Source organism: Arthrobacter sp. NPDC058127, assembly GCF_042884555.1.
Lineage (GTDB): Bacteria > Actinomycetota > Actinomycetes > Actinomycetales > Micrococcaceae > Arthrobacter.
The window spans coordinates 1-57,671 of record NZ_JBHVTT010000005.1 but is presented as its reverse complement, the minus strand read 5'-3'; the positions used below and the strand labels follow the sequence as shown (position 1 = coordinate 57,671).

The following is a 57,671-nucleotide window of genomic DNA, read 5'->3' as shown; positions in this document are numbered from 1 at the left end:
TGAGCGGAACGGTCACCGTCCCGGCCGGAGTGGATCCTCAGCTGGTGTCTGTTGGGGCTTATCAAAACGGGGGGTATGTCCGATCAGCGGCTGTTTCAGCTAACGGCACGTATACCCTGACAGGTCTCATTCCCGGCCAATACCGATTCAAATTCGACTTTTGCACCAATTGCCGGGGAGACGACCCTTTTGTCGCCGACCAGTGGTTCGGCGGAAAGGGCACCTATGAAGAGGCACAGGAGGTCTCCCTGAGTGAGGGTGAGCAACGAACAGGCATTTCGGCCGAGCTAAATACGGGAGCAACGATCTCTGGCCGTGTAACGGTCCCGGCAGGGACCGACCCCGGCAAGATCGAGGTTAGTGCCGGGCAAAATTCGGTGGGATTTGATACCGGTTATGCGTGGCCTCAAGCGGACGGCACATTCGTTGTCCGGGGACTCCCTGAGGGAAAGTACACGCTGAGGTTTCATTGGTGGGACAGGCAAGCACCGAGCACAGTGCTGGATAGCTACTACGGTGGTTCGGATAGCAATTCAGCAGTAGTCGTCGCGGTCCCGAACCTTGGTCGTGTTGTAGTCAACCAAACGATGGCGGCTGCAAGCTTGATTGCAGGAACCGTAACCACACCGGACGGCCCAGTCTTCTCCGGCGTTGGCGTCCAAGCCTACTCGGAGGACGGGTTATCTCTCGCTGCTGCGACCCGCACCAAACCGGACGGCTCGTATGTCCTGGGCGGGTTAGTGCAGGGAAGATACAAGCTGCTAATTAGCCCTTCCACAACGGAATGGGCAAATCAGTGGCACGGCAAGTTTGCGACAGCGAGGTCTTCGCCTGCATTGTTCGTGGGCGACGGCCAGACCCTCTCCGGTATCAATGATGTGCTCTCTGCCAAGGCCACCATCTCAGGCAACGTCACGTTACCCTCAGCCGACTCCCATTCCGACGTCAGTCTGATTGGGCCGGACGGCGGCGTCGCTGGACGCTCCGACGTTTACGGCGGCACCTTCATGTTTGGGAGCCTCCTTCCGGGAACCTACACCCTTCAGTTCAATCGCGATGGTTCGAAGCAGTCGACCCTAGAAGCTCAGTACTACAAGGGCATTCCTGAAGCGTCCGGTCCGGCAGGGGCGACGCCCATCACTATCGCAGCGGGGCAAGTATCCAACATCAACGACACGCTTCGGGTGGGCGGAACAATTACTGGCCGAATCAATGATGCCAATGGCGCCGCCTTGGCCACCGAAATTCGCGCATACACGAATGACTCCAGGTTCGTCACACGGACAGTAATGTCGGCGGCCGACGGATCGTTTACCCTGGCGGGCCTGACAACCGGCAACTATTTGCTGTCTGCTGGGGAAGATCGGACACCCGTCGTAGAGGCGGCCGTGGCAACAACCGCCGGACAAAACACTGATGTGGGCGTGCTTCAATACCCTGCAGGCACCCGCCTTCCCAGATTCTCTGACGCACCAGACGGTGCCCAGTTCTTCAAGGAGATCCAATGGATGGCGGTTCAGAGCATCTCGACGGGCTGGACAGAAGCCAACGGAACCAGGACCTACCGCCCGCTCCAACCCGTCAACAGGGACGCCATGGCGGCATTCATGTACCGGTTAGCCGGGCGCCCCGCGTTCACACCCCCGGCAACCACCCCCTTTGCCGATATCTCCACGGATAATCCCTTTTATAAGGAAATAGCTTGGCTGGCCGCGAACGGCATCTCAACCGGCTGGACAGAAGCCAACGGAACCAAGACCTACCGCCCGCTCCAACCCGTCAACAGGGACGCCATGGCAGCATTCATGTACCGGCTGGCCGGAAGTCCAATATTCACAGCTCCGCCTGGCACCCCATTCGCAGACATCCGCACGGATAGCCCGTTCTACAACGAAGTAATTTGGCTGGCCGCGAACGGTATCTCAACCGGTTGGACGGAAAGCAACGGAACCAAGACCTACCGCCCGCTCCTACCCGTCAACAGGGACGCCATGGCGGCCTTCATGTACCGGTCCAGCATCGGGTCGTGACGCTGTCGCAAGAACGGCCCCGGGCCCTTTCAGTCGTGCAGGACCACTTGGTAGAGGTTGTGATCTTGCCATTTTCCGGCAATCTGCAGGTATTGCGGTGCCATGCCAATCTGCTGGAACCCTGCCTTGAGCAGCACCCGCTGCGAGGCAGCGTTGTGGAGAAGAGTGCTCGCCTCGATGCGGTGCAGTCCGAGTTCGTCGCGCGCCATTCCGACTATCGTCTGGACCGCAGCGGACGCCAGCCCGCGGCCTGCATAATCGCTATCCACCCAGTAACCCAGCCCCGCGCTCTGGAAGGGCCCACGGACGATTCCTGCAACGTTGAATCGACCGACGAGTCGATCGCCGTCGAACAGGCCGAGTGGATGCCCTTCCCCGGCCTCATGCGCGACGAGGCGGTTGGCAATGTCAGCGGACTGCCAGGTCCCGGTGTAGTACTCCTCGGGCCGTACCGGCTCCCACGGTGAAAGGTACGCACGGTTGCGCACATATGCGGCCGCAAGCGCCGTCGCATCATCGACGCGCAGCACGCGCATGCTGACGCTCTCATTAAGTTGGCGCGATTCAATCATCGGTCAACATTAGACCAGTCGTAGCCGTCAGCGAGTGCTCTGTTGTTCGGCAAACCGGGCGATTACAGTCGCATCGGGCTTGTGGAACGTTCGCCAGTCCGAGCGAACGTCGACCCACCGTGCGGGTTGGCCATCCTCCGGCAAGGGCTTCGTCGCGGGATCGGCGATCGTCCAATAGGACAAGTTCAGCGTCGCTGACCAGTCTGAGCGGTATGAGCGGGCAGCCGCGAAAGCCGGGCGGTCGGCAAGAGGGAGTTCGACGCCGGTCTCTTCCGCAAGTTCGCGAGTTGCTCCCTCGCGCGGCGTCTCGCCCGGTTCCACTCGTCCGCCAGGAGGCACGAGGCCCCGCCAGCGGTGCTGAACGACGAGTATCCGATGGAAGTCCGGCGAGAACACCCACACATCGGCCGCCAGCGGGCGTGGATCCATGAGCCATTCAGACCGGAACCAGGTCAGGAGTCCCTCTTCTGCGATGTGCGCAACGGACACATCATGGATGGCCGCCTCAACGCCGAACTTGTCGTGCACTGTTAACCGATCAGTGCCATCGCGGTGCGCCGGGCGCGTTCCAAGCGCACGCAGAAGCGTGGCGGCACTTGAACTGGCAATTCGTTGATCGGGAACCAACGGACGTCCTCGCTTTCATCGCTCACTGCGATCTCCACATCCGGGTCTGCGGCCGCGACGAACCCCACATCCCAATGGGCGGTGCATGAAAATCCCGCGTGCAGATCGTGTCGGTCAAGGTCCACGATCGCTCGAGAAAGCAGGACAAGGTCACTTATTCCGGACTCCTCGCGAGCCTCCCTCTGCGCAGCTCCCGCCACCGATGCGTCATTCGCCTCGACGTGACCGCCGAACTGCACCCAGAACTGCCCCTTGCGGTGGAAACACAGGAGAACGCGATCGAATTCGGGCGAAAACACGAAGCAGGACCCCGTGACATGTTCCGGTCCGCCATGTCGACGCAACGCGGCGTCCCCCAATACTTTCAGGAACTGCAGATACGCGTCTCTCGATCCCGATTCAGGAAGTGCACTGAGGCTGGCGAGCTGATTGGCGAGAGGCATCCTGCCATCTTGCCGCATGGGGCACCTAAACAACGCAGTGCCACGACGAGTGGTGCGATTCGTCGGATAGATGTCACCCTTGGTGCCCGTTAGCCGATCCCCTTGCGGACAACGGTCAATTCCTCTGGTCATCGAGAGACATTCGTAATACGATTTCCTGCATGGAACGCAAGATGCACGGACGGGAAGTCTCGGAGACCGAGATCGATGGGTGGGTCGAGGAAGCCGAGGCCGGTTACGACGTTGAGGAGCTGAAGGCGCGGATGGGGCGCCCTGCCCGGGGCGCGGAGGCATCTCAGGTCATTCCGGTACGGCTGACGGTCGACGAGCTTGCAGTGGTGATGGCACGGGCCGAGCGCGAGCACCTCAACCGGTCCGAGGCGATCCGCGCCGCCCTGGCCGCTTGGTCACACGCGGCGTGAACGTCCGCCGCTCCGCACATAAGCACGGGATCAGCTCCGCTGACGGGATCGAGGCGGCGACCTGGCCGCTGGTATCAGTCCCCCTGGACGATAACGATCCGCGCAGGTTCCTCCGCCTCGGCTTCGACACCCACGGCCGACTACCGGAACTCGTGGTGCTGGTCTGGGACGACGGTAGCGAAGAACTCATCCATGCGATGAAATGCCGTCCCCAATACCTCGGAATGCTCGGCTAGCACGACGATCTCGCCAGAACATCGACACCGACTTCGTCAACTGGCGCTAATGGGGGCTTTGGAGGATGCGCCTTCAGTCGGCGTGATTTGCCTGTTCCCGCACCCCGACGCCCGGCCAAGGGCGATCTCCTCCCGCTCGGCGAACGACAGATAGCGGCCGGCCAGGTCGCGTCCGCGTCGGGGACGGACCCCTCCGTCGGCCAGCACTTGCCAGAACCGCTGATACACATCTGGAACCATGGACTCCGAGAACAACACCGCCGAACACCACATTCCAATCGGTGTTGCCCGGAGTACCCCCAGGCCGGGAAGTGAGCGTAGGTGTGCCCGTTGTGCCGGTGGGGTTGGGCGTCGCCGTGGACGTCGGCTTGGGCGATGGAGTGGGCGTCCCGGTCCCGGTGGGAGACGCCGTCGGACTCCCGGTGGGTGAGGCCGTCGGCGTGTGCGTGGCCGTAGCCGACGGGCTCGGTGCCCCGACCTTGGTCTCCTGCACCCCGCCGGTCACCGCCTGTCCAGAGGGCACGGCTCCCGGGTCAGTCGGCACGGCCCCGGGGATGGACCAGACAGACCCCGGCGAGGTCGCAGTGGCGGAACCTGGCTGGTAGCTCACCATCGGGATATCGCCGAGGGGATCCACCTGCTTGGTTGGCAGGAACGTCCAGTTCATGGGGTTGGTGTAGACGCCGTTGAGGATCGTCTCGAAGTGCAAGTGGCAACCCGTTGAGGAACCCGTGGTTCCCACCCTGGCAATGACCTCGCCCACCCGGACCGATTGCCCCTTGACGACGGCGATGCCCTGCAGGTGGTTGTACGTCGTAACGAGGCCGTTGCCGTGATCGATTTCCACGCGATTGCCGCCACCCCATGGGTGCCAGCCCAGGGCCCGGACCACGCCGGAATCGGCCGCGTAGACGAGCATGCCGCAAGCCGCGGCGAAGTCCTGTCCCCAGTGGAACTCCCCCGGCAATCCGGTGAAGGGATCGATCCTCAACCCGAACGGAGAGCTCGGAAACAGCACTTCGAGCGGCGCGTAGAGTTTCCCGGCGGGCGGCCGGTCCAGGGAACTCGACGCGACATTGAGGGTGCCTACGCCGTTCTTGTCGAGGGTTTGGACCGGGGAGCGTTCAAAAGACACCGTGGCTTTGTCACCCGCCGGGACCGCGGCCGATGACGGGCGTTGAGGCACGCTCCCCTGCGCGCCGGCAGTGGCATCATCCGTGGGCAGCATGCCGGGTTCAACCTGGCCAGTGGCCAACGATCCTTCGCTTGCCGGCCCGCCCGTGCGGGGGCCCTGGAAACCAAAAGCGAAGATCACCACCACAGCGAGGAAGCACGCCGAAAGGACCCGGCCGAATCTTCTTGAGAGCACCAGATCGACAACCTGGCCAGACTCACGATGCTTACCCACAGCCACTCCCCCTCGAGACTAGGCGCCACCGCCAGGTGGTGCGTTTGCGTGACATGCACCCGGGCGGAGTGATCGCTGGGGGACGCCTCCGCCCGGGGCACGGCCGGACACGCAACGGATTAGGCTCCGCGCGGCCGGTCCCTGAGAGATCCGCGCTTCGCCAGTGGCATGTCTGGCGATGGTTTAGTGGCGGTTAGGCACGGATCGTGCCGCGAAGAAGACCCGAAAACTGGTGAATAGGTTTGGTCGCTCGGTCGACTGCCCCAAGGACATCGTGACGAAAGGAGCCCTCAGCGTTCGGCAACAGGCGCCAAAGCTGAAACCGGGGCCCGTCTTTCGGGCCGCCGGGCTTGAATGGTCGCCCGGCGAAAAATTTTCGCGGTGCTTGCGACATGATCGTCATGAATCGTCTGAACGCGACACACATTGGGCATGAACATTCAAGCAATGGCCTCGGTGCCCGTGGTGGACGGCATCGGGCGGCTTCTGGCCCGTTGGCGCGACCAGAGCCTACGCGATGGTTGGCTGTATGTCCGGGATTGGTTCGTACCGGAAGTCGAAGAAATGGCCTCCTCCCTGATTGACGGGGTTTCCTTCGGCCGTGCGGCGCACCATCTGGGCGCATCCCGTTCGTTTCACGGCGTGGGCATCGGTGAAACGATGGCCGACCTGCGGTCCCTTTTTGTGGTCGCCGGCATGCCCGTTGATCACAGCGCGCTGCAGGAAATCGCCGTCGGGTGGGTTGAGGCCGGTGAGGACCACCAGCCTTCATCCTGTACGGATGTCAGAACGGGCCTGGCAACCACCGCCCATTTCGAACGCGTACTCCAAGACTCACGGACGGCGAACGGGGCCGGCAAGCTCGTTTTGGGGACGATGTTGTTTCCTCTCATGGAGAAGTGGCTGAAAGTTTCCTGGGCCGTGTCCGCGGAAGTGGGCCGTATCTGCGCCCAGGAATTCACTGGCGAATCAGCGCTGCAGGTATATCGCCATGGCAGGCTGGACTTCCTTATCCAGGGGTCAACACGGGATCTTGCCGACGCGCTCAGGTGTAAGGAGCGGCTTGAGACGCTCCGTAACGGGGCGCTAGGCCCCTGCGAGTTCCGGTACCGGCCCGTTCCGTCGACGGATGCCGAGGCCATGAGGTTCGTGGCGCAGCTCAAAAGGATCCCGGTCATGCGGGAGTCCCGATGACGTGCCACGAAGGTTCGGAGAATCTGTTTCCGTCGGCCACGGTCATGGCCCGGCGCGTGGACGGGGGATCACTACGGCTCATTGCCATCATCGATGCTGTTCGCAGCCTCGAAAGCCTAAACACGACCGGTGGTCAGGACACCGCGACCGGCACGCGGCGATTCACGGCGTCAATAGACACTGTGCCCGAACCGATGATGCCTTCCACGAACGACGCCGTCGATCAAGTACCCGTACGAGGACGCCGCCGGGCGGAACCGCCGAGAAACAAGTGGTTGTACACGCTTTTCGCGAGGAGGTCCTGATGCTGCATCCACAAGGTGGTCCGGAGATGCAGAGTGAACGGCGAACCCACAAATCCAGACGCGCGTCGCATCCATCGGATGCCACCACTCCCGGGGACTTCTTGGTGTGCCCGGTGCACAGTCCCGGGGTGCGGCTGGTTCACTACGCCGACAAGGCCAGCGCGGCTCCTCACGATACCTTGGCCTATTCCGCGTGGATCATCAACGACTCAGGGGAAGAGCTCACCGATGTCACCCTTGTCCTGCGATCGTTCACCAACGCAGGAATGGAAGAACTGCGCTACACGACCGGCCCGTCCGTCTTGAGCCTCGGGCAGATGCCGGCCGGAGGGGAAACCGAGTTGGTCTTCACGTATGTCGTCACCGAAAACGACCAACGCCATGCAGGAGAGCTCATCAGCGCCATGGCCGTCCAGGCAGTGACGGCTTCCGGGGCGAGACTCTGGGATGAACACGACGCCATCACACCCATTTCCTTGCCTGAATAGCCGGTCGTGCCGTTTTGCGGACGACACAGGGCGGATCTCAGATGCCCCTGGGAAAGAGTTGGGAGTTTCCTACCAGAACCCGCGTCACGTTCCTCCGGGTGCATGCACATACCCGGCAGACGCAAAGTTCCGGGCGCAGGCCCCGGATGGTTTCCAGTGAGTGAGGTGTCGGGTGATTTTGAATAAATTCACCACAGCAGGGCATGGAATCAGGTGCGGTTCCTGATGACTGCCTGGAATTTCCCGCAGGTCTTCAAGCAGACCTCCGCCGTGCTGCCCCCGAAGGCGCTCCGCACCCGGTCAAGGCTGGTCCTGGGACTTGGCGTTGTCCTGGTGCTTCTGCTGCAGCTCGTAGCGATGCCGGCGACCGCGAACGCAGCCGGGTCCCCGCAGGGTGCGGCCGGGCAGAGCGTCGCGGCGAATACCGGCATGGCATTGCCCGCTGCGTTGACCGTTTCCCAGGTCTGCACCCCCGGCGTCTTCTACGCAATCAATAGTTCCGGCGGGATCTACCGTTCGCACGTGGACTCCAGCAACAACCCGGTGCTCGACTACCAGATGGCAAACACCAATACCGTCCGCAACAATGCGAATGGGCTGGCCGTCAGCAGCCAGACGGGAATCCTGTATTACATCGACAAGTTCACCAACGGCCCCACCGGCCCTTCGTCGGTCAACATCTACTCCTACGATCCCACCGCAGCCAGTCCCGCACCGGTCCTTCTCAAAACGAACGTCGATACCTCGGTGATAAATGACAGCGTGGTGGCCGGTGCGGTCAACCCGCTCGACGGCGCGTACTACTTCGGCGGCTACGCGGACATCCCGGTGGCCGGAAGCAACCCGCCGAGCTGGACCGTCAATCTGTACGTCTGGCGCTACGATCCTGCCACCGGGGCGGTGGCCTTGGTGGTCAACGGTCTGCAGGTTTCCTCCTCCGCGTACCTGGGCTACAACTTCAACACAGTTACGCAGTCCTGGGACCCGGTACCCGCCAACCGCAACGGCGACTTTGCCTTTGACAGCCAGGGAAATCTCTACGCGATCCTTTCCCAGGTCGACAACGCGCAGACCGCGTACCCCGGAAGCGTCCAAATCTTCACCATCACCGGGGTGGATGCCACGCCCGGCGCGACCCTGGCCAACGCCACTGGAAGCATCCTGATCGGCAATTCAACCAACGATCCCGGTTACAACGGCATCGCTTTCGATTCCAACGGCTCGCTCATTATTGAGTCGAACAATGGCGGGACGAGTACCAACGTCACTGTCTATGACCCCAACACCTTCCAGCCTTTGGGGACCAGGACAGCACTCGCCTACGGCTACGGCACCGACCTGGCCTCCTGCCAGCCCGCGCCGCCCCACGTGAAACTGCAGAAGGAAATCGTCGGCGGCCGGGTCAACACCAGCGACCAGTTCAACCTGTCCATCAAACGCGGCGACACCGCGGGCAACGGTGCGGTCCTGGGAAGCACTACCACCTCCGGCAGCGCGTCCGGCCTTCAGAGCCGCCAGGTCGGCCCGGCAGCCGTCCTGGCTCAGGTGAGCGGGGTGTATTACACGTTCTCCGAATCCCAGACCACGGCCAGCGGCGGGTACACGACTACCTGGAAATGCTGGAACACCCCGGACCTCACCGCCGCACCATTTCTGAGCGGCACCGGGACCTCGTTCAACGTCAACAGCACTAGCATTCCGGTTTCCTCGGGCACCGTCTCCACCGAGGTTACCTGTCGCTTCGTCAACACGGCTCTGCTACCCAACCTGGTGGCCTCCAAGAACGTGAGTCCAGCGGCCGGGACCATGGTCCAACCCGGACAGGTCCTCACCTACACGCTGAATTTCGACAACACAACCGGTACCGCCCCGGCCGCTGTCAGTTACACCGACTGGCTTGGGGACGTCCTGGACGCCTCGACCTTCGTGGCCGGTTCCATCACCACGACCACCACGAGCGGGACTGCCCTGGTTGTCACGAACAACTCGGGGGCAACCCCAAAAACCCTGGGGATCACCGGCACGGTGGCCGCCGGGGCGAAAAGCACCGTGACCTATCAGGTGAAAGTCAACAACGCCGGCAACCTGGGCGATGCCGCGCTTGAGAACTACCTGACACCCTCGACCACCATCACTCCGCCAACGACCTGCCCGGCCGGCAGCACCACCTGCACGGTCAACCCGGTGGGGGTATGGACGCTGGGCAAGACCGCTTCACCGCCCTCGGGAACGTCCATCAACCCGGGCGACCCGGCTGCGAGCAAGGTGATCACCTACACGGTGACCGCCACCAACTCCACCGCCAACCCCATCACCGGTGTCATCCTCACCGATGACCTGAGCCAGGTCCTGAACAACGCGACGTTCACAGCAGGTTCAGCGAAGCTGACCATCAACGGCGGCACACCCGTCGCTGTGCCGGATCCAGGCGCAGACAGCAAGCTGGTCACTCCCTCCTTTACCCTGCCCGGCAACGGAACAGCTGTTTTGACCTACTCGGTGACGGTCAACTCCAATGCGTGGCTCGTCACCCTGAAGAACGGGGCAACCGGCAACGGGCTCATCCCGCCGGTCCGATGTGCCACAGGCAGCGCAGCCCCGCTTGATCCGGCATGCTTCACGACGAACCCCACCACCGGCCACCTGTTCGTTCAAAAGACGGGCCCAGGTCCGACCCAGGGTTCCACCGTCCCCCTGACCGGTTCGACCTTTGAAATCCACAATGATGCAGCCGGGCAAATGGGCACCACCGTGGTCGGGGTAAGCAGTGCCGTATCCGGGTCACCCGGACTCATCGAGGTCAGGAACCTGACCCCGGGAACATACTGGCTGCTGGAAACCAAGGCCCCGAACGGCTACTCACTCCTGGCAACACCCGTGAAATTCACCGTCGCGGCCAACGGCAGCATCACTTTGGACGCGGCCACCGCAGGCACGTCCGCGACGGTAAACGGTTCGACCATTACCGTCACGGACGTGGCGGCCGTCAAGCTTCCAGCCGCCGGCGGACCAGGCAATGCCGGCCTTTACGGAGGCGTCCTTGCCGGGATCCTCCTCCTCATGACTTCCCTCGCCCTCATCGTCATCAGGCGAGCGGACAAGACCCCACAAACCCGGATTGCCGAGCTCAGCTCCGTGCATCTCACTGGGGACAACAAGAAAGGAACACGATGAAATCATCGAAGGTGAGGCGGGGCGTACTAGCTTCGCTGGCCGCAATTGCCTCAGCAGCAATGCTGGCCCTCGGGGCCGGGGGCGCCTACGCGGCGAACATTGCGAACATCGATCCGTCCCAGACGGCTACGCTGACCATCCACAAGTACCAGACGCCGGCCACGCCGACCAACCTGCCCAACAACGGAACGGCCCTGACCCCTGCCCAGCTGTCGGGCCTGACCCCGATGGCCGGGGTGACGTTCACGGTTCAGAAGGTCAACAACATTGACCTGACGACCAACGCGGGCTGGACCGCCGCGGCAGCCCTGACCCCGGCCCAGGCCGCGGCGCAGGCAGCAACCCCGGGCTCGACCGTCACAACCGACGCGAGCGGAACAGGGACCCTGGGGAACCTTCCCCTGGGCCTGTACCTGGTGACAGAGACCGGCTACCCGGCCGGTGTCACTCCTTCCGCGCCGTTCCTGGTGACCCTTCCGATGACGGACCCGGTGAATGAGAACAACTGGATGTACAACGTCAACGTCTACCCCAAGAACGCCGTGACCGGGGCCACGAAGACTGTCGCGGACGCCCCGGCCATCAAGCTCGGCGACAACGTGCAGTGGACCATCACGGGCGACATTCCCAATGTCAACCCGATTGACGGCTACCGGATCACCGACCAGCTCGATCCGAAGCTGACGTACACGAACTCGACCGTAGCGCTCTCCAACGGCGCCACGCTCACGTTGAACACGGATTACACCATCGCATTCAACACGGCCACGAACACCCTCACCGTCGATTTCACCGCCAGCGGCCGCGCCATCCTGGCCGCCAACCCCACGGCCAAGGTCGTCGTGACCGTGAACACCACAGTGAACGCGGTCGGCCAAATCTCGAACACGGCCAACGTCTACCCGAACGCGGCCAGCTTCAACATCACCCCGGGACAGCCCGGCGGCCCGGTCGTCACTCCACCGGTGGTTACCAAGTGGGGCGACATCGTCCTGCACAAGCAGGACTCCAAGACCTCCGCAGCCCTGGCAGGCGCCACGTTCTCGGTCTACCCGACCCAGGCTGATGCCCTGGCGGGCACCAATGCGATCAGCGTCGGAGGGGCCAGTTCCTGGACCACCGATGCCAGCGGCAACCTGGTGATCTCCGGACTGCGCTACTCCAACTGGGCCAACGGGGTCGCGGTGAGCCCGGGCCAGCCCGGCTACCAGGCGTACTGGCTGGTGGAGACCAAGGCCCCGGCCGGCTACGAACTGCTCGCCCAGCCGGTCCAGACCACGGTCACCAGCTCGGACCCGACGGTCGTCACCGTGACGATCAACAACGTCCTGCACAACGCAGGATTCCAGCTGCCGCTCACCGGTGGCGTGGGAACCTGGGCCCTGACCGCGGGCGGGATCCTCGTGCTGGCAGGCGCCGGCCTGTTCCTGGTCACCGGCCGCCGGAAGCGCAACGAGGCAAAGTAATCCATCCCTCGGTAACCTGCACCCCGTGATGCAGGGTATGGGGCATCCACCAATCTGGTGGATGCCCCATACCGCTCCCGTCCATCAAAGCAAGAGGCTCCAATGACTCAAACCCTCGAAGAATTCATGGAGGGTTCCGAACCGGACCCTGAAGGCCCCTTTCGGCGCCGCAGAACCGGCAGAAAGGCGGCCGGACACAACCGCATCCAGTCAGGGCTTGCCGACCGCAAATTTGTGACGATGATGGTCATCGCCGCCCTCGGTCTGGGCCTGGTCCTCTACCCCCAGGCAGCGGACTGGTTCAGCTCGATATCCCATAACAGCCAACTTTCCGGCTACGCGCAGGAAGTCAACCAACTTGAACCCTCGGCCCGGACGAAAGTACTCGACCGGGCACGCGCCTACAACTCCCGCATCCCCGACGGACAACTGCGGGACCCGTACTCCGCCCAAGCTCCCACGACGACCACGACGACCTCGGGCAGTCAGCTTGGGGACTATCAGAGCCAGTTGAACGTGGGCAACGACGAGGTGATCGGAAGACTCCGCTACCCGTCCCTGAACATTGATCTGCCGATCTTCCACGGAACCAGCGACGACGTCCTGGCCAAAGGAGTCGGCCACCTCTACGGATCCTCCCTTCCCGTAGGCGGACCCGGAACGCACAGCGTCCTGACATCACACTCCGGGATTCCGAATGCGGAACTCTTCAACCCCCTCCATAGCGCCAAAACGGGTGACATCTTCTCCACCGAAGTCATGGACCACACGTTCCTCTACAAAGTGAGCAAGATCGAAGTGGTCAAACCGGATGAGGTCTCCTCCCTGAAAATCACCGCGGGCGAGGATCAAATCACCCTGATCACCTGCACGCCCATTGGAGTGAACTCACACAGGCTCCTTGTCCACGCCTCCCGGATCGCGGACATCCCCAAAGACGCCCCGGAACAGGAAACCCTCGCGGGACGCCAAACCACCATTGGATTCCCGTTCTGGATTGTCTACTTCATCGGCGGGCTGCTGGCCTTCTACCTGGCCTCCCGTGCCTGGAACCGTCGACGCGACCGGTGATCCGGTGGAACGGACGAACAAAAGCACGCCTGTGCTCCACAACACCCCGAGCTGAAGGCGGCAGCCCGCGAACGGCACAGGCACCCCCCGAGGGCCGCAATCTGGCCGGACTCAGTCCCCAGGCGTCAGGTGGTCGAAGACCAGGTTCGTCTGGGTGTTCGCAATGGCGGGATCCGATGCCAGATGCGCGGCAATGAAATCCCGAAGTTCCTTTGGCGTCCCGCAGGCGACGTGCACGAAGAAGTCCTGGTCGCCCGCCAACAGGAAAACACTCTGAACGTTTGGCAGGGCCCGCAGCCGTTGCGCGATAGCCAGCATTTTGTTTCGCGCCTGCGAGTTCACGCGCACGGAGATGAGCGCGAAGACGATCAAACCCAAGGCCTCGAGGTCCACGGACGCATGGAATCCCCGGATGATCCCGGCCTCGCGCAGTGCACGGACCCGACCCAGACATGTGGAAGGCGCAATGCCTGCTTTGGAGGCCAACACATTGTTGGGAATCCTGGCATCGGACATCAGCTCTTTGAGGATCAACCGGTCTGTATCGTCCAGCCGAACCCGATTCGAAAGCCGCCCCTGCGGGCGGGGGGCGGATGAATCCACCACGAAATCACCTCTGTTTTTTTGTGATTCTTCAGAATCCTTGCTTCTGGCTTTAGTTGGATTCTATCTTGAAGCGATTTATAGAATCGACGAGGAGGTCGAGATGGACAGTTTCGATAAGATCCAACAACGCGAGGGTGGCCTCAAACGGCAGCTCACTTCGCGCCAAATGACCATGATCGCCCTTGGTGGAGCCATCGGTACGGGGTTGTTCCTGGGGAGCAAGTTTGCCATCGGCCTGGCTGGCCCCAGTGTGATCATCAGCTACGCAATCGGCGGTTTGGTCGCGCTGTTGCTCATGGGGAGCCTGTCCGAGATGACCGTTGCCCACGCCACCTCCGGATCATTCGGAGCCTATGCCGAACATTACGTCAGCCCCTTGGCCGGCTTCCTCGTCAAATACATGTATTGGTCCTGCATCGTCCTTGCCGTGGGAACGGAGGTCACGGCCATCGGCGAATACATGAAGCTTTGGTTCCCGGATATTCCGGCGCTGATGTGGGTCATCCTGTTTTCGGCTGTGCTGATCGCCGTCAATGCCATGAACGTCAAGGCATTCGGGACACTCGAATATTGGTTCTCAAGCATCAAGGTCTTCGCGATCGTCGCCTTCATCGTGCTGGCTGTTTACATCGTATTCGGCACCCGCAAAGAGGGCACAGGTTTCCAGAACTACGCTGCCGACGGCGGCTTCTTTCCCCACGGTTTGTCCGGCACCTGGTTTGCGGTGATTGTGTCGATCTTCAGCTACCTCAGCATCGAAATGATCGCCGTGGCAGCAGGCGAGGCCCGCGATCCTGCCACGGCGGTCAAGAAAGCCTTCCGCACCACCATCGTGCGGTTGCTCTTGTTCTACATCGTCACCTTGGCCCTCATCATGGCCATCGCCCCAATGGGTCAGATCCTCACCGGCGGAAGCCCGTTCGTCACCGTGATGCAAAGCCTCGGCATTCCCTTCGCGGACAGCCTACTGACCGTAGTGGTGATCATCGCGGCCCTCTCGGCCATGAACAGCCAACTGTATATCTCCACACGCATGATCTTCAGCCTCTCGCGCAGCGGTGACGCTCCCGCCCTCTTGGGGAAGCTGCGCGCAAACGGTTCACCCGTGAACGCACTGATCCTCTCCACCGCCGGAATTGCAATCGCGACCGTGGTCTACGCCATGTTCCCCGAAACGGCATTCACGTTCATGATGGCCATTTCGATGTTCGGGGCGATGTTCACCTGGTTCATGATTTTCGTGACCCATTGGTTCTTCCGACGCAGCATGAAACGCTCCGGAACAGAACTGACCTTCAAGACGAAGTTCTACCCCGTGGGCACCATCCTGGGCGCCGTGCTCATGCTAGCGATCCTTGCCAGCACCCTGGCCACCGAAGCCTTCAGCATGACGCTGATCTTTGGCTTGCCGTTCCTGGCACTCGTGACCGCACTGTACTTCGTAGTGCAGCGACGCAAACGTCACGACTCGAATTCAGAGCGGAAGACCGCCGTCGTATCCGCTGAAAACAGCACGGACTCCCCCGGCTCAACCCCGCTGACTGAAACCGTATGAACCAGAAGACCGCGGACAGGTCCCCAGGTCTTGAGATATGCGCAGGGACCTCGACATCGTGAACGCCGGTGAAGACTCGGCCGCTGTACCGCTCTCATGCAGGTCCGCGAATGTCACCCGGGTCCAGGGAGTCGGCATCCCGTGCTTCATGGAGAAAGATTCCAAAGCTGCGTCATGACTTACAGGTCCAGACACTGTGTAGGTATGGTCGGGGATTTTTATGTTCGTAGGGAAGCTGGCAATGGCGCCTAGTACTACATCGTCAAAGGCTGACGCTGTCAGCGACGGTCAACTGATAACCATGGTCCGCGGTGGAAACCTGGATGCCTATGACGGGCTCTACGCCCGCCACGTCTCCATCGCTTCGACCGTGGCCCGCAAAAACGTCGACAACCTCAGCGACGCCGACGACGTCGTCGCCGAAGCATTCCAGTCGGTCCTGCAGAGCCTGGTCGCGGGCAAGGGACCTGAGCAGTTCTTCCGTGGGTACTTGTTGTCCGCGGTGACACGGCTTGCCCACCACAGGAACCGGAAAGCCCGCCACGCCCTGCCGACCGGCGACGAGGCTGTTCTTGACCACAAAATGACACCGGACGATCCCGCCATCCAGGCCTTCGAATCCCACACCGTCGCCCGCGCCTTCCGATCACTGCCGGAACGATGGCAATCAGCGCTGTGGTACCTGGACGTGGAACGGATGAAACCCGCCGCAGTCGCCCCGATCCTCGGGCTCTCGCCCAACGCTGTCTCCGCACTGGGCGTGCGGGCGCGGGAAGGGTTGCGCAGACAGTATTTGCAGATGCACGTCAGCGAGAATCCGCAAGGTGCCTGCACGAAGGTCGTCCCCCAGCTTGGATCTTATGTTCGCGGAGGCCTGTCCAAACACGCCGAGGCGAAAGTCCGGGATCACCTTGACGGCTGCGCCAAGTGCACGGGCGTGCTGCTGGAGCTCAGGGACGTGCAGTCAACCATGCGGGCCGTGCTCCTGCCCCTGATCACAGGCGTCCCGCTGGCTGTCTGGGAAAGCGGTGCCTCGGGACTGGGCATTGCGGGACAGCTACCTGCGGCGCCGGCGGCTTCCGGGGTGGCCGGCATCTCGAAGCCCTTGTTGATGTCGATTTTGGCCGCGCTGGCGGTGGGACTGGTGGTGGGCGCTGTCGGCATCGTCCAGGTCCTGATCGGCCAGCCCACAGCAAGGGCGCACCAGGATGCCGTGATACACACCACCCAGCCTGCCCGGCCGACATCGACGCCGTCACAGGCCCCCGCTCCCGTCGCCTCCGCAGCGCCCGCGCCCCCGCCTCTTCCGGCCCTGCCGGACCAACCAGAGCCGCCGGTGATCGCTGAACCCAACTTTGCGATACCGGTACCACCGCGAACGCCTGCGCCGGCACCCATACCCCCGCCCGCGCCGTCGCGAACCTCAACCCCGACGGCGACTCCCACGCCCGCGCCGTCGCCGACCCCGACGCCGACGCCGACCCGCGCAAAAGTCAGCGCTACCGCGAGCCGGACGGACACGGGTGCGGACCCCACGAGTGCAACGCTCGAGACCGTCTTCACCCTGGCTCGAGGAATCGGGAATGCCACCGCCGACTTCTCGATCAACGCGCCCGGCACCATTTCAAGCGGCTCCGTTACCGCCCCCGCTGGCTGGAGCTGCTCGGCGAAGCCGTTGGATCCTTCCGGCATCAGTTGCGCCACAAGTTCAGTGCAGCCAGGCGAATTGAAGTTCAGGCTCAACGTCACCATCCTGGACCAGGGCGTCCACACCCTGACGTATGGCTTGAGTGGACCCGGGATTGCAGCTAACACCTTCTACTACGACTTCTGATAGATGTAGCGGCCCAAGAATTCCCCGACGGCCGCGGCGTCACGAAGTAGCGCTCCGGTGCACTCATTCATCGGTAGCGCCTAAAACGGCTGCCTTTTCGCAATGTAAGTAACACGTGGACACCACTTTGTTTACGCCAAGCAAAGCCGCCGCACCACGCTGCATACTCAGAGGAGCATCATGCCTGTTCGCAACGAAAAATGGCCCGAGGGGACCCCGAACTGGGTGGACGCCCAAGTGGATGACGTCCAAGCCGCCGCGGACTTCTACGCCCGGTTGTTCGGCTGGGATATCCAGGACGCCGGCCCGGAAGCGGGCGGCTACCACATGGCTTTCCTTGGCGGTTTACCGGTGGCCGGGATAGGCCCCAAACCCGGGAACGCCGGCCTGCTGCCGTCAGTCTGGAACACGTACCTCGCCGTCGACGACGCCGATGCCACCGCGAGGAAGATCACCGAAGCCGGCGGCCAGCTCATGATGGCCCCGTTCGACGTCATGGACCAAGGACGCATGACCGTGGCCCTCGACGCGGCAGGGGCCGTCTTCGGCATCTGGCAGTCAACCGGGCACAACGGCATCGGCCGTTACAACGAACCCGGGGCCGTGTGCTGGAACGAACTTCACACCCGGGACTACCAGCCTGCACGTGATTTCTACGCCAGCGTCTTCGGCTTCGGCTACACGGACATCGGCGACGGTTCAGAGTTTGTCTACTCCACCTTCGAGCACCCCAAGGACGGACAGACCGTCGGCGGAATCTCGCACGACACCAACCTCCCGGACGGCGTTCCGGGCTACTGGCTGACGTGGTTCCAAGTCCAGGACCCGGACGCGACCCTGGACGCCGCCGCAGCGCTCGGCGCGGCCACGCTCGTCCCGCCAACCGACAGCCCCTTCGGCCGCATGGCCATCCTCCAGGGCACCCAGGGCGAAACCTTCGGCATCATCAACCCACCCGCCGAAGCCGGAAACACCCAGGAGCCCTAGAAACGGCACCGGGGGGAAGAACCAAAGACGCTAGCTAAGGAAGCACCGCAATGGCCTCACAATTCAATCTCCACGTTGACGCGGACGCCCGTCTGCGGTTCCAACTCGTCACCGGTAACGGAGACGTGCTGCTCACCTCCACTGCTTTTGAGGACGAGGATGCTGCGATCGCAGCGATCTGGTCCGTGCGCGAGGCCGCGGTCAAGGGACGCATCATTGATCTCACCGGCTCGGAGCCGGAAAACCACACCGCAGACTAAACATGGCCTCGGCATTGAGCCAGTCGATCTCTGAATCGGCGGCCATCCACTTCATGATCATGGCAGTGCTGATTACGGCGGCAGGTACCGTCGCCTTGACCGGAGTCCTCCTCGTGTTGCTGACCGCTCCTCTCGCCGCTTTGGCAATCCGACACCAGCGCACAAAGAGGAAGCGAATCCGCGCAGCACACGGAACCCCGCCCGATCATGCTTTCAGGGGAAGAACCCCTTGTCGGGGCCATCGTCAGTGCAGAGCCCGTCCACCGGGACCAAGATCTTCCCATCAGTCTTGATGAATCTGCTGCGTCAGAGGAATCGGGTGCGGCCAGGCCGTCGGAACAAGCGTAGGACTGACCGCTTCAGGAGTGGTCAGTCTCACGGCATCGGACGCATCGTGCAGCTCGCGTTTCGTACAAGTTGAAGCATGAAAGGCAGAAATGTCTACAGTTCCGCACGACCGGACAGACGAGGCTTTCCTGTCGGTGGGTCCTACCGGCTCCGCCACCCCCGCTTCCTTGATAGTCGACTATTTGTTCAAGAATGGCGCCAGCAAAGTGGCCGACATCTGTCATGACGTCGGGGTGCCTAGAAGTACCGTCTATGACCATCTTCTCAGGCTCGAAGCAGCAGGGGTCGTCCGCTCGGACATTGCGCCCGGGAGCAGGGCCCGTTTCACCCCGCACTTCTCCCTGAACCCGAGCGCCCGCTGAGCGGCCGCCGGTGTGGACCCCGATGCGATCTATGTCGACCACGGGTTCACCGGCACCAAGCTCGACTGCCTCGCCTGTTCGCTTCCCGACGCACGGAACATCGCCGACGAGCTCACCCGCAAGGGAGTGACTCTGAACGTCGGCGGAAGCATCTACGATCCGCACGACCCTGTGGGTAAGCTGCTGTTCCCGGCGGCGTAGCGTTTGAACTGGGACCGGTCCCCGCCGCAGTGTAGGCGAAGGTCTGTGCGTAGGGTGCCGGACCGCCTTCTCGCAGGGCGAGATCTCATCATCATCACCCTGGGAGATTTGGATGGGTAACATCGACAAGGACATGTTTAGCTGTGCCGGCTTTTGCCATTGCCTCTTCCGCTTCCTGCCCTGCCCCTGCAGTTCGGTCGAAGGGGCAGGGCAGGGTCTGTGCTAGGCCTAAGGCGCGGTGAGGGGCGATTTCTCCGGTTGTGCTGGCATCGGAACCGACGCATTGGTGGCTGTGATCCGTCCTATAAGCAGCATCAACACCAGGGCGATGATCACAGGTACGCATACTGAGAGAACGATGATGCTGGTGTCCACGCCGAGTCCGATGAGGACGCCGCCGAAGATCGGGCCGACAACCGATCCGAGTCGGCCCAGTGAAGCCGCCCAGCCGACGCCGGCGGTCAGCGTTGCTTGGGGGTACAGCGTCACTGCCACCGCGGCCTGGCCGATCATGCCGGCCTGAAGTCCGAGCCCGACCCCACCGAAGACCAGCAGCAGCAGCGCTTTGTCCGGGCCGAGGAAGGCAGAGATGACGAGGAAGACGATCGCTGTTGCCGAGGTTCCAGCCAGGACCGACGTCATCCTGTATCGACGCGATCCGAGGATTAGTACGCAGGCACCGATGATGCTTCCTATGCCCAGGGCCGCCGAGCCCAGCGGTGCTAGACCGGTACTGAAGCCGTAGCTGGTGAGCAGGGTCGGCAACCACGACGAGAATACGTAGAACACGGCGAAGATGAGGAACGAAAAAGCCCACAGGAGAAGCGTTCTGCTTCGCACGGAAGCATCGAACAGGCGCGCAACCGACGCATGGTGCTTGGCCTCGGCCGCGTCGTTGGGCGTGCTGGATAGGTGGCTACCGGACAGTCCGAACCACAGGAACGGCAGAAGCACAGCAGAAGCGATAGCTCCTATAATGAACACCCATTTCCATCCGAATGCGCCCACGATGCCGCTCCCGGCCAGTCCTGCGATGAGAGCCCCGAGCGAGATACCGGTCATCACGGCCACCGCGATCGATTGACGCAAACGACCGGGATTGGCTGCGGTGGCATGGGAGACAGCGGCCGGCAGCACGGCACCGAGTCCCAGGCCGGTCACGAAGCGCAGAATCGTCAGCGCCGCAATCGACCCCGACCACGCTGTCAGCAGCGAACCAATGGTGAACACGACGACCGCCGAAAAGATGACGTTTCTCGTGCCCAGTTTGGCCACGAGGCGCCCTACCGCCAGGTAACCCAGAGCCACTCCAGCGCTGGTCAGCGCGAGGGCAGAAGTGAAGGCCGAGGGTTGAACACCCCAGTCCTTAGCAATCGACGGTATGGACAGCCCCAACGCGACCGTGTCGTATCCATCGAGCACTATGGCCGCGCATGCGAGACAAAGTACCCACCAGTTCGGTCTGGTCTCTTCCTGCTTTTTAGGTTCGCTCATCGTGTCCATTGGACATCCTTAGGGTTGTGAGGGCTTCGAATACAGTCTCGAAGCGGGGGCATGTCACCGGTCATCGGTGGCTCGACGATCCAAGGCCATGGACGAGCCGCCAGCGTCGCCGGCTACGTCATGACGGTTTCTTCGTTCACGCACGACACTGCTCTCCCGACCGTCCGCCATGGGGCGGGCAGGTGCTCAAGTGTGGTGAAGATCATGGCACTGTGTTAGTTCTATCTCCTTAGCGCTTAAAGATCAAGACCCCACTGCCTTGACACAAAGTATCTTAGTGCTGTTATATCTTTGGCATGACCTAGTTCACATTCGGGTTGCTTCCGCGACTGCGGGACAGCCGCGAACAACGCCCGCGGCAACCTGAGTGACTATAAAGATTGGTGGACCCTAAGGATGACAACGCAAAGCAGCGCGGGCATCATTGAAGCCGGTACAGACTCCAAAGGGTTTATCCCCTTCCGCGGCTTTGAACCGGGCATGGACACGCTGGACGAGATTTATGTCGGCGGGGTCTGGGCCCGGGGAGCGGGGGCACTGATTGAGTCCATCAATCCCGCAACCTCCGAGGTCTTCGCAACGCTCCATGGTGCCACCGTGGACGATGTTGATCTGGCGGTCGCGGCCGGCCTGGCGGCCATTGAAGAGTCCGGCTGGGCCCGTAAGCTACCGCACGAACGCGCTGCTGTTCTGCACAGGATCGGTTCTGCTATCGAAGTCAATGCTGACCGCATCGCAATTCTTCAGACCCATGACACCGGTAAAACCCTCAAAGAGACACGCGCGCTGGCAATGAGCGCTGCTGCCACCTTCCGTTTCACCGCGTCAGCCCTTGAGACCATGGAGGACGCGTTAACTCCGCCGAGGGGTGACTACCTGAGCATCTCCACCCATGAACCTATCGGTGTGGTCGCCGCCATCACGCCATGGAACTCCCCGATCGCCAGCGACGCGCAAAAGGTTGCCCCGGCACTTGCCGCCGGCAACGCCGTCGTGATCAAACCGCCGGTCTGGGCCCCCTGGGTGTCGCTGCTGCTGGCAAGGATCTGTGACGAGGCAGGATTGCCTTCGGGTCTGCTTTCGGTACTTCCGGGCCCGGGACGGACCGTCGGGGATGCACTGGCACGGCACAGGGATGTCGGCAAGGTCTCCTTCACCGGCGGCACCTCGACCGGCCGGCAGCTGGGCCGCATCGCAGCCGAGAAGATCATGCCGATCACGCTGGAACTGGGCGGAAAATCGCCAACCATCGTTTTTTCGGACGCGGATCTGAACCAGGCGGTCGCCGGGGTGCTCTACGGAATCTTTTCCTCAAGCGGCCAGAGCTGCATTGCTGGCTCGCGGGTATTTATCCAGCGGCCCATCTACGACACGGTCCTGGCACGCCTGGTCGAAGGAGCCAAAGGCCTGCGGGTGGGTCCAGGAACGAATCCGGACACGCAGCTTGCACCTCTGGTTGCCCACGCCCACCGGGATTCCGTTGAAAAGATGGTCGAGGACGCACGGGCAGCCGGAGCACAGATCCTGTGCGGTGGAGCGCGGCCGGTTGAGCCGGAACTACAGCAGGGCGCGTATTACCTGCCCACCATCATCGCCGGTGTGACCAACTCCGACCTGATCTGCCAGGAGGAGATCTTCGGTCCCGTGGCAGTCGTCCTTCCCTTTGATGATGAAGATGATCTGCTCGCCCAGGCCAATGACAGCGTGTTTGGTCTGGCTTGCGGTATCTGGACGGGAGACTACCGGCGGGCTTGGCGCATCGCGCGCGCCGTTGCTGCCGGCACTGTGTGGATCAACACGTACAAGCAGTTCAGCATCGCTACCCCGTTCAGCGGGATCAAGGAAAGCGGTCTGGGAACCGAAAAGGGCAGGGACGGTATCCGCTCCTACATGCGCCAAAAGAGCATTTACGTGGATCTTTCCGGCGCACCGTTGCCCTGGGCCGGCATATGAAATCCGCAGCATTTCCAATCCATCCCTGATGAAAGGCAAGCCAGTGAGCGCTCACCCCTACAGTCCGGCATACCAGGCCGGAGGTTTCGGCTTTGTGTCCGGGGCGTTGTCCGTTGATGAAAACTACACGCCCGTCAGTGGCCGGCTCGAAGCCATTGAGGCCGCTGCAACCAGGCTCTCGGAGCGGCTGGGAACGATCGGCATGTCCCTGCAGGACATCGTCAAAACCACCTACTTCGTCACGGACCTGACCTTGCGCGAAGAAGCAAACAGCCACTACGAACAGCTCTTCAGCGAGCCCCGGCCGGCCCGGACCTTCGTGGAGGTTTCTGCTCTGCCATACGGTGCGACGGTGGAAATTGAAGCCATAGCGCACCGGGGCGGGAGTGAACGATGACTACCGCCACTTTGAACACACGGGGTCCGGAAGAATCACGCCAGCCGGTTGCCGACAGCCACCGTGCAGTAGCCGGGGAGCCCGCCGCACGGACCCTGAGGGTTCAGCAGAAGACCTGGGAAGCGGACGGGGTCACCAGTGTGACGTTCGCTGATCCGTCCGGGGCGGAATTGCCCCAATGGCAGCCAGGTTCGCACCTGAGTCTTCATCTGCCCAACGGACTCATACGCGAGTACTCGCTGTGTTCGGATCCAATGGATTCGAACAGCTGGACCGTGGCCGTCCTGCGGACGCCTGATTCACGCGGCGGCAGCCAGCTGGTCCATGAGGGCCTGCCGGTAGGGTCGCTCCTCAAGATTGTCGGCCCGCGCAATAACTTCGCGCTGGAAGATGCCGGACGCTACGTACTGGTCGCTGGCGGGATCGGCATCACCCCGATCATCTCGATGGCGCGGGAACTTCAGGCGGCAGGGGCGGACTGGTCGCTGCTCTACACCGGCCGGTCCCGCGCCACCATGGCCTTTCTGCCTGAGATCGTGGCCCTCCCCCAGGACCGGATTACCATCCACGCCGATGACCAGGCCAACGGCAGATACCCTGACCTGGCGGCGGCTGTCGGTACCCTGTGCCCCGATGCGCTGGTTTACGCCTGCGGTCCGGAGCCACTGTTGAAGGCTGTTGCCGGGGCCATGCAGGACGAAGCCCAGCTTCGGATCGAGCGGTTCAAGGCGCCGGAGAAGGTTGTCGTCGCGGAGGAAAACGAAGCGGCGTTTGACGTGGTGTGCAACAGCACCGGCCAACGCATCCCGGTGGGGCCTGGTGTATCTGTCCTTGATGCTCTCAACAACGCCGGTGTTGATGTTCCCAGCTCTTGTGCGGAGGGAATCTGCGGTACGTGCGAAACCCGTGTCATCAGCGGCGACGTGGAACACCGTGATTTTCTGCTCAGCCAGGCTGAGCAGGCCGCAAACAAGTCCATGTTCGTCTGCGTCTCGCGTTGCCGTTCGGCCGAACTGGTTCTTGATCTCTAAACCCTCGAAAAGTAAGAAGGTAGCCCCATGAATTTCTTTGCAGCAGAGCCTGTCTGTAAGTTGCGGTCTCTTCGGTCAGTGTCCTTGAAGGTACCGGAAACGGCGCGTGCCAAGGATTTCTATCACGAGGTCTGGGGCCTTTCCACCGTTGAAGAGGATAGTGACCGCTTCTGGCTCCGCGGAACCGGCTCGGAGCACCACATTCTGAAGCTGGAAAAGGGCCAGCAGAACGCCCTCGGCGGCGTGGCCTTCGCCCTCGCTACGCCCCAGGAGGTGGACCAGGCCGCAGTTAAGCTGACCGCCCTGGGTATTCCCCTCTTCCGCGAGCCAGGACCATTGGACGACGCTGCAGGCGGTTACGGCCTGCAGCTGGTTGACCCAGAGGGAAGACTAGTTGAACTTTCCGCCGATGTTCATGCCGTCCTCAACCAAGAGCCTGCGGGGCGGCGGGCGATCCCGCGCAAGATCGCCCACGTCGTGCTGAACACTATCGACATTGACCGGGCTACAGCCTTCTACACCCAAGTTCTGGGGATGCGGGTCTCGGACTGGTCCGAGCATCAGATGTCATTTCTGCGGTGCAATTCAGAGCACCATGTCATCGCCTTCAATCAAGCCCCCTGGACAGCGGTCAACCACGTGGCATACGAAATGCAAAGCATCGACCATTTCATGCGCGGCATCGGGTCTCTCAAAACCCACGGCATTTCCCCCCAGTGGGGTCCGGGCCGCCACGGTCCCGGGGATAACACCTTCTCCTACTTCACTGACCCTTCAGGCCTTGTTTGTGAGTACACCTCTGAAGTGGCGCAGGTTGATGAAGACAGCTGGCTGTGCCGCACGTGGAAGCGGACTCCCGAGCTGTCGGACCAGTGGGGAACTGCCGGGCCGCCCACCGTTAATGTCCGCACCGCTATGGCCGGAATCCCCGATGACGGCTACCGCTCGCTGGTTGTTCCGGGTAGCGCCGATTACTTCACCGTTCCCTCGGCAGATGCGGCAAGCCATGCATCGGCCCACTGAGGTTGCCACCGCCTCCGGAAACCTGGACAACCGTATTTCACTCCACGGCGTATCGCTGGTGGTCCGCGGCGAAGGAGCCCCTGTCTTCCTGTTGCATGGCATCGGGGGAAATGCCTCCTCCTGCGGGGCGCTGGCGCAACTACTCAGTGAATCCGGCTACCGCACGTTCTGCTGGGATGCACCCGGCTACGGGGAATCTGCGGATCCGCTGGGCCCGGTGGACCACTCCGGGCTCGTCCTGCAGATATTGGCTTCCCTGGACCTTGGACCCGCGCACCTGATCGGGACCTCGTGGGGAGGAGTTATCGCCACCAAAGCGGCAGCGCAAGCACCGGATGCTGTCCGCTCTCTGGTTCTAGCAGACAGCACCAGGGGTTCGGCTGTTCCCGGCGATTCGGCGGACAGGATGCTGGCGCGCATCCCGGAACTGGCCGAAATCGGGCCCGAAGCCTTCGCCGGCCGACGGGCTTCCCGGCTGCTCTCGCCAGCAGCGGATGCTGTCACGGCCGCGGCGGTCAGGTCCGAGATGGCCGCGGTCCGGCTTCCCGGTTACACGGCCGCAGCGACGATGATGGCGGCCACCGACACATCGAATGTGCTGTCGTCTCTGCAGGTACCGTCACTGGTCCTGGTCGGTGAAGACGATGTAGTCACCGGGGTGGCTGAATCCCGGATTCTCGCCGAATCCATAGCAGACGCTTCTTTCAGGATCATTGCCCGTGCCGGCCATGCCGCAGTGCAGGAGAAGCCGGCAGAGATGGCGTCATCGATTCTAGAGTTTTGGAAGAGGCTTTCATGACACGGCTGATCGTAGTCACCGGTTCTGGACGTGGTCTTGGATTCAGTATCGCTGAACGGCTGGCAGCCGGAGGTGACCGCATTGTCATCGCTGAGAAAAACGCCAAGATCGCAGAACATGCAGCAGACACGCTGCGGGAACGCGGCTTCGACGCCACGGCAATCATTACCGATATTGCCGACAAGGCCTCCGTTGCCGCCTTAGCCCATGACGTCCGGGAAATGGGCGGGGCAGATGGTCTTGTCAACAACGCAGCCCTTGCTGACGGGATCGGCGGGGACACCTTCTGGGACCTTGACGAGGATTTCTTCCAGCGGGTCATGACTGTCAACGCCTTCGGTACATGGCTGGTGAGCAAGCACTTCTATCCGCAGCTGGCCCAAAAGCAGGCAGCGGCCATCGTGAACGTTGCTTCCGACGCCGCACTGTACGGCTCGCCACGTCTGGTCCACTATGTCAGCTCCAAAGGTGCCGTCTTGGCGATGACCCGGACCATGGCCCGTGATGCAGGAGCAGCCGGGGTCCGTGTAAATGCTGTCTCGCCGGGCCTGACCAGGGTCGAGGCAACCGAATCCGTGCCGTCCTCCCGCTACCGGCTTTACGAGGAGAACAGGGTACTCGGAAGGGACCAGGTGCCCGAGGATATCTCCGGGGTTGTCCAGTTTCTGCTCTCTGACGCTGCTGCGTTCATCACCGGTCAGAACATCGTGGTGGACGGCGGCTTCGTCATGGGGCATTAAGACGGCAATCACCGGCTCAAAGATCCCTCATTCCCAAAACTACCCAACGATGCCGGGCTCCGGCTGACGATCAAGGAGGCCAACAGATGGATCTGCAATTAATGGACCGCACCGTCATTGTGACAGGAGCGAGCTCAGGGGTCGGCCTGGCTACCGCCCGTTACCTGCTCGCAGAAGGCGCCAAAGTAGCTGCTTGCGCCCGTGATGCCGGGCGCCTCGCGGCAGCTTTCGATCAGTGTGTCTGGACTGATAGGAACTCCATCTACCTGGCTAGCTGCGACGTCACCGACCGCAAAGCCACCGACGCGTTTGTTGCCGGGACGTTGGAGAACTTCGGGGCTGTTGACGGGCTGGTGTGCAATGCCGGCCGCTCCCTTATGGCCACGTTGGATGAGACGACTGACGGACAGTTCCGCGAAGAATTCGACCTCAAGATCTTCGGAGTGTTGAACATGGTGCGCTCGGCGCGGGCTGCCCTGGCGGCGTCACAGCAGGGCTCAGTGGTCAACGTCAATGCCATCTTGTCCCGCCAGCCTGAACTGCGCCTGGCCGCCACGTCTGCCGCGCGTGCCGGGTTGTTGAACCTGAGCCACTCACTGTCTGAAGACCTCGCCGCGGACGGTACCCGGGTCAACTCGGTGCTGCTCGGATTGATCGATACCGGCCAGTGGCGCCGGCGATTCGAGCACTCGGGCAGCGGGCTGGACTTCACGGACTGGGGCGCCGAGATCACGAAAGACCGGGGGGTGAAGTTGGGCCGCTTCGGCACAGCCGAAGAAGTTGCCTTCCACATTCTCACCCTTCTATCGCCGCTAAGCGGCTATACAACAGGAGCCACGATCGATGTCGGTGGCGGTGTTGGCCGCTATGTGTAAGGCCCCTGCCATCGGGCTCACGCTGAATCGCATGCCCGGCCCTGATCTACGAAAGAGATAAGACATGTCCATGGAACAAGGAAAAATGCCCCAAAACCCTACCGGCGGTGACATCCTCGTCCGGGTCATGCGCAGGCACGGCATTGACACCGCTTTCGGGGTGATCAGCATCCACAATCTTCCCCTGATCGAGGCCGTGGACCGCGAACTGAACTTCGTCGCCGTCCGCCATGAAGCTGCGGCAGTGAATGCGGCGGACGCATACGCGCGTGCTTCGGGCAAATTCGGAGTAGCGCTGACCAGCACCGGCACAGGCGCCGGCAACGCTGCCGGGTCCATGGTGGAGGCACTAACCGCAGGCAGCCGCGTGCTGCACATCACCGGCCAGATTGACAGTGAATTCCTCGGAAGCAACCGGGGAGTGATCCATGAAGTCCCCCGCCAGCTGCAGATGCTTCAGGCAGTATCAGGCTACGCACGGACCATCTTCAACGCCAAAGATGCAGAAGCGGACCTCGAAGAAGCTATTGCGCAGCTCTTGTCCGTACCGCACACTCCGTCCAGCCTGGAATGGCCCATTGACCTGCAGTACCTGGCCGTGCCCGAGGACCAGCGACCGGCGGACTCTCCCGGCCGGCCTGAGGTCTCCATCGACCATGTAGCTGTGGCCGAAGCCGTTGGACTGCTCTCGAAGGCCAAGAGGCCCCTCATCTGGGCAGGTGGCGGGGCCGCAGGTGCCGGTACCGCCCTGGCCGCGCTGCTGCACCGCCTCGGGGCCGGGCTGCTGACCAGCAATTCAGGCAGAGGCGTAGTACCCGAAGATGATGATCAGGTCATCGGAAACTTCGCGACCACCCCTGAGGCCATGGCACTCCTCCAAGACGCGGACGTGCTGCTGAGTGTTGGAACGCATTTCCGTTCCAACGAAACCAAGCACTACTCCATGGCACTGCCTGGCACACACATCCAGCTTGACGTTGATCCTGCCGCCATCGGCCGGGTTTACCCGGCAGACGTCGGGTTGCAGGGGCATTCCCGGATCCTGCTGGAGCAGATCGTCGGGAAACTCTCCATCCCCGCCGTCGAGACGGGCTGGACCGAACGGGTGCGCGCGACGCGCCGCAACGTCCGGGCTGACCTGACCAAATACATCGGCGGGTATGCCGAGATCTGCGAAAGCCTCCGTCAGCGGCTTGACCGCGAATCAGTGATCGCCCGGGACGTGACGATCCCCTCCAGCCAATGGGGCAACCGGCTTCTGGAAATCTACTCGAAGGAAACGAACATTTTCCCGCTCGGCGGCGGCATCGGTCAGGGACTTGCCATGGGAATCGGCGCCGCCTGCGCCCGGCCCGGGATCCCCACGGCGGTGATCGTCGGTGATGGCGGACTGGCGGTCCACCTCGGTGAGCTTGCCTCCCTGGCAGGTTCAGGCGCCTGGTGCGTAGTGCTGGTCTTCAATGACAGCGGCTACGGAGTCCTTCGGAACATGCAAAAGGCCAACGGCTTCGCCGAAGCCGGCGTGAACCTATACACACCGGACTTCGATCTGTTGGCCCAATCACTTCGCATGCCGTTCTGGCGGGTCCGAGGTTCCGGTCAGTTCGACCAGGCCCTGGCAGCAGCGTTGGCAGTCCGGAGACCGGCAGTTATTGAAATTGATGTCACGGCCCTGGACCCGGCCCCGGGAGCGTTTGTGCCGCCGGTGCATATCCCGACCCGGAACCCTTAGAGGACGAAGAGGAAAAAATGGTACTGACAGAACCGCCAATTTTGGATAGTCCACAACCGGACAAAGGGCAGATCCGGCACCGGGTCGCCTGTCTTCACAACGGCACCGGAGCCGGGGAGTGTTACACGCGGCAGGTGGCTGCCTACGATGCCCAAACCTGGGAGAACTTCGATGGTGCCTTTCCGGGCGCCACCATCCCGGAAGACCAGCTTGAAGCGTGGGTCTCGGCTGCTGCGGCAGCGCTGCGGGACGGCGGGGTCACCCCGGTGCACCTAGTGGCCTCCGGCGGTGCGGTCTACGGCACGATCGTGCTCGCCGGCCGATATCCCGAGCTGGTCAAGAGCATGATTCTTGGCGACCCGGAGGTTGATACCTCCATCGAGGGATACGCCCGTTCGCTCCAGCTCGTTCAGGCCCCATCGCTGGTAATCGCCGCCGCGCCACAGGCAGACACCGACATTGCCGGGCCCCAGAGCATCGCCGGTGGCATTGACAACGGCGTCTTCGTCATTATCGAAAATGCCGCCGTCCCCGCACACCGAACAAGGGCTGACTCCTTCAACGAGTGGGCCACATCATTCATGAACATCGCTGAAGGCCTGCACACCTTCGCCAAATCAGAGGAGGACTTCCGTGCCTGAACAGTACCTAGAACCGAATCAGGCCCGCACCGGGCCGGCCACTCCCTACGAGAAGAAACTGGCCGGGGCACTCAGTGAGATCTTCGCCGGCGGCTCAAAAGATCTGCCAGGAGTGGTTGCAGGTTTGAACGGCCTCGGCCTGAATGCTCCGGATGGCAACCCGTGGGACGAAGCCCGTTTCCGCGCCGAAATGCGACGACTGGGAGAATAAGAAATGACAACTGCAACACAAACCGCACGTCCCGCCGGCGGCAAGAGCAAGGCAAAAAACGTCGTCGGCGTCCGCCACGAAGTCGATGCCAAGGAACTGGCGGCGATGGGCCTGCGGGACCGCTGGTACCCCATCTACCCCTCCCGCTTCGTCGGCGTCGGGGACATGGTCAAGGTCAAGCGCCTGGGCGTGGACTGGTTGCTGTTCCGCGACGCCAATGGACGTATTCGCATGCTCGAGGACCGATGCCCCCACCGCAGCGCCCCCCTCTCGGTCGGTCAGCACCTTGGAGACCGCGTGGCCTGCAAATATCACGGAGTCCAGGTCGATGGAAACGGTACGGTAATTTCCGTTCCCGGCATGCCCGGATGCGCCCTCGAAGGCCGAACCGTTACCACGTCGCTGGCAGTTGCAGAAGCAGCCGATACCATCTTTGCCTTCATGCCATTGACCACTGACTCCGAGGTGACTGAGTTCAAGCTGCCGGACCGCTTGGCCAATCCTGACGTTTCCTGGTTCTCGAACTTCGCGGAATGGAAGGGGCCCTGGCGTTTCTACATGGACAACGTCCTGGATCCGATGCACGGCGCTTTCCTCCACCGCGACTCACACTCCATGTTCGGCGGAGACACCAGCGCCCGCTTCCGCATCCGCGAAACCGACCGCGGCTTCTTCTTTGAGAAAACGGACCAGCGCGGCGTGAACTTCGACTGGGTCGAATACTGCCGCGAGGCCATGGACTACGTCGATCTGGAAATCCCCTATGCCGAGTCGGCAGGACCCGGCGGGACTTTTGGCATCGTCGGCATGGCCACTCCCATCGATGCAAACAACTCCGCGATTTTCCACTGGCGCACCCGAACCGTCTCCGACTGGGAGCGCGACGTCTGGCGGTTCATGTACAAGACGGTCCTTGAAGAAAAACACTGGGCAGTCCTGGAACAGGACCGGGAAGTGCTCGAAGCACTCGCCGCCGACGCTGACAAAGACGAACACCTCTACCAGCACGACCTCGGCGTCGCGCGGATCAGGCGCGTATACGAAGCCGACGCAGAAAAGCAGGCCGCCATCCTCAGAGGGGAAGGGCTCTAATGGATGACCCCATGCTGCTGACGGTCTTTCTACGGCATGATCAGTCCCAGCACCTGGAACAGATTCAAGCCCGGCTGGATGAACGGAACTGGTGGAACGGATTCCCGCCTGAAGGTTGCGAGATCGTCTCCTGGGTAGTCGCCATGGGTGTGGGTCAAATAGTTACCCTGCGGCTTCCGGCACGTCTGCTGAACATCGTAAATGTCGAGCTGGAACGACGGGCCTGGGGTGTCTTTTCCACCGAGTTCTACCCGACGTACGACTTCCTGCCAGTGCGTGAACGCCTGCGCCGGGAGTCCAACGAAAGGGTAAGTCGTTGAGCAGGGTGAAGGCGGCCACAGTTCCCGAGCCTCCGCGCGAAAAGATGTTCAGTAACGCGCGGCTGCAGGGGCGGCACTTTTTCCTGTCCGGCATGCATGCGGGCGGTAGTCGCGGCATTGTCGGTGGGAGCGATACCTATCTTCAGTCACGGGAGACCTTCCGCCGGATCAAGGAACTTACCGAAGCATGTGGGGGCACAGTCGATGACATCATCGCATTGCGCATCTACCTCACCGACATGGCCGATAAAGGGTTTGTCGGCAAGGCCAGATCCGAAATCTTCTCGGGCGACTTTCCGTGCTCCACCCTGGTGGAGGTAAACCGTCTCGTCGAAGATGGGCTAACCGTGGAAATCGAAGCACAAGGCATTATCGGGGCTGCTCACCAGCGGGATTAGTGCCAGGGTGCCCTAGGTACACGGGCTTGCTAGATACGTCTATTCCAGTTCTGACTCTCCGAAAGCCGGACTACCGTCAGCAATTCCGGCTTTCGGAGGTAAACCAACCTTCCCCCACCAAGCGCTGAGTAGCGTGTGAAACCGCCCCGCAGTTCAGAGTGGGTATTCGAGCGAGCACAAGTGCGTTTGAACGTGGCGAGAATGTGCTCAACACTGCGGTTCGTAAACCACATGCGCGAGCGGAACCAACTACCTAATCAAGACTCGAAGGAACATCATGAAGTCAACACCCGCCTACCGGGTCGGAATTATCGGTTACGGCGCCATCGGCGTACCCGTCGTCGCTGGGATCAGTGCGGGACAGGTCGCAGGGGCTGTCCTGGAAGGGGTCATCTCCCGAAGCCCGCTCACTAATGTTCCGGTGAAACAGCTGGACCTGGCGGAGGCTCTGGAACGCTGCGACTTACTGGTCGAATGTGCAGGTCAGGAAGCACTCGTCGAGCACGCTGAGGATGTGCTCCGGGCAAGTGTTGACCTGCTCGTGACCTCTATTGGCGCCCTGGCAGATAGAGAATTCGCAGAACGGCTCCACGCCGCCGGGCCAGGCCGGCTCTTCCTGACATCCGGCGCAGTGGGGGGTCTCGACCTTTTGTCCTCAGGTGCCCGTGCGGACGGCTATGACAAAGTCACGATTACGACGACGAAGTTGCCGGGCTCCCTTGTCCAGCCTTGGATGAACGAGGCTTTGGTTGAAGAGATACGCAACGCCTGTGGCCCACTGGACGTTTATGAAGGATCGGCCGCTGAAGCGGCAATGTTGTTCCCTAAGTCCCTAAACGCCGGCGCCGCCGTCGCTATCGCTGTTAACAACTGGGACGCTGTGACAGTCAGAGTAAGGGCAGACCCCGCAGCGGAACTCACCAGCCACGTCATTGAAGCCTCTGGAAACATCGGAGAATACCGATTTGAAATCCGCAACAAGCCTTCTGAGGACAATCCGAAGACAAGTGGTGTAGTACCGTTCGCCGTACTACGATCCCTGGAATCCATTATCGGGGGCCGGGGCGGACTGATATGAGCACAGCAACGGCACCGAACTGCTGACCCCGGCGTCGCGTCGGGCGTTAAGCCTCCCCTGCGCATCTGCCATCCTTCCGGTCAGAAGCGCGCCAGGAGCAGCCGCAAATCAGACTCCACTACACCTCAGGCCCAATGCAAAGTGACCTTCGCGTTGTTCGGTCTCCTCCAGGCATACGCGGCGTCCGTGAAGGCCGAGGTTGCCACCAACCCCTGACGCAACGAAAAGGGAGTTTCAGGAGTTTGGGCCAACCGCTTCCAGCGCACTGAGATCAAATGCGACCACCGATGCTTCTGCCTTCTTAAGCAACGCTGCGAGTTGATCGAGTTCGGATGGTGTCAGACCGCTCAACATCTGACGTTGCTTGTCCAGGTGCTTTCCGAACGCCTCATCGATGACAGCCTTGCCATGTGCGGTCAGCTGGGCGTAGACAACCCGACGGTCTTCGCGGGTCCGAACTCTCTCGATGAGATTCTGCTCCTCCATCCTGTCCAACCGGAACGTAATACCACCGGTCGTGAGCATGGAGGAAGTCGCGAGCTCTCCGGCAGTCTTCCGGTGCGGTGGCCCGGAGCGGCGCAGGTTGGCCAGAACGTCGAAGGACGCAAGTGTCAGCCCGTACTCATCGAAGTAGGAACTTTCGACAGCGCGGATCTGATTGGCCAGCCGCATGAGCCGCCCGAGGACGCCGATGGAGCTCGCGTCCAAGTCCGGCCGTTCACGCAGCCAATCCGCCAAGATGCGGTCGATAGCGTCAGCTTCAGTTCTTTCGTCAGACATGGCCCTGTCCTTTACATGTGGATAATGCATCTTAACAGTAAGCTTTCCAGCAATCAATTAACTCAGTCTGATTTCACTCAAAGTCTTGTTACTTGGTGGAATCTACCTTAGTGTTGAGATAGTTAGAGTTGAGGGACTTGCTCCCTAGCCTTGCTGCCAGTTCCTGGTTTACATCGCCCCAGTTCGAGAGGTTTAACAATGAGCGAAACCGTAAGTGCACCGACAACAGATCTTGAAGAGCTCATCGATTCGTCTATCGCGTCCCGTGAGAGCCGCGTCGTTGACTTCGACACCCTGAAGTTCCAGACGAAAATGGGAGACAAATTCCGGCGTGGCCAGGTCCGCTACATCGGTTCCGGAGCGACCGGAGACCACTCGGATGACAACAACATCCTCCAGGCCGAACACTTCACGTTCTCCAACATGGTCCTGCCAGCCGGCTGCGTAGGACCTGAGCACACTCACCCTGACGTCGAGGAAGTATTCTTTGTCCTCGAGGGACAGGTGGAGTTCAGCGTCCACGATGTCGAGGACGGCACCAGGAAGGCAAGCCGTGTTTTGGGCTACCGCGACCTGATTCGTGTTCCTGCAGGCGTGCCGCGGAGCCTTCGCACTGTCAGCGAAGACGACGCGCTGATCTGCGTGATCATCGGTGCGAAAAAGCCGGAGATTCCCTTCTACCCGCCGACCTCCGAAATGCACGGAGTTACTCGCTAGAAATATACCTCCGAGAGCGCGGGTACCAGCTGAAGCTGGTACCCGCGCTTCTTGATGCATCTGTCAGGTATCAGCAGAAGACATTATTTTCGTTTGTGAAATTGAGCAGCAGCATCAGATGCATGACGATGGAGTCGACATTGGCCAATCCGCTTCCCCCATGCCTACCAGCACGCCACCCAGGGAGGGCAATCGCCGTCCTCCAGAACGAGGCGGCGCGTAAGTGACCGAGGCAGTGGAAACCCTCCCAATCAGCCAGGACGGACAAACCCACAAATCAGCAGGACACGTCATTGTTGATTCGCTTGTCGCACACGGCATCAGGCGGGCACACGTTGTCCCCGGCGAGAGCTTCATGGATGTACTTGACGGGCTTCACGACTCGACGATTGAGACCATCGTCTGCCGCCACAAGGGCGGGGCCACCTACATTTCTTTCGGGCCACCATGACCATGCTGGCACCCGGGCCCCTCAACAGGTCAAAGTAGAGAAGCGTGCGGCCGGGGCGGGGGCCCGGCCGCACGCTTTGCCGTGACCATGTCATCGGCTCGTGGTCTCCAGGCAGACACGGCATCAGCAGGATCGTGCGCCGCACTCCAGGACCGGGCAGGTCATTTGAAGAGTGGTGGCTGTCCGCCCGGACGCCACATCGATGAAGTCTGTCGGATTTCACCACTCCCATGTCTGCCACCTGCTAAGTGGAGAAAGCAAAAGTATCGTGACGCGAATCGCGCTGAAGAATTCTCGAGAGGCTCAGGATTTCGATGTGACGCTCAGGCGAGCTCGTTTATGCAGGTTTCCTTCAGGAAGACCAGACATGCAAGAGAATTCGGGTACTCTCTGATTCCCGTATGACCCGCCCGCAAAAGTGCCCGGTGAAGGCGCCCTAAACGCTACACTTCAGGGCGTCCGGCAGCCCTGAAAATTCGAGGACGCACTAAGGCTTCTCGGCCCCAAAGGTGTCCCGATGACCACCGCCCGCGGTCTTCACCGTTTAGGGCCTCCATGGGAACCACCGTGATGAATGCCGACACTCATCCCCAATTGGCCGCTCAAGAAAATTGTGGATATGGTTTTGGCTATGGAGATTGAGGTCGACAGAGCCTAGCCACCTGACGTTCGGTGGCCGCCCGGTTGTTTGCGCTCGTGCGCACCCGGTGAGAATTCTCGCTTTCAGTTGTCCGCAGGCGCTATTCCCTGCGTCCGAGCTGAAAGATTCCGTACGTCAGGTCCAGTGCCTTCCGAAGTAGCGCGCGATTTCGCGCCCCGGAGTGAGCACGTCGACCCATGACTGCGCCCTTGATGGGCAAGAACCAAAGGACTGTGTCTCATGTCAGCACAATCAGCCATCACCTTGCACGACCTGTCATTCGAGTGGCCGGACGGCACCCCCGCTCTTCACCGGCTCAATGGCACCATGACCACCGGGAGGACCGGACTAGTCGGCCGCAATGGTGCAGGAAAATCGACCCTGCTCCGTTTAATCGCCGGCACACTGACGCCGACCCTGGGCCGGGTCGAAACCGTCGGTGACGTGGGCTATCTTCCTCAGACCCTCACCCTCGGGCACCAAACGACGGTCGCCGGCCTCCTCGGCATCGACGACATACTCACCGCGCTCCACGCAATTGAGGGTGGCGACGTTGCTGAGCGCCATTTCGACACCGTCGGCGACGACTGGGACATTGAGTCCCGGGCAGACGAAGCGCTGCACGAAATCGGCTTCTCCGCGGGTGACCTCAAGCGACGGGTCGGGGAGCTCTCAGGTGGCGAGGCAATGCTCATCGCACTGACCGGGCTGCGCATCCGCCGCACGCCGGTCACGCTTCTCGACGAGCCGACCAACAACCTTGATCGGCGCACCCGGGCCAAACTTGCCGACTTCGTGGACAGTTGGCCGGGCACGCTCGTGGTGGTCAGCCACGACCTCGAGTTGCTTGAGCACATGGACTCCACAGCTGAGCTTCATTGCGGAAAGCTTGACGTGTTTGGCGGCCCTTACAGCGTTTTCACGGAACATCGCGAGCAGGAACAAGCCTCTGCCGTCCAGGCAGCCCGCAGCGCCCAGCAAGCGCTGAAGGTCGAGAAGAAGCAGCGCGTCGAAGCCGAAACCAAGCTTGCCCGCCGTGAACGCACAGCGAAGAAGACCCAAGCCAGCGGTGGCATCCCGAAGATCCTGGCCGGCAACCGTGCGAGCAAGGCGCAGGCATCCGCCGGCTCCCTGCGCTCGAACCTCGACGACAAGGTGCTGTCAGCCCAAGCCGCCGTCGACGCCGCCGACGCGAGGGTCAGGGAGGTTGAGCACATCCACCTCACTCTTCCCGATCCCGATGTGCCGCGTAGCCGCCGGATCGCCGAGCTGAGCGACGGTTCCCGCACGATTGTCATCCAAGGTCCCGAGCGTGTTGCCGTCGTGGGGCCCAACGGCTCCGGCAAGTCGACACTCCTCAAGCACCTCGTCGAGGGACGCCCCGCAGAATCCTCAGGCCGGATCACGGGAAGGCTGCTGACCGACCGGGTGGGATACCTCCCGCAACGGCTCGACGGCCTGGATGATTCCCGTTCGGCGCTGGAAAACGTTCGGGAGGCGGCGCCGGCGTCGGCGCCCGGGGACATCCGCAATCAACTCGCACGTCTCCTCCTCCGGGGATCGACCGTTGATCGACCGGTCTCCAGCTTGTCGGGGGGAGAACGGTTCCGGGTCAGTCTCGCGAAGCTGCTTCTGGCCGAGCCGCCCGCCCAGCTGCTGATCCTCGACGAACCGACAAACAACCTCGACATTGCCAGCGTCGAGCAACTCGCCGAAGCCCTGGACGCCTACCGTGGCGCACTGCTCATCGTGAGCCACGACCTCGGGTTTCTCCGGCGCCTCAACATCGACACAGTAGCCGAGCTCGACGGCGAAGGGGGCCTGCGCGAGCGCACGGAGCCACTCACCTAAAGCCACTGCTCCCACACGGTTAGTTGGAGCCGCACCAGCCCCGCGTCCGGGTCGCGCGAACCGCCGTCGTCGGTCTGCAAGCCGACGACAGCGGCCGCGACTCGCGCACGGAAGCTCACCGCACGCCCCCGGCGGGCACCCGTTCCAACGACTCCGAACGCACCGGCGTCGCGAGGCCAAGGTTCTCGCGGAGGGTCGAGCCGAGGTATTCCGTGGGGTATACGCCGCGTTCCTGCAGCTCGGGCACGAGATGGTTCACGATGTCATCCAGGCCCGTGGGGATGAGCCATGGCGAGATATTGAAGCCGTCCACGGCACCCACGCGGGCGTATTCGGCCAAGGTGTCGGCCACGGCTGTGTAGGATCCCGTGAACGTCGCGTCCACCCTGGAAGTCCTGGAGCTCACGAACTGCCGGATGGACAGACTCTTCTCCTTGGCCTCCGCGCGCCACTGCTCGGCGAGTTGCCGGGCCTTGGCGCCGTGGAAACCGCTCCCCCGAGTCTCGGACGTCTCCTCCACCACCGGATCGATCTCCGGAAGCGGACCATCGGGATCGTAGGCAGACAACTCCCGCCCCCAGAACTGTTCGAGATACGCGACCGCCTGCTGGGGCCCGATCTGCAGGCTGCGGACCCACTCCTTCTTCTCGCGTGCTTCCTCGTCGCTTCCCGCGAGGATGAACTCGCTGGCCGGCATGATCTGGACATCGTTGGCGCCCCGTCCGGCTGCCAGGGAACGGGAGATGATATCGGCGCGGAACTCCACCGCGTCGTCGAACTTCGGGTGCGCCGAGAAGATGACGTCAGCCTGACGGGCGGCGAAGTCGCGGCCCTGCGGGGAATCGCCGGCTTGGAACAGCACTGGCCGGTACTGTGCGCTGCGCGGCAACCGGGGCGTGACGTCCACCGAATAGTGCTGCCCGGAGTGATGCACGCGCCGCGCATGGCCGGGAACCGCCCACGCATCCGCGGAGACGGACGAGGAAACCGCTCCGTCCTCCCACGAATCCCAAATCCTCTTGGCCGTCTCGACAAATGCTTCCGCGTGGACGTAACGATCGGCGTGGTCCAGGTAGCCGCCCCGCCGGAAGTTGGCTCCGGTCCACGCGTTGTCCGTGGTCACGACGTTCCAGGCCGCACGCCCGCCGGAGAGCAAGTCTAGCGAGGCGAGCCGGTGCGCGAGGTCGGCGGGGTCGTTGTACGTCGTGTTCTGCGTGGCAACGAGCCCGATATTGGACGTCACCGACGCAAGCGCCGCCAGCATGGTCTGCGCGTCCGGCCTGCCTGCGACATCGAGGGCGTGCGGGCGTCCAAGGTGCTCCCGCAAGCGCAGGCCCTCGCCCAAGAAGAAGGCCGCGAACAACCCGCGCTCGGCGGTCTGTGCGATCCTCCGGAACGACTCAAAGTCGGTCTGCGAACCCGATTCGGGCGCTTTCCAGATGGTCCCGGAGTTTACGCCCTGAAAGAAGATTCCGAACTGGATCTTCCCGCTCGGCTGGAATTTAGCACGGTCGTGCTGTGTCATGTTCTCTCCTCAGTTTTCCGTGCCAACGACGGCGGCGCGCGCCTCCGAGCCGAGGCTCGCGTAGCGGCTCACAGGACGCTCCAAGCCCAGCAATTCCCGGAACGTGCCGCCCTGCGCAACAGGCTTCAGCACCCCGCGGCGACGAAGCTCGGGCAGGACCAATTGCGCCAGTTCCTCGAGTTCCACGTCCAGCACAGCCGGATGCAGCCTTACGCCGTCGGCCACCGCAAGCAACTTGGCAAGGAAGTCCGCCAATTCCGCGGCCGTGCCGACGAAACGCGCCCGGGAACTCGACCACGGAGTAAACGCGTCCAGTTCGGCGAGCCGCGCGGAGGCGCTTTGACCGCGCGAGTCAAGGACGACGTCGAGCTCTGCTACTACTACCGCGGCGCCGGCGCCATCAGCAGTGAGACGGGCACGCACCTCCGCAACCTCTGCGGCGAGAAGTGAAGGCGTCGGAGCGGACACCAGCACCACGTCGACGTCCGAAGGAAGCAAGTCGGCCTGCGCAACTACGGGCAATTGCCCCTGCAGCGGGCGCGGAATGATGGAGGGCCCTTTCACGGAATACCCGGCCCCTGCGAAATCCGCCGGCGTCTCGAAGTCGACGTAGTGCAGTTTGTCGACGTCGAGGTACCGACCGGTGGGGACGTCGCGGATCACGGCGTCGTCCTCCCAGGAATCCCAAAGCCGCCGGCTCACTTCCACCGACGCCGCGGCCTCCTGCGCCAAGGCGGCACCTTCAACAAATGAACGCCCGACGGCGGCAGCCTCCTCCGCGGAGCCGCTCGCCGCGACGAGCCAACCCGCCCGTCCGCCCGAGACATAGTCCAAGCTCGCCAGCTGAGTGGAGATGTGGAACGGCTCGGTGTAGACCGTGTCCACTTCCGGTACCAGCACGATGGAACTCGTGACGGGACCCGCGAACGCGGCGCGCTGAAGGGCGTTCAGGCGGCCTGCAACATCTCGCCCGCCAGCGCCGGAGCCGTCAGTCCCAGACCCATCAGCGAACGTCGCCACATGAAACCCTGCCGACTCCGCCGCCAGCACCGTGTTCCGGATCCGCGAACCGTTCAGCAACTCATCCGGGGCATGCCGGGCTTTGCGCCAGGCCGCGGGGTGGGCGCCGTCGCCGTCGAGCTCCAAGGCCAAGAATCCGGGCTGGCCCGGACGGGAGATCCCGCTCATTGCTGCTCCTGCCTTTCGCAAGGGATCTGTTCGCCGGCTTCGATGGCCACGCTCAGCCGGTTTTCCGAGGGTGGGAGCGGGCACGTGGCAAGGTCCGTGTAGGCGCACGGCAAGTTGACGGCACGGTTGAAGTCGAGCACCACGGAGCCGTCCGATTCCGGGGTCACCGTGAGCGAGCGATTGGCCGCGTAGGTGGTCTTGCCCGACGTCGCATCCGTGAACAGCACCGAGAGTGTGCCCGGCGCATGTCCGTTGAAGGCCGTGAGCACCAAGTCCTGGCCCGCGAGGGTGAAGTGGAGCTCGCCGGGCGCCTCGTAGACGTGCTGGATACCCTCGACGGCGGCCCCCACTGTGGTCGGTCGGGGAACCTCAAACGGCACGAACGTACCGTTCACCGCGAACGATGCATCCGGTGCGTATGCGGGCGTTCCGCGGTATTCGTTGAGCAGCGGATTCCAGGGGTGCCGCGGCCGGACGATGTACTCGCCGCCGCGCTTGGCGAGTTCGACGACCGTGTCCCCCGCGTTGAGGTTGATGCCGTCGCGTTCGGCGATCGGGCCGAAAGCGACGGTGGCCCCGACGGCGTCGGTGTTGAGTTCCCGGCCGTCCCGAAGCAGGCTTTCGCCTGGTCCCAAAACCACACTGACGACGTCGTTCTCCACACTCCAGGTGCCGGGCACCCCGTCGAGCGGAGCAGCCGCGGCACCGAGCCAGTGCAGGTGGGTAACTGCGAGGAATCCGTGCGGATCGGCACGGTGTCGCTCGTGCGCGGCGTGCCATTCCTGCCACGCGGCGGCGAAGGCCGCAGTGGTGGACGTAGCCGTTTCAGTGGGCGTGGGCAAGATTCCTCCTGTGGTTTGCGTGGTCTGTGGTGACGGTTCCGGCTGCGTCGAGTGACGTTGCTCCGGCGAATTCCGGACGACCGCCGTAGGGATCCGCTGGCTCCCACAGGGTGGTGGGCGCGGCGGCGCGGACGGTCGGGATGACCTCGAGCGCGAACCGCTCCAGGATCTCCAGCTGCTGCTCGAAAGGCAGCGTGGTGGGCAAGGAAATGGACTGCAGATCGTGCGCATAAAGCGAGTGGTAGCTCAGGATTTTGTCGATGACCTGTTCCGGACTGCCCACCAGTGCCGGTCCTTCAGCCACGGCATGGTCGATGTCCCGGAACGGCGAATTGTTGCCCGGGACGTTGCGTCCAGCGGTCAGTGCCTCGTAAACCGGTCCGAACTGGCGTTTTGCTTCCTGCGTGGTGTCGGCAATGAACACTCCGCCGGCGCCGGAACCCGAACCGAGGTACTGGTGGCGCGGATCGTGACCGTGGCGTTCGTATTCGTCGCGGTAGTGCTCGATCAGGATCTTGTAGTTCCCGCGAGGCTGGATCGCGTTGGCGGTGAACAGCGGATCGCCCCACTGGGCGGCGAGCGCGGCCGAGGTTAGGGTTGTAGCCGAGCCGTGCCAAATCCGCGGCGAACCCGCAAACGGTCGCGGCGTCGTCGTCGTTGCTTCGGTCAACGCAGGCCGGAAACGGCCGGACCAGGTGACGTTCTCCTCACGCCATAGCCGCCGCAACAGGCCATACTTCTCGGCGAGCAGCTCCCATTGATCATCGAGAGAGAGCCCGAACAAGGGGTACTGCAACACTTCGTTGCCCTTGCCGATCACGAGTTCCAGGCGGCCCCGGCTCAGCTGATCGATCGTGGCGTAGTCTTCGGCCACCCGCACGGGATCGAGCACCGACAAGACGGTGACGCCGGTCTGCAGTCGAACGCGGTCGGTGACGGCCGCGATCGCGGCGAGGACCGTCGTCGGGGACGAAGAGATGAACTCGCCGGCATGCCGCTCCCCCACCGCGAAACTGTCAAAACCCAGTTCCTCGGCCCGGCGCGCAGTCTGCACCACTTGGTTGAGCCGTTCCGCTGTCGAGACGATTTCCCCCGTCACCGGGTTCTTCAGGTGCGGAATGATATCGAGTACCTGGAACTTCACTGTGTTTTCCCTGCCGGGGCGACCCCGAAGTTTGCCGCTGTCACGGTCTTGGATTCCGACAGGGCTTCCTCGCTCAGGCCCCAGCGCTCCAGGACCTTGCCGTAGGAGCCGTCCTTGATGGCTGAGTTCAGGGCATCCGTAATGGCCGGGGCGAGGCCGTTGCCTTTGAGGGTGGTAGCCGCAACGAGGGTTTCGGAGGGCCAGCCGGCGTTGACTTTGCCCACCACTTTGAGGTCGTCCCGCGTGTTCTCCCGGTAGGAAACGGACGGGTAGGGCGCGATGTTCAAGTCCGTCCGGCCGGAGGAGAGCGCCAGGATGGTATCGGCGTCCGAAGAGTAGTACTGCAGGGTTGCCGGAGCCTTGCCGCGGGACTCAAGATCCTTGTTCCAGGCCAGGAGGATCTTCTCTTGGTTGGTGCCCGAGCCCACCGAGACCTTCAACGCGGAGATGTCGTCGGCGCCCTTGATGTTGTACGTCGACGACTTCTTGGCTTCGAAGCCCATGTATGCGGCGCGGTATGTGGAGAAGTCGAACAGTTTCACCCGGTCCTTGTTGATGCCCACGTTCGAGAACACGGCTTCGAAGTCCCCGGACTGCGTCTTGAGCGGCCAGTTCTCCCACGAGGTGACTTGCACGTCCAATGCGAGGCCCAGCTTGTCGGCCACGAGCTGTGCGATGTCGACTTCGACTCCGATGGGCGTCTTGTTGTCCGTCGCGTAGAAGGACAGCGGGATGGACCCGGCGGTGGTGGCAACCGTCAGTTTGCCATCCTTGCCGATCGCAGCGGGAACCGCGGCCGCCGCGGTGGCGTCCTTCTGTGCCCGGATGCGGTTCTGCTCGGGCGAGGTGTTGTAGACGACGCCGTTGCGGGCAGCACTCGCGGACGGACTGGCCCCAGCAGCGGACGCGCCGGGGTCGGAGCACCCGGCGAGCGCCGGGAGTACGACGGCGGGCAGCACCGCGAGCGCCAGAAGCCTGGTTTTGATGCTTGGCATTTAGGGATTCCTCAGATGTTGAAAGCTGGTTCGATGACTTTGGAGAAGAAGCTCCGCGTCCGGGGTTCACGGGGATTCGCGAAGATCTCCTGGGGACTGCCTTGCTCCACGATCTGGCCTTCGTCCATGAAGACCACGGTGTCTGCGACGTCGCGGGCGAAGCCCATTTCGTGCGTGACGATGATCAACGTGGTGCCCGACGTGGCGAGTTCGCGAATGACGTCGAGGACTTCGTTGACGAGTTCCGGGTCCAGCGCCGAGGTGGGTTCGTCGAAGAGCAGGATCTTGGGGTCAAGGGCCAGCGCCCGGGCGATGGCAACGCGCTGTTGCTGGCCGCCGGACAACTGCCGTGGATAGGCATCGGCCCGGTCCTTGAGGCCGACGCGGTCCAGGAGTTCCAGCGCACGCTTGCGCGCTTCGGCTTTGTTTCGGTGGAGCGCGACGACGGGTGCTTCGGTCACGTTTTCCAGCGCGGTCAGGTGCGGGAACAGGTTGAAGTTCTGGAACACCATGCCGATGTCCGTGCGTTGCTTGAGGATGTCCTTTTCGCGCAGTTCGTGCAGCTTGTTTCCGCGGACCTGGTAACCCACCAATTGGCCGTCGATGGTGATGTACCCGCCGTCCACCTTTTCCAAGTGGTTAATAGTCCGCAGAAGCGTGGACTTCCCCGAGCCGGAGGGTCCCACGATCACTGCGACGCCGCCTGGCGGCACCGTCAGGGACACACCCTTGAGGACTTCCGTTCCCCCAAAGGACTTGCGGACGTTGGTGATTTCCACGTGGCCGCGGGATGCAGCGGTACTCATCGGGCATCCTTCGCTCGGTCAAGGTTCGCTCGGTCAAGGTTCACGGGTGCGTGGGTGGCAAAGAACTTCCTTGCCTTCTGCAGCGGAGTGAGCGGCAGGTTGCGGACGGCGCCCTTCGAGTAGTGCCGCTCGATGTAGTACTGGAACACGCTCAGGACCGAGGTAATAGCCACGTACCAGAGCGTCGCCACGAGGAGCAGCGGAAGGACCTGTTGGGTGCGGTTGTAGATGACCTGCACGGTGTAGAACAGCTCGGAGTAAGCCAGGACGTAGACAATCGAGGTGCCCTTGACCAGGCCGATGATCTCGTTGAAAGCGGTAGGCAGAATGGCCCGCATGGCCTGTGGCAACACGATCCTGGTGGAGCGTCGCCATGCCGGAATGCCCAGGGCAGCGGCTGCTTCGAGCTGGCCCTGATCCACGGAGAGGATGCCGCCGCGGATGATCTCCGCCGAGTACGCCGCCTGGTTGAGGGTCAGGCCCAGGACCGCCGCCGCGAATTGGCTGATGAGCGTGGTGGTCTGGACCTCGAAGAAGCGGATATCCGTGAAGGGGATGCCCAAGCTGATTTTCTCGTAGAGGTAGCCCAGGTTGTACCAAAGCAGCATCTGGACCAACAACGGCGTGGAGCGGAAGATCCAGGAGAACGTCCAGGACACCGAGAGCAGCAACGGCGATGCCGAGAGCCTCATGAGGGCCAGGATGAAGCCGAGGACAAAGCCGAGCGCGCCGGAGATGGCCGTCAGCTTGAGGGTCTCCACGAGGCCGTTAACCACGGACTGCGCGGTGAACCATTGCGCTACCACGCCCCATTCCCAGCGCGGATTCGTCGCGAGGGACCAGGCGACCGCGACGACGCCAAGAGCCACCACAACGGTGCCCACCCAGCGCCATGGATGCCGGGCCGGGACGAGTTTGTAGCCGGAGTAGTCGGCTGCGCGCCGAGCGGCGGCACCCTCGGCGGCGGCACCCTGGGCGGTAGCCGCCGTCGGGCTTTTCGCGACGGCGCTGGCAGGCGCCGGTTCCGGTGCAGATTGCTGTGCGGACTGCGCCACTGTGGTTGCTGCTGAACTCATGCGCCACCTCGCTTCGTATCGCTTGTTTTATGGGATGGCTGCCAATCTAGGGGTGCCCTCGAAGCGGCTGCAAGGCGGATTTTTGCACTTCTTCACGGGGCTTAATGGCGCTTCGCGGGGCTTCATGGCGCTTCGCGCGGCTTCATAGGGAGCCATATGAGTCGGTTCTTTGCGCTTGTTGACGCGCCGTGACGTGTAGTGAACGGCCGTTACCAACGCCTCGACCAAGGCCCCGCCACGTCCCTAGGCTCGGGTACCACCAGCCACCACCAACAGGAGTTGCTATGCCGTCCTTCGCCCCCACCATCGTGTTCATTGGCGGTGGTCCGCGCTCAGCCGGCATCCTCGAACGGCTCGCAGCCAACAGGCCCGGCCTCTTCGACGGTCCCCTCTCCATCCACGTCGTGGAGCCGTACGAACCCGGTTCCGGGAGGATCTGGCGCTATGACCAGAGCCCGGGACTGCTGCTCAACTCCACGGCAGCGGACGTCACGATGTTCACCGACAGCTCCGTGGCCTGCGACGGTCCCTCCGTTGACGGTCCGGGCCTCGCCACATGGGCAACCGGCGTGCTGGACGGTTCCATCCGCGACGTCCCGGAGTTGGAAGCCCACCTCCTCGAGCAGCTCCGGGCGCTGACACCGGCATCGTTTCCGACCCGCCAGCTCCAGAGCAAGTACCTCGAGTGGTTCTTCCGCAGGGCCGTAACGGCCCTCGGCCCGGACGTCACCGTGACGATCCACCGGGACACGGCAACCGCCGTCGAACATCCTGCTTCAGGGCGCGACGGCGGAGCGGGATACCGCGTGCAGCTCGCTTCAGGCGGGGTGCTGGAGGCGGATCTGGTGTTGTACTCGCTGGGTCACACCGACTCCCGTGCCGAACCGGAATCAGCGCGGCTCGCCGAGTTCGCCGCCCGGAACGGCGGGTTCCACGCGGCGCCGTCGTACACCACCGACGTCGACTATTCGGCGATCGCACCTGGCCAGGACGTCCTGGTATCGGGCATGGGGCTGGCTTTCGTGGATCTGTTGGTGCTCTTGTTCGAGGGCCGTGGCGGCCGCTTCGAAGACAGGCCCGACGGCGGCCTGGACTATGTGCCGTCCGGCGCCGAACCGCGGCTCTGGGCAGGCTCCCGGCGCGGAGTGCCGTACCACTCCAAGATCTCCTCCGCCCTGCGCGGGGAACCCGTCGGCGCCCCGCGGTACTTCACCGCACGCGCCGTGGAATCTCTGCTCGCCGCGCACGAGGAGCTGGATTTCCGCGCGCAGCTTTGGCCGCTCATCGCCAAAGATGCCGGCTACGCCTACTACCGCGAGCTCTTCACCGGCTATCCGGAACGCGTCCACGGCGGCTGGGACGAATTTTCGACGCGCTTCGATGCCCTGGATTGGTACAGCCGCGAACGCGAAAACCTCGTGGCCTCGGCCGTCCCGGACCCGACTCTCCGGCTCGACCTCGAGGCCCTGGACCAACCGTTCAGCGGTTGCGCCTTCGCGGACCATGCCGCGGTGCAGAGATCGGTGGCGAACTACATCGAACGCGACCTCAAGCTCCGCACGAGTCCCGACCATTCGGAAACCCTCGCCTTGTTCTCGGCCCTGCTCCGCGTGTACATGGAGCTCGGCCGGTTGGTCCCGCAGGAGCGGCTCAATTCGCGCTCCCAACAAGCGGTGCACGGATGGTGGCACGGCTTCTTCAGCTTCGTGGATTCCGGCCCGCCGCCCCATCGGTTGCGGGAAATCCTCGCCCTGCACCGGGCTGGATTCCTGCAGTTCCTGGGACCGGGCATGTGGGTGCGTCCGGACGAGGCCAGCGGCCGTTTCGTGGCCGGTTCCTTCCAATCGCCCGTGGTGGTGGACGCGGCGGCGTACATCGAGGCCCGCTTGCCGTCGCCGTCGGTGGCGCGATCGGCCAACCCCGCGCTGGCGGACCTGCACGACGCCGGTTGGGGCACCGAACAGTCGCTCCTCACCTCGGACGGTCCCCACTCCACCGGTAAGCTGTTGGTCTCGAGTTCGCACGAAGTCCTAGCTCCCGACGGCGTGCGGCAGGCGGGGCTTTTCGCCGTCGGACCATGGACCTCGGGTTGGGGCGCTGGGGCGTTCGCACGGCCCGGAACCAACGCAGCACCGTTCCGCGAGAACGACGCCCTGGCCCGCCGCCTCCTGGCCGAACTCGCGGCCCCTCACCCAACCAGCCCCGTCCGCCCAACCAGCCCCGTCCGCCCAACCAGCCCCGTCTGCCCAACTGACTCGCAGTTGTTGTCGTTTTGACGCCTCATAACGACAATAACTGCGAGCTAGTTGGGCAAATTCACGAAAGGTAAGCCATGACAACAACGCCAACCCTGCCGTCGTCGGGCCTTTCCGTCCTGACACTGCCCATGCGCGATCCACGCGTCAAGCCACTCCTGGACGAACTCGCCGTCGAATACACCACGCGCTACGGCGACCTCTTTGGCAGCGGAGGCGCGGCCGAGGAACTCAACCGGTACCCGGCCGGCGAGTTTGCCGCACCCCACGGTGCCCTGCTCATCGTGCAGGACAACGGCGAAACCGTGGCGGGCGGGGCATTCCGCCGCTACGACTCCCGCACGGCGGAACTCAAGCGGATCTGGACGCATTCGGCGCACCGGCGTCGTGGGCTGGCCCGGTTGGTCCTCGCTGAGCTGGAGGCCGAGGCGGCGCGGCGCGGCTACCGCCGGATCTACCTCACCACCGGTCCGCGGCAGCCCGAAGCCAAGAACCTGTACCTGGCCACCGGCTACGCCCCGCTGTTCGACGTCGACGCGGATCCGGAAGAGATCAAGCACTTGGCGTTCACAAAGGACCTGGCGTCCGCTCAGGCGTGACCCTAGCCCACAGCCTGGCGTGCCGCGGCTTCGATCCGTGCCCAGTGGGCGGCCCATTCTTCGGTGCTTCGCTGTGACAAGTTCGGGTCCCCGGGACCTTTTCCCGCCGAACCGTCGATGAGCTCGCGAAGTATGTCGGCATGCCCCAAGTGCTGGGCTGTCTCGACGCACATGTGCACCAGGATCTGGTGAAGCGTCACGTGTCGGCGTTCTTCAGGCCACCACGGCACTTCCCCGGGAGCGTCGAGTGGGAGCGACTCGATGGTTGCATCGCTGTGCTCGGCCGAGTAGCGGTGCAGTTCGATGATCTCTTCCCTGCTCTCCCCCGGAGGAACCCACAGGTCCGCATCGGCTTCGGCGTCGTCGGCAAACCACGGTAATTCCCGGCCGCTGGGCCGGCCAAAGACCTCCCCGAAGTACCCAAGCTCCACGCTCGCCACGTGCTTGACCAGTCCCAGGAGGTTGGTGCCGGTAGGGGTCATAGGCCGGCGGACGTCGTACTCGTCGAGTCCGTCAAGCTTGGCGAGGAGCTCGCCGCGACGGGCGCGCAGATATTTGAGCAGAACCGCTTTGTCATCCATCCGGGCACTATACCGTTGCCGTCGCGAGTGTGTACCGTCTGTGCATGGCAAAACTGATCTACGCAGGGATCATGTCCCTTGACGGTTACACCGCTGATGCCGAAGGAAAGTTCGATTGGAGCATGCCGGACGAAGAAGTCCACGCCTTCGTCAACGACCTTGAGCGGCCCATCGGTACCTACCTCTACGGCAGGCGAATGTACGAGGTCATGTCCGCATGGGAGGACATGACCCTTTCCGGGGAGCCACCGGTCATGCGGGACTACGCGCAGATCTGGCGTGCCGCGGACAAGATCGTGTACTCCACCAGTTTGGGGAGTCCGTCCACCGCCAGGACACGCCTCGAGCGGGAGTTCGACGCCGGAGCCATCCGGGCGCTGAAAGAGTCCGCACAGCAGGACATGTCCATTGGTGGCACCGTACTCGCCGCCCAGGCCATCAAGGCCGGGCTGGTGGACGAGTTCTGCCTCTTCCTCACGCCGGTGGTCGTCGGAGGCGGGAAACAATTCCTCCCCGACGGCGTGGGCCTGACGCTTGAGCTGTTGGACGAGCGTCGCTTTGGCAACGGCGTCGTCTACCTCCGGTACGCCAAGCGAGCATAAACCAGTACTGCAAAGTTTTCGGCCAATCCGCGGGACTGGACCACTAGGCTATGCGCATGGCCAAGAAAACCACAGCTGAAAAACTTGCCACGATCCAGCAGGGATACACCCTCGATGGCCCCACGATCGAGCTAGGTGCCGCCATCGTCGACGGCGAAGTCCACAAAGAAGCTCAAGTCCGGTTGCCGCTGTCCATGATGAACCGGCACGGCTTGGTGGCCGGGGCCACGGGCACCGGCAAGACCGTCACCCTGCACATGATGGCCGAACAGCTGTCCACGGCCGGAGTCCCCGTCTTCCTGGCGGACATCAAGGGAGACCTTTCAGGACTCGCCACCGCGGCGACGGCCAGCGAGAAACTCACGGCCCGCACCGCGAGCCTCGGCCAAGAGTGGTCAGGCAAGGCTTTTCCGGTCGAGTTTCTCTCGCTGGGCGGGGATGGCAACGGCGTTCCCGTCCGCGCGACCATCACCTCGTTCGGCCCCATCCTGCTCTCGCGCATCATGGAACTCAACGACACCCAGGAATCCAGCCTTCAGCTGATCTTCCACTTCGCCGACCAGAAGAAACTGGAACTGATCGACCTCAAAGACCTGCGGGCAGTCATCCAGTTCCTGACCTCGGATGAGGGCAAAGCGGAACTCGAAGACCTCGGCGGACTGTCCAAGGCCACGGCCGGGGTCATCCTGCGCGAACTCGTCAATCTCGAGGCCCAAGGCATGGAGAAGTTCTTTGGTGAGCCGGAATTCGACACCGCGGAACTTCTCCGCACAGCCCCCGACGGCCGCGGGGTGATCAGTTGCCTCGAACTTCCCACGCTCCAGACCAAACCCATGCTGTTCTCGACGTTCCTGATGTGGCTGCTTGCGGACCTCTTCGAAGACTTGCCCGAAGCGGGAGACCTGGACAAGCCCAAGCTCGTGTTCTTCCTCGACGAAGCCCACTTACTCTTCACGGATGCATCCAAGGCCTTCCTCGAAGCCATCACCACCACGGTGCGACTCATCCGGTCCAAGGGCGTCGGAATCTTTTTCGTCACCCAGACGCCGAAGGATGTCCCTTCCGCCGTCCTCGGCCAGCTTGCCAACCGGGTCCAGCACGCCCTGCGCGCGTTCACCCCGGAGGACGCCAAAGCCCTCAAGGCCACCGTGTCCACGTTCCCGGTGAGCGACTACGACCTTGAGGAAACCCTCACCTCCGCTGGTATAGGCGAAGCGGTCATTACCGTCATGAACGAAAAGGGCGCGCCAACGCCCGTGGCGCTGACGAAGCTGCGAGCGCCCGAATCCGTGATGGGGCCAAGCACGGACGAGCTGATCCGCAGCACCATCGGCGCTTCCTCGCTGCTGCCGAAGTACGGCACGGCGGTGGACAACATTTCGGCATACGAGAAACTGACCGGCAAGGGCACCGCACCCGCCACCGGAGACGCAGCGCCGGGTCAGCCGCCGGTACCTGCTTCCCTTGACCCCAATGCCGTTGACGCCGACGCCCGCAGGATCGAGGAAGAGATCCTTGGCCGTCCCAGCAGCCGTCCGCTGCCAGGCTCCGCCCCCGAAGAGTGGCCCCCCGCACCAGCACCTGCCGACGCACCGGCACCTGTTCCGCAGCAAGGCGGGGACGGCATGATGGGCGATCTCGCGGGCGTCCTGGGTGGTGCGCTCGGCGGCGGAATCAAGAGCATGGCACGGTCCTTCGGCACGCAGCTCGGCCGGGAATTGCTCCGCGGCGTGTTCGGAACCTCATCGCGTCGGCGCCGCTAACGCGGAGCCGCCGCCCGCCGTCGGGCCCCTTCCGAAAGCATGTTCAGACGTCACGTGAGAGGAAGGATGCCGGGGTATTGCGGAACCGGCGGGTAACGTAAAGGGCGTGCAGTTGAGTCAAGCGTTGGTCAAGACCGCGGCCGGGTGGCTGCTCGGTCTGATGCTTGCCGTGGCCGCTGCGATCGTTTCCATCAACCTAGTGAGCAACTCCATAGCGAGCCCGCAGCAGCAAGTGCGCGATTACATCGCGGCTCTCCAGCAGGGACACGGCGGGGAAGCCCTTGGGCTCCTGCACGCGTCAGTACCCAACGCCAATGCCGCGATGCTGGACGGTACGGCCCTGCAGACGGCGGCGTCGAAGATCACCGATATCAAGCTCGGCAACGCCGAATCCCGTGGCGGCAACCGGGTGACAGTCCCCATGGACTACCAGATTGACGGCAAGGCCCTGCACTCGGACTTTCTGCTTGAACGGACGGGCACCGAGTGGCTGTTCTTCGGCAAATGGTCCTTCGTGCCGTCATCCTTGCCGACGATCGAGGTCACCGTGGTGAATGCCAACGAGGCCACCCTGAATGGCGTCCCGGTGAACTTGCCCAATGGCCGCAACAGCTTCGCGGTGTTTTACCCCGGCCAGTACGAAGCCAGCCTCACCGGCAAATATTTCTCGGCGCCGGCTACCAGCACCTCGGTGACCACCGGCGCCCTGCCTCAGGCACCCGTCAACCTTCTGACCAGGCCAACGGACGCCATGATCAAGGTGGTGAGCGACAAGGTCAAGGAATTCCTGGACACCTGCGCCGCTGACGCCACCAAGCAGCAAAAGCTCCAGCCCGACTGCCCGTTCTACCATGTCACCAATAGCCGGGTGGTGGACGGCACCATCAAATGGGAAATCACGGAATATCCCAAGGTCAGTATCGACCCCTTTAACGGACAGTGGGTCGTGGCGCCCCTCAACGGCAAAGCCAAGGTAACAGCCCGCGAAATCGACCTCTTCAGCGGGCTGGTCGGCGACCTCAGCGCCGTTCACGACTTCAGCTTCACCACACGTCTGGACATAGGGGCGGACACCATCACGGTCACCCCGCTGGTGAGCTTCTAGCTTCGACGGCTAAAACCCGCCCGGCCAACCCGCGCCTAGTCCATCCCGCGCAGGTCGAGCACCAGCTCGGAATCGCCGTCTGCCTGCAAAACCACGGGGATGCCCCAGTCCTGCTGGTAGAGGTGGCACGCGGCGTGATCGGGGATTTCCCCGTCCTCAGTCTCCGGGCCATCGCACGCAGCCGCGCGGGCCGTAATGTGGAGGATTCCCTCAGGCACGTCCGAGGACAGCTCGAGGGTCCGCAGCAGCCCTACCGAGGTGCCACCGCCGGAAAGCAGCAGCTCGGGCGGGGTCGACGAAATCTTCAGTTGCGTAGGGTCGCCCCAGCGGTCGTCGAGCTTCTGTCCGGTCGGTGCCGTGAAACGCACCGTGAGCTCCAGGTTTCCCGGCGCCACGGGACTCTTGGGCCGCTGCGTCTGGGAGGCGCCCTCGTCCACCTGCTGGGCTTCCTTAGGGATGGGAACGAGAACTAGCTGGTGCTTGTTGGATTCGACCACCACCAGCAGCGGTTCGCCGCCTTCCGGGTAGACCACGACAACGTCGCTCGGCTCTGCGAGTCCCCTCGCCAGGGTGGACACGGCCTTAGCCGCAGGATCGTAACGCCGCACGGCACCGTTGTAGGTGTCTGCGACGGCCACCGAGCCATCGGGGAGAACTGTGACACCGAGAGGGTGCTGCAGGCGGGCTTCGGTGGCCTCGCCGTCCCGGAAGCCGAAATCGAACAGGCCCTTGCCCACAGCCGACTCGACGGTCACGCCGGTTTCGCCAAGGACCAGGCGGCGCAATGCCGAGGTCTCGGAGTCGGCCACCCAGATGTTGTCGTCCGCATCCACGGCCAGGCCGGAAGGCTGCGCGAACCAGGCTTCCTCGGCGGGGCCGTCAAGCAAACCTTCGAGGCCCGAGCCGGCCAGGATGGACACCTCGCCAGAGAGGGGCTCGAAGGCGAAGATCTGGTGCGTGCCGGCCATCGCGATGACAACGCGCTGCAGCTTCTCGCTCCACACGACGTCCCACGGCGAGGACAGGGACACTCCGGTCCCGACACCCAGTACCCCGACGTCGATGGCATCGGCCGCGAAGTCAGCCGGACCGGCGTCGTGGTGTTCAGCCCAAACGCCGGCACCGCTTTCCGTAACCCGGGCAGGGCCGGCGTCGAGCAGGCGCTGGACGCCGTTGCCGGCAACTGTCTGCACATAACCCGAGCTGAGCGTGACACCGCGGAGGCGGTGGTTCACGGTGTCCGCGACCACTGCTTCGTAGCCAAGCTGCCAAGCGAGCGACGACGGGAGCACCGCCACGCCCTGCGGCTCGTTGAACTGGGCAATTTCCGCTGCGCCGTCCAGGTAACCCTTTGTTCCGGAGCCGATGACGCGTTCCACCGTCTCAAGGTCGGGACGAAGTTCCACCAGTCGGTGGTGGCCGGAATCGACCACTAGGTAGTTGCCGTTGTCCAGCTGGGTCGCCTTGCCGGGGAAGCGCAGGGTGCCCGACGTCGGGACGGGAGCCACGTAGGGGCCGTCACCGCGGTGGAGGGTCCCCTTGGCTTCGTGCTCGGCCACGAGCTCCTCGAGGAGCACCGCAAGGCCGTCTGCGTGGCCCTCACCGGAAAGGTGCGCCACGATGTAGCCCTCAGGGTCCACAACCACCAGTGTCGGCCAGGCGCGGGCCGTGTAGGCCTTCCACGTGGCGAGCTCGGGGTCGTCCAGGACGGGGTGGTGGATCTCGTAACGCTCCACGGCGGATGCGAGGGCCACGGGATCGGCTTCGTGTTCGAACTTGGGAGAGTGCACGCCGACCGTCACCAGGACGTCGGAGTACTTTTCCTCGAGCGGGCGCAGCTCATCCAGGACATGCAGGCAGTTGATGCAGCAGAACGTCCAGAAGTCCAGCAGCACGATCTTCCCGCGCAGCGCTTCCAGGTCCAGGCTCTTCCCACCGGTGTTGAGCCAGCCACGGCCCACCAGTTCAGAGGCGCGGACACGCAGTTGGGTGCGTACGGTTTCGCTCATCAGCGTCCTTCCAGGTTGGTCTTGCTTTCGGGCTGCTTGGAGTCCCGATCAGCCAGTTTGGCATCGCGGTCTGCAAGCCGCGCAAACATATCGTTGTAAGCATTAAGGTCGGCGTCGTTATTCCTGTCCGCCGCCCGGTCGGTGCGTTTGGTCTCGCGCTCATCCGAACGCGACCACATGACCGCGACGCCGATCGCCACCAGCAAGGTGGGAACTTCGCCGATTCCCCAGGCCACGGCGCCGCCCGTCTGCTGGTCGAGCAAGGCCGATTGTCCCCAGGTCCGGCCAAGGTTGCCGAAGTAGTCGGCAGCGAGGAGTCCGGTGCCTCCCATGATGGACACTCCAAAGAACGCGTGGAACCCCATCGTGGCGAGCAAGAGAAGCAAGCGCATGGGGTAAGGCGCACGACGCGGCAGCGGATCCGTGCCGATCATGGTGAGGACGAAGATGTAGCCGGTGAGCAGGAAATGCAGGTTCATCAGTTCATGGCCCACGTGCTCACGCATTGCCCAGCCGAACGCGTCCGAGAAGTAGAACAGGACGATCGAACCGGCAAAGTTCGCCGCGGCGAAGAGCGGGTGGGTCACCACCTGGGAGAACTTCGAGTGCACAAACACCAGGAGCCATTCACGAAGGCCACGGGAGCCGTCCCCGCGTGATCCCTCGCCGCGCGACGGCAGGGCCCGCAATGCCAACGTCACCGGAGAACCCAGGACAAGGAACAGCGGCGCCACCATCGTCAACGCCATGTGGTCCACCATGTGGGCGGAGAACAGTATGCGGCCGTAGACCGACGGCGGTCCGGACGTGATGTAAGTCAGGATCACTAGGCCGATCATCCAGTTCACCGCACGGAACCACGACCAGGAGTCACCGCGGCGGCGGACCTTGACCACGCCAAGGATGTAGCTCGCCGCGCCGAAGAGGGCCACAGCCACCCAAAGCCAGTCGAAGCGCCACTCGGTCAACCAGCGCGCGGGCGTCAGTTCGGGCGGCAGCTCGTAACCGGACAGGATGAAGGCGGGCGAGGCGTCGGGCGCATAGGTGGTGGGCAGCGGCGGTGCCGAACTGGCCAGCGCGACGGCGAGTCCCGACGTCGCGCCCATCACCAGAAGTTCAACCAACACCAGCTGCCACAGCACGCGGCGCGTGGTCATCGACTTGCGGCCCAGCTGCGGGATCACCCACTGGCGGTGCATGAAACCGATGCCGCCGAGGACAACGGTGGCCAGCGCTTTCGCCAGGATGATCTGCCCATAGGGAGTGCCGACCAAGGCCGAAAAGCTGGTGACACGAATGCTCGCGTTGACGACGCCCGAAGCGAAGACGAGCACGAAGGCAAAGCCTGCCAATGCTGAGAACCGGCGGAGCGTCTGCTCCGTGATGTCCCTGGTGCCTGTTGCCTTGGAACCCCGCAGGAGGCCCGAGAGAACCGCAAGCATGATGATGCCGCCCACCCAGGTGGACACGCCCACCAGGTGAAGGCCGAGCGAATTGATGGCGCCCTCATGGTCGCTGGAGCTCGCGGAGTGGCCGATGAGTGCGCTCGGCACCAGTCCGCCCAGGGCCAAGACGAGCGTCAGCGCGAGTCCCGCCAACGAGCGGACGCCGAACAGCGCGGTTGTGACAATCGCGGCGATGATCGTCACGGCGAGCCATGCCTGGCCCGTCTGGATATCCGTCATGAAATAGACGAGGGAAGCAGTGAACTGCGCGTCCCCGGAGAGGCTCTGGCCGGCCACATCCGCGTACGTCAGCACGAGGACCGCGACGGCGGAGAGCGTCCAGGCTGCGCCCGCTGCCGCCGCTACGGCCAAAGCACGGGCGAACGCGGGGTGTTCCGGGGCGTCGTCCTCCCTGGAGCGGGATACGTGCTTGGGAAGGATGACGACGGCGAAGATCAGCCCGCCGATCACAGTCGCCAAGGACACGTTGTGAATCGCTTTGGCGACGGGCAGTCCCCAGCGGACCAAGGCCCCTGGATCAGAGACCTGGCGCGCGGCCGAGGCGCCGGAGAAGATCAGGGCGCCAGCGAGAGCCAAGAGGAGTGCAGCGAAGCCCGCAAGCTGCCACGGTAGGGAGATCCCCTCAACGGCAGCGCCTGCCTTCGTTCCCGGCTTGGAAGCGGGCGAGGGGGCGGTGGCGGGAGTTTTGGCTGATGGCACCTATCCATTGTCCGCTAACCTCGGCGGCGCGGCGAATCGGGAGGATTAACACAGAAAGGCGGCAACCCGCAGGTTGCCGCCTTTCCTAGGCGTGCGCCGAAGTGTCTTACTTCTTGGCGACAGCTGCCTTCAGCTTGGAGCCGGCGGTCAGCTTGACGCTGTGGCCGGCGGCGATCTGGATGGTCTCGCCGGTCTGCGGGTTGCGGCCCGTGCGGGCTGCGCGGTCGGTGCGCTCGATGGCAAGCCAACCCGGAATGGTGATCTTCTCGCCAGCGGCGACGGAAGTCTCGAAAACTTCGAACAGGGCATCGAGCACGGAGTTGACTGCAGCCTGGCTGGTGCCAGCCTTGCCAGCTACCTCGGAAACCAGTTCGCTACGGTTCTTAGCCATTTGTGTCCTCCTGGACTTTACGATTTTGGAGCTCACACACGGCATGCGTGCGAGCCACTGTTCGAAAACTTACCAGCTTGGGAGGACACGGCCAGCAAATTCCGCGTGTTTCCGCGCTTTTTTGACCAAATTCACCCTATTTCGGGCGCTTTTGGGGGTCAATTCCGCCGCGGGCGAACTCCCCGCCCCTCAACGCTCGCTCACGTATGGCGGCTCCCGGCCCGACGCCCGCTCACTTATGCCGGGTCCCGGCCGGACGCTCGCTCACCTATGGCGGGTCCCGGCGGGACGCTCGCTCAGTGCTGCCGGGCGCTGCGGGTGTGGCTGCGTGCCGGTGCGGCGCATGGGTGAGCGGGGGTTTGTCGGAAACCGGGCCATATGTGAGCGGGGGTCTGGTCATGACCGTTGATATGTGAGCGGGGGTTGGGTGACCCGGACGCCCGCTCTCTTATGCCGGGTTTTCGTTGAACGCCCGCTCACGTATGCCGGGTCCTGGCCGGACCCTCGCTCACATCATGCGAGCGAGCGTCGGTCGTGGAAGCCACATATCTGAGCGGGGGTTTATCGAAACCGGGCCATACGTGAGCGGGGGTTTCGGGAGACCGGGCCATACGTGAGCGGGGGTTTACCGGAAACCGGGCCATATGTGAGCGGGGGTTTGCCGGAAACCGGGCCATACGTGAGCGGGGGGTTTCGGGACGCCGGCCCGCGTGCGGGTGGGTGGGTTTAAATGGTTCAGGCCCCGACGTGTGTCGGGGCCTGAACGTGAATGGTTGTCCGGCGGTGTCCTACTCTCCCACACCC

The 57,671-nt window shown here is 63.0% G+C and carries 53 protein-coding genes and 2 pseudogenes; 36 read left to right on the top strand and 19 right to left on the bottom strand.

The window, feature by feature from the left end; translation table 11 throughout:
* Positions 1–587 precede the first annotated feature (587 nt).
* Positions 588–2,030 carry an S-layer homology domain-containing protein gene (locus ACFVTG_RS09450; protein WP_390279843.1) on the top strand — a complete coding sequence of 481 codons (1,443 nt, stop codon included), beginning with the start codon at positions 588–590 and terminating at the stop codon, positions 2,028–2,030.
* Between the two features lie 29 nt (positions 2,031–2,059).
* On the opposite strand, the gene ACFVTG_RS09445 is transcribed toward ACFVTG_RS09450, so the two are convergent.
* The 3 genes from ACFVTG_RS09445 to ACFVTG_RS09435 are packed head-to-tail and all read right to left on the bottom strand — an operon-like array spanning position 2,060 to position 3,690.
* Positions 2,060–2,602 carry a GNAT family N-acetyltransferase gene (locus ACFVTG_RS09445; protein WP_390279841.1) on the bottom strand — a complete coding sequence of 181 codons (543 nt, stop codon included), beginning with the start codon at positions 2,600–2,602 and terminating at the stop codon, positions 2,060–2,062.
* A 27-nt stretch (positions 2,603–2,629) separates the two neighbouring features.
* Positions 2,630–3,130: an NUDIX hydrolase gene (locus tag ACFVTG_RS09440; RefSeq protein WP_390279838.1), complete on the bottom strand. Its 501-nt coding sequence runs from the start codon at positions 3,128–3,130 to the stop codon at positions 2,630–2,632.
* Between the two features lie 2 nt (positions 3,131–3,132).
* Positions 3,133–3,690, bottom strand: coding sequence for an NUDIX hydrolase (locus tag ACFVTG_RS09435; RefSeq protein ID WP_390279836.1), 558 nt, complete (start codon positions 3,688–3,690; stop codon positions 3,133–3,135).
* Between the two features lie 143 nt (positions 3,691–3,833).
* Here ACFVTG_RS09435 and ACFVTG_RS09430 point away from each other — a divergent pair, with 143 nt between their 5' ends.
* Both ACFVTG_RS09430 and ACFVTG_RS09425 read left to right on the top strand, forming a co-directional pair.
* A complete protein-coding gene (locus tag ACFVTG_RS09430) occupies positions 3,834–4,094 on the top strand; it encodes a ribbon-helix-helix protein, CopG family (protein ID WP_390279834.1) in 261 nt (86 codons plus the stop codon).
* Entirely contained in the window at positions 4,091–4,330 is a 240-nt protein-coding gene (locus tag ACFVTG_RS09425) for a hypothetical protein (protein ID WP_390279832.1), read from the top strand. Before ACFVTG_RS09430 ends, ACFVTG_RS09425 begins: the two co-directional genes overlap by 4 nt.
* 73 nt (positions 4,331–4,403) lie before the next feature.
* On the opposite strand, the gene ACFVTG_RS09420 is transcribed toward ACFVTG_RS09425, so the two are convergent.
* The gene (locus ACFVTG_RS09420) at positions 4,404–5,738 is read right to left on the bottom strand and encodes a peptidoglycan DD-metalloendopeptidase family protein (protein ID WP_390279830.1); all 1,335 of its coding nucleotides are present in this window, start codon (positions 5,736–5,738) and stop codon (positions 4,404–4,406) included.
* Positions 5,739–6,170: 432 nt separating this feature from the next.
* Here ACFVTG_RS09420 and ACFVTG_RS09415 point away from each other — a divergent pair, with 432 nt between their 5' ends.
* From ACFVTG_RS09415 to ACFVTG_RS09395, 5 genes are all read left to right on the top strand, one after another.
* The gene (locus ACFVTG_RS09415) at positions 6,171–6,932 is read left to right on the top strand and encodes a hypothetical protein (protein ID WP_390279828.1); all 762 of its coding nucleotides are present in this window, start codon (positions 6,171–6,173) and stop codon (positions 6,930–6,932) included.
* Positions 6,933–7,236: 304 nt separating this feature from the next.
* Entirely contained in the window at positions 7,237–7,725 is a 489-nt protein-coding gene (locus ACFVTG_RS09410) for a hypothetical protein (protein ID WP_390279826.1), read from the top strand.
* Between the two features lie 225 nt (positions 7,726–7,950).
* Positions 7,951–10,899, top strand: coding sequence for a SpaA isopeptide-forming pilin-related protein (locus tag ACFVTG_RS09405; protein ID WP_390279824.1), 2,949 nt, complete (start codon positions 7,951–7,953; stop codon positions 10,897–10,899).
* Positions 10,896–12,365 carry a SpaH/EbpB family LPXTG-anchored major pilin gene (locus ACFVTG_RS09400; protein ID WP_390279822.1) on the top strand — a complete coding sequence of 490 codons (1,470 nt, stop codon included), beginning with the start codon at positions 10,896–10,898 and terminating at the stop codon, positions 12,363–12,365. Before ACFVTG_RS09405 ends, ACFVTG_RS09400 begins: the two co-directional genes overlap by 4 nt.
* A gap of 102 nt (positions 12,366–12,467) precedes the next feature.
* Positions 12,468–13,436, top strand: coding sequence for a class C sortase (locus ACFVTG_RS09395; RefSeq protein WP_390279820.1), 969 nt, complete (start codon positions 12,468–12,470; stop codon positions 13,434–13,436).
* 111 nt (positions 13,437–13,547) lie between these two features.
* Here the strand turns inward: ACFVTG_RS09395 and ACFVTG_RS09390 are convergent, their stop codons facing one another.
* On the bottom strand, positions 13,548–14,039 hold the full coding sequence (locus ACFVTG_RS09390; protein ID WP_390280213.1) for an Lrp/AsnC family transcriptional regulator: 492 nt from the start codon (positions 14,037–14,039) through the stop codon (positions 13,548–13,550).
* 103 nt (positions 14,040–14,142) lie between these two features.
* Here ACFVTG_RS09390 and ACFVTG_RS09385 point away from each other — a divergent pair, with 103 nt between their 5' ends.
* The 6 genes and pseudogenes from ACFVTG_RS09385 to ACFVTG_RS09360 form a co-directional block, all read left to right on the top strand.
* On the top strand, positions 14,143–15,597 hold the full coding sequence (locus ACFVTG_RS09385) for an amino acid permease (RefSeq protein WP_390279818.1): 1,455 nt from the start codon (positions 14,143–14,145) through the stop codon (positions 15,595–15,597).
* A gap of 241 nt (positions 15,598–15,838) precedes the next feature.
* A complete protein-coding gene (locus ACFVTG_RS09380) occupies positions 15,839–17,431 on the top strand; it encodes a zf-HC2 domain-containing protein (protein WP_390279816.1) in 1,593 nt (530 codons plus the stop codon).
* Positions 17,432–17,611: 180 nt separating this feature from the next.
* A complete protein-coding gene (locus tag ACFVTG_RS09375; protein ID WP_390279814.1) occupies positions 17,612–18,418 on the top strand; it encodes a VOC family protein in 807 nt (268 codons plus the stop codon).
* 50 nt (positions 18,419–18,468) lie between these two features.
* On the top strand, positions 18,469–18,678 hold the full coding sequence (locus ACFVTG_RS09370; RefSeq protein ID WP_390279812.1) for a YegP family protein: 210 nt from the start codon (positions 18,469–18,471) through the stop codon (positions 18,676–18,678).
* Between the two features lie 437 nt (positions 18,679–19,115).
* Positions 19,116–19,388, top strand: coding sequence for a helix-turn-helix domain-containing protein (locus ACFVTG_RS09365; protein WP_390279810.1), 273 nt, complete (start codon positions 19,116–19,118; stop codon positions 19,386–19,388).
* Between the two features lie 3 nt (positions 19,389–19,391).
* Positions 19,392–19,577: pseudogene (locus ACFVTG_RS09360) on the top strand (recombinase family protein); the annotation flags it as partial.
* Between the two features lie 240 nt (positions 19,578–19,817).
* On the opposite strand, the gene ACFVTG_RS09355 reads toward ACFVTG_RS09360, so the two are convergent.
* Positions 19,818–21,092: an MFS transporter gene (locus tag ACFVTG_RS09355; RefSeq protein WP_390279808.1), complete on the bottom strand. Its 1,275-nt coding sequence runs from the start codon at positions 21,090–21,092 to the stop codon at positions 19,818–19,820.
* A 396-nt stretch (positions 21,093–21,488) separates the two neighbouring features.
* Between ACFVTG_RS09355 and ACFVTG_RS09350 the strand changes: the two genes are divergently transcribed.
* From ACFVTG_RS09350 to ACFVTG_RS09285, 14 genes are all read left to right on the top strand, one after another.
* The gene (locus tag ACFVTG_RS09350; protein WP_390279806.1) at positions 21,489–23,045 is read left to right on the top strand and encodes an aldehyde dehydrogenase; all 1,557 of its coding nucleotides are present in this window, start codon (positions 21,489–21,491) and stop codon (positions 23,043–23,045) included.
* 43 nt (positions 23,046–23,088) lie between these two features.
* Positions 23,089–23,442, top strand: a complete 354-nt coding sequence (locus ACFVTG_RS09345) for a RidA family protein (protein WP_390279804.1) — start codon at positions 23,089–23,091, stop codon at positions 23,440–23,442.
* A complete protein-coding gene (locus ACFVTG_RS09340; RefSeq protein ID WP_390279802.1) occupies positions 23,439–24,473 on the top strand; it encodes a PDR/VanB family oxidoreductase in 1,035 nt (344 codons plus the stop codon). Before ACFVTG_RS09345 ends, ACFVTG_RS09340 begins: the two co-directional genes overlap by 4 nt.
* Positions 24,474–24,500: 27 nt before the next feature.
* Entirely contained in the window at positions 24,501–25,496 is a 996-nt protein-coding gene (locus tag ACFVTG_RS09335; protein WP_390279800.1) for a VOC family protein, read from the top strand.
* Positions 25,480–26,295, top strand: coding sequence for an alpha/beta fold hydrolase (locus tag ACFVTG_RS09330; protein ID WP_390279798.1), 816 nt, complete (start codon positions 25,480–25,482; stop codon positions 26,293–26,295). The genes ACFVTG_RS09335 and ACFVTG_RS09330 overlap by 17 nt, the downstream gene beginning before the upstream one ends.
* A complete protein-coding gene (locus tag ACFVTG_RS09325; protein ID WP_390279796.1) occupies positions 26,292–27,035 on the top strand; it encodes an SDR family oxidoreductase in 744 nt (247 codons plus the stop codon). Before ACFVTG_RS09330 ends, ACFVTG_RS09325 begins: the two co-directional genes overlap by 4 nt.
* 86 nt (positions 27,036–27,121) lie before the next feature.
* Complete coding sequence (locus ACFVTG_RS09320) at positions 27,122–27,910, top strand: SDR family oxidoreductase (protein ID WP_390279793.1); 789 nt, start codon at positions 27,122–27,124, stop codon at positions 27,908–27,910.
* An 85-nt stretch (positions 27,911–27,995) separates the two neighbouring features.
* Positions 27,996–29,642 carry a thiamine pyrophosphate-binding protein gene (locus ACFVTG_RS09315; protein WP_390279791.1) on the top strand — a complete coding sequence of 549 codons (1,647 nt, stop codon included), beginning with the start codon at positions 27,996–27,998 and terminating at the stop codon, positions 29,640–29,642.
* A gap of 134 nt (positions 29,643–29,776) precedes the next feature.
* The gene (locus ACFVTG_RS09310; protein WP_390279789.1) at positions 29,777–30,283 is read left to right on the top strand and encodes an alpha/beta fold hydrolase; all 507 of its coding nucleotides are present in this window, start codon (positions 29,777–29,779) and stop codon (positions 30,281–30,283) included.
* Complete coding sequence (locus ACFVTG_RS09305; protein ID WP_390279787.1) at positions 30,276–30,494, top strand: recombinase-like helix-turn-helix domain-containing protein; 219 nt, start codon at positions 30,276–30,278, stop codon at positions 30,492–30,494. Before ACFVTG_RS09310 ends, ACFVTG_RS09305 begins: the two co-directional genes overlap by 8 nt.
* A gap of 3 nt (positions 30,495–30,497) precedes the next feature.
* Positions 30,498–31,586: a Rieske 2Fe-2S domain-containing protein gene (locus tag ACFVTG_RS09300; protein ID WP_390279785.1), complete on the top strand. Its 1,089-nt coding sequence runs from the start codon at positions 30,498–30,500 to the stop codon at positions 31,584–31,586.
* On the top strand, positions 31,586–31,906 hold the full coding sequence (locus tag ACFVTG_RS09295) for a hypothetical protein (RefSeq protein ID WP_390279783.1): 321 nt from the start codon (positions 31,586–31,588) through the stop codon (positions 31,904–31,906). Before ACFVTG_RS09300 ends, ACFVTG_RS09295 begins: the two co-directional genes overlap by 1 nt.
* Positions 31,907–31,911: 5 nt before the next feature.
* The gene (locus ACFVTG_RS09290; protein WP_390280211.1) at positions 31,912–32,304 is read left to right on the top strand and encodes a RidA family protein; all 393 of its coding nucleotides are present in this window, start codon (positions 31,912–31,914) and stop codon (positions 32,302–32,304) included.
* 277 nt (positions 32,305–32,581) lie between these two features.
* A complete protein-coding gene (locus ACFVTG_RS09285) occupies positions 32,582–33,382 on the top strand; it encodes an aspartate dehydrogenase domain-containing protein (protein WP_390279781.1) in 801 nt (266 codons plus the stop codon).
* Positions 33,383–33,616: 234 nt separating this feature from the next.
* Here the strand turns inward: ACFVTG_RS09285 and ACFVTG_RS09280 are convergent, their stop codons facing one another.
* On the bottom strand, positions 33,617–34,162 hold the full coding sequence (locus ACFVTG_RS09280; RefSeq protein ID WP_390279779.1) for a MarR family winged helix-turn-helix transcriptional regulator: 546 nt from the start codon (positions 34,160–34,162) through the stop codon (positions 33,617–33,619).
* A gap of 198 nt (positions 34,163–34,360) precedes the next feature.
* Here ACFVTG_RS09280 and ACFVTG_RS09275 point away from each other — a divergent pair, with 198 nt between their 5' ends.
* The 3 genes and pseudogenes from ACFVTG_RS09275 (at position 34,361) to ACFVTG_RS09265 (ending at position 37,821) form a co-directional block, all read left to right on the top strand.
* Positions 34,361–34,879, top strand: a complete 519-nt coding sequence (locus tag ACFVTG_RS09275; protein ID WP_390279777.1) for a cupin domain-containing protein — start codon at positions 34,361–34,363, stop codon at positions 34,877–34,879.
* Positions 34,880–35,129: 250 nt separating this feature from the next.
* Positions 35,130–35,315 (top strand): annotated as a pseudogene (locus tag ACFVTG_RS09270) (thiamine pyrophosphate-binding protein); the annotation flags it as partial.
* An 895-nt stretch (positions 35,316–36,210) separates the two neighbouring features.
* Complete coding sequence (locus ACFVTG_RS09265) at positions 36,211–37,821, top strand: ABC-F family ATP-binding cassette domain-containing protein (RefSeq protein ID WP_390279775.1); 1,611 nt, start codon at positions 36,211–36,213, stop codon at positions 37,819–37,821.
* Here the strand turns inward: ACFVTG_RS09265 and ACFVTG_RS09260 are convergent.
* Genes ACFVTG_RS09260 through ACFVTG_RS09225 form a run of 8 tightly spaced genes read right to left on the bottom strand, consistent with a single transcriptional unit; the run spans position 37,818 to position 45,397 of the window.
* Positions 37,818–37,940, bottom strand: a complete 123-nt coding sequence (locus ACFVTG_RS09260; RefSeq protein ID WP_390279772.1) for a hypothetical protein — start codon at positions 37,938–37,940, stop codon at positions 37,818–37,820. The genes ACFVTG_RS09265 and ACFVTG_RS09260 overlap by 4 nt on opposite strands.
* Positions 37,937–39,346, bottom strand: a complete 1,410-nt coding sequence (locus tag ACFVTG_RS09255; RefSeq protein WP_390279770.1) for an NtaA/DmoA family FMN-dependent monooxygenase — start codon at positions 39,344–39,346, stop codon at positions 37,937–37,939. Before ACFVTG_RS09255 ends, ACFVTG_RS09260 begins: the two co-directional genes overlap by 4 nt.
* Before the next feature lie 9 nt (positions 39,347–39,355).
* A complete protein-coding gene (locus ACFVTG_RS09250) occupies positions 39,356–40,534 on the bottom strand; it encodes an LLM class flavin-dependent oxidoreductase (protein WP_390279768.1) in 1,179 nt (392 codons plus the stop codon).
* Entirely contained in the window at positions 40,531–41,376 is an 846-nt protein-coding gene (locus ACFVTG_RS09245; RefSeq protein ID WP_390279766.1) for a DUF1684 domain-containing protein, read from the bottom strand. Before ACFVTG_RS09245 ends, ACFVTG_RS09250 begins: the two co-directional genes overlap by 4 nt.
* Complete coding sequence (locus ACFVTG_RS09240) at positions 41,360–42,520, bottom strand: LLM class flavin-dependent oxidoreductase (RefSeq protein WP_390279764.1); 1,161 nt, start codon at positions 42,518–42,520, stop codon at positions 41,360–41,362. The genes ACFVTG_RS09245 and ACFVTG_RS09240 overlap by 17 nt, the downstream gene beginning before the upstream one ends.
* A complete protein-coding gene (locus ACFVTG_RS09235; RefSeq protein ID WP_390279762.1) occupies positions 42,517–43,515 on the bottom strand; it encodes a transporter substrate-binding domain-containing protein in 999 nt (332 codons plus the stop codon). Before ACFVTG_RS09235 ends, ACFVTG_RS09240 begins: the two co-directional genes overlap by 4 nt.
* Positions 43,516–43,526: 11 nt before the next feature.
* On the bottom strand, positions 43,527–44,321 hold the full coding sequence (locus ACFVTG_RS09230) for an amino acid ABC transporter ATP-binding protein (protein ID WP_390279760.1): 795 nt from the start codon (positions 44,319–44,321) through the stop codon (positions 43,527–43,529).
* Complete coding sequence (locus ACFVTG_RS09225) at positions 44,318–45,397, bottom strand: amino acid ABC transporter permease (RefSeq protein ID WP_390279758.1); 1,080 nt, start codon at positions 45,395–45,397, stop codon at positions 44,318–44,320. Before ACFVTG_RS09225 ends, ACFVTG_RS09230 begins: the two co-directional genes overlap by 4 nt.
* Before the next feature lie 284 nt (positions 45,398–45,681).
* Between ACFVTG_RS09225 and ACFVTG_RS09220 the strand changes: the two genes are divergently transcribed.
* Entirely contained in the window at positions 45,682–47,673 is a 1,992-nt protein-coding gene (locus ACFVTG_RS09220) for an FAD/NAD(P)-binding protein (RefSeq protein WP_390279756.1), read from the top strand.
* 56 nt (positions 47,674–47,729) lie between these two features.
* Entirely contained in the window at positions 47,730–48,251 is a 522-nt protein-coding gene (locus ACFVTG_RS09215) for a GNAT family N-acetyltransferase (RefSeq protein WP_390279754.1), read from the top strand.
* Positions 48,252–48,253: 2 nt separating this feature from the next.
* Here the strand turns inward: ACFVTG_RS09215 and ACFVTG_RS09210 are convergent, their stop codons facing one another.
* On the bottom strand, positions 48,254–48,832 hold the full coding sequence (locus ACFVTG_RS09210; RefSeq protein WP_284755284.1) for a DinB family protein: 579 nt from the start codon (positions 48,830–48,832) through the stop codon (positions 48,254–48,256).
* 44 nt (positions 48,833–48,876) lie between these two features.
* On the opposite strand from ACFVTG_RS09210, the gene ACFVTG_RS09205 reads away from it, so the two are divergent.
* The 3 genes from ACFVTG_RS09205 (at position 48,877) to ACFVTG_RS09195 (ending at position 52,302) form a co-directional block, all read left to right on the top strand.
* Entirely contained in the window at positions 48,877–49,434 is a 558-nt protein-coding gene (locus tag ACFVTG_RS09205) for a dihydrofolate reductase family protein (protein ID WP_284755286.1), read from the top strand.
* Between the two features lie 56 nt (positions 49,435–49,490).
* Positions 49,491–51,197, top strand: coding sequence for a helicase HerA-like domain-containing protein (locus tag ACFVTG_RS09200; RefSeq protein WP_390279752.1), 1,707 nt, complete (start codon positions 49,491–49,493; stop codon positions 51,195–51,197).
* Between the two features lie 112 nt (positions 51,198–51,309).
* Positions 51,310–52,302, top strand: a complete 993-nt coding sequence (locus tag ACFVTG_RS09195; RefSeq protein ID WP_390280209.1) for a hypothetical protein — start codon at positions 51,310–51,312, stop codon at positions 52,300–52,302.
* A gap of 35 nt (positions 52,303–52,337) precedes the next feature.
* On the opposite strand, the gene ACFVTG_RS09190 is transcribed toward ACFVTG_RS09195, so the two are convergent.
* From ACFVTG_RS09190 to ACFVTG_RS09180, 3 genes are all read right to left on the bottom strand, one after another.
* Entirely contained in the window at positions 52,338–54,311 is a 1,974-nt protein-coding gene (locus ACFVTG_RS09190; protein WP_390279750.1) for an NHL domain-containing thioredoxin family protein, read from the bottom strand.
* Positions 54,311–56,476, bottom strand: coding sequence for a cytochrome c oxidase assembly protein (locus tag ACFVTG_RS09185; protein WP_390279748.1), 2,166 nt, complete (start codon positions 56,474–56,476; stop codon positions 54,311–54,313). The genes ACFVTG_RS09190 and ACFVTG_RS09185 overlap by 1 nt, the downstream gene beginning before the upstream one ends.
* Positions 56,477–56,582: 106 nt before the next feature.
* Positions 56,583–56,867, bottom strand: a complete 285-nt coding sequence (locus ACFVTG_RS09180; protein WP_184739845.1) for an HU family DNA-binding protein — start codon at positions 56,865–56,867, stop codon at positions 56,583–56,585.
* Positions 56,868–57,671 lie beyond the last annotated feature (804 nt).

Coding starts and splice junctions, on each gene's coding strand:
- ACFVTG_RS09430 (WP_390279834.1), top strand. CDS start 3,834: ATGGAACGCAAGATGCACGGACGGGAAGTCTCGGAGACCGAGATCGAT.
- ACFVTG_RS09355 (WP_390279808.1), bottom strand. CDS start 21,092: ATGGACACGATGAGCGAACCTAAAAAGCAGGAAGAGACCAGACCGAAC.
- ACFVTG_RS09405 (WP_390279824.1), top strand. CDS start 7,951: ATGACTGCCTGGAATTTCCCGCAGGTCTTCAAGCAGACCTCCGCCGTG.
- ACFVTG_RS09315 (WP_390279791.1), top strand. CDS start 27,996: ATGCCCCAAAACCCTACCGGCGGTGACATCCTCGTCCGGGTCATGCGC.
- ACFVTG_RS09230 (WP_390279760.1), bottom strand. CDS start 44,321: ATGAGTACCGCTGCATCCCGCGGCCACGTGGAAATCACCAACGTCCGC.
- ACFVTG_RS09400 (WP_390279822.1), top strand. CDS start 10,896: ATGAAATCATCGAAGGTGAGGCGGGGCGTACTAGCTTCGCTGGCCGCA.
- ACFVTG_RS09450 (WP_390279843.1), top strand. CDS start 588: ATGGCGGCTGCAAGCTTGATTGCAGGAACCGTAACCACACCGGACGGC.
- ACFVTG_RS09295 (WP_390279783.1), top strand. CDS start 31,586: ATGGATGACCCCATGCTGCTGACGGTCTTTCTACGGCATGATCAGTCC.
- ACFVTG_RS09235 (WP_390279762.1), bottom strand. CDS start 43,515: ATGCCAAGCATCAAAACCAGGCTTCTGGCGCTCGCGGTGCTGCCCGCC.
- ACFVTG_RS09435 (WP_390279836.1), bottom strand. CDS start 3,690: ATGCGGCAAGATGGCAGGATGCCTCTCGCCAATCAGCTCGCCAGCCTC.
- ACFVTG_RS09365 (WP_390279810.1), top strand. CDS start 19,116: ATGTCTACAGTTCCGCACGACCGGACAGACGAGGCTTTCCTGTCGGTG.
- ACFVTG_RS09265 (WP_390279775.1), top strand. CDS start 36,211: ATGTCAGCACAATCAGCCATCACCTTGCACGACCTGTCATTCGAGTGG.
- ACFVTG_RS09200 (WP_390279752.1), top strand. CDS start 49,491: ATGGCCAAGAAAACCACAGCTGAAAAACTTGCCACGATCCAGCAGGGA.
- ACFVTG_RS09335 (WP_390279800.1), top strand. CDS start 24,501: ATGAATTTCTTTGCAGCAGAGCCTGTCTGTAAGTTGCGGTCTCTTCGG.
- ACFVTG_RS09445 (WP_390279841.1), bottom strand. CDS start 2,602: ATGATTGAATCGCGCCAACTTAATGAGAGCGTCAGCATGCGCGTGCTG.
- ACFVTG_RS09210 (WP_284755284.1), bottom strand. CDS start 48,832: ATGGATGACAAAGCGGTTCTGCTCAAATATCTGCGCGCCCGTCGCGGC.
- ACFVTG_RS09340 (WP_390279802.1), top strand. CDS start 23,439: ATGACTACCGCCACTTTGAACACACGGGGTCCGGAAGAATCACGCCAG.
- ACFVTG_RS09225 (WP_390279758.1), bottom strand. CDS start 45,397: ATGAGTTCAGCAGCAACCACAGTGGCGCAGTCCGCACAGCAATCTGCA.
- ACFVTG_RS09375 (WP_390279814.1), top strand. CDS start 17,612: ATGCCTGTTCGCAACGAAAAATGGCCCGAGGGGACCCCGAACTGGGTG.
- ACFVTG_RS09205 (WP_284755286.1), top strand. CDS start 48,877: ATGGCAAAACTGATCTACGCAGGGATCATGTCCCTTGACGGTTACACC.
- ACFVTG_RS09190 (WP_390279750.1), bottom strand. CDS start 54,311: ATGAGCGAAACCGTACGCACCCAACTGCGTGTCCGCGCCTCTGAACTG.
- ACFVTG_RS09415 (WP_390279828.1), top strand. CDS start 6,171: ATGAACATTCAAGCAATGGCCTCGGTGCCCGTGGTGGACGGCATCGGG.
- ACFVTG_RS09180 (WP_184739845.1), bottom strand. CDS start 56,867: ATGGCTAAGAACCGTAGCGAACTGGTTTCCGAGGTAGCTGGCAAGGCT.
- ACFVTG_RS09410 (WP_390279826.1), top strand. CDS start 7,237: ATGCTGCATCCACAAGGTGGTCCGGAGATGCAGAGTGAACGGCGAACC.
- ACFVTG_RS09385 (WP_390279818.1), top strand. CDS start 14,143: ATGGACAGTTTCGATAAGATCCAACAACGCGAGGGTGGCCTCAAACGG.
- ACFVTG_RS09325 (WP_390279796.1), top strand. CDS start 26,292: ATGACACGGCTGATCGTAGTCACCGGTTCTGGACGTGGTCTTGGATTC.
- ACFVTG_RS09330 (WP_390279798.1), top strand. CDS start 25,480: ATGCATCGGCCCACTGAGGTTGCCACCGCCTCCGGAAACCTGGACAAC.
- ACFVTG_RS09350 (WP_390279806.1), top strand. CDS start 21,489: ATGACAACGCAAAGCAGCGCGGGCATCATTGAAGCCGGTACAGACTCC.
- ACFVTG_RS09255 (WP_390279770.1), bottom strand. CDS start 39,346: ATGACACAGCACGACCGTGCTAAATTCCAGCCGAGCGGGAAGATCCAG.
- ACFVTG_RS09215 (WP_390279754.1), top strand. CDS start 47,730: ATGACAACAACGCCAACCCTGCCGTCGTCGGGCCTTTCCGTCCTGACA.
- ACFVTG_RS09275 (WP_390279777.1), top strand. CDS start 34,361: ATGAGCGAAACCGTAAGTGCACCGACAACAGATCTTGAAGAGCTCATC.
- ACFVTG_RS09370 (WP_390279812.1), top strand. CDS start 18,469: ATGGCCTCACAATTCAATCTCCACGTTGACGCGGACGCCCGTCTGCGG.
- ACFVTG_RS09320 (WP_390279793.1), top strand. CDS start 27,122: ATGGATCTGCAATTAATGGACCGCACCGTCATTGTGACAGGAGCGAGC.
- ACFVTG_RS09285 (WP_390279781.1), top strand. CDS start 32,582: ATGAAGTCAACACCCGCCTACCGGGTCGGAATTATCGGTTACGGCGCC.
- ACFVTG_RS09250 (WP_390279768.1), bottom strand. CDS start 40,534: ATGAGCGGGATCTCCCGTCCGGGCCAGCCCGGATTCTTGGCCTTGGAG.
- ACFVTG_RS09300 (WP_390279785.1), top strand. CDS start 30,498: ATGACAACTGCAACACAAACCGCACGTCCCGCCGGCGGCAAGAGCAAG.
- ACFVTG_RS09380 (WP_390279816.1), top strand. CDS start 15,839: ATGGCGCCTAGTACTACATCGTCAAAGGCTGACGCTGTCAGCGACGGT.
- ACFVTG_RS09280 (WP_390279779.1), bottom strand. CDS start 34,162: ATGTCTGACGAAAGAACTGAAGCTGACGCTATCGACCGCATCTTGGCG.
- ACFVTG_RS09395 (WP_390279820.1), top strand. CDS start 12,468: ATGACTCAAACCCTCGAAGAATTCATGGAGGGTTCCGAACCGGACCCT.
- ACFVTG_RS09220 (WP_390279756.1), top strand. CDS start 45,682: ATGCCGTCCTTCGCCCCCACCATCGTGTTCATTGGCGGTGGTCCGCGC.